52 protein-coding genes, 1 tRNA gene and 1 pseudogene are annotated in these 57671 nt (G+C 70.0%); 29 read left to right on the top strand and 25 right to left on the bottom strand.

The window, feature by feature from the left end; genetic code table 11:
• Positions 1-52 precede the first annotated feature (52 nt).
• From EER30_RS07610 to eno, 16 genes are all read right to left on the bottom strand, one after another.
• Positions 53-136: transfer RNA gene (locus tag EER30_RS07610), tRNA-Leu, on the bottom strand.
• Positions 137-211: 75 nt separating this feature from the next.
• A complete protein-coding gene (locus EER30_RS07615) occupies positions 212-1570 on the bottom strand; it encodes an NAD(P)/FAD-dependent oxidoreductase (RefSeq protein WP_127499642.1) in 1359 nt (452 codons plus the stop codon).
• 99 nt (positions 1571-1669) lie between these two features.
• The gene (locus EER30_RS07620) at positions 1670-2233 is read right to left on the bottom strand and encodes a hypothetical protein (protein WP_127499643.1); all 564 of its coding nucleotides are present in this window, start codon (positions 2231-2233) and stop codon (positions 1670-1672) included.
• Entirely contained in the window at positions 2233-3549 is a 1317-nt protein-coding gene (locus tag EER30_RS07625; protein WP_432417526.1) for a DUF58 domain-containing protein, read from the bottom strand. Before EER30_RS07625 ends, EER30_RS07620 begins: the two co-directional genes overlap by 1 nt.
• A 29-nt stretch (positions 3550-3578) precedes the next feature.
• A complete protein-coding gene (locus EER30_RS07630) occupies positions 3579-4589 on the bottom strand; it encodes an AAA family ATPase (RefSeq protein WP_127499644.1) in 1011 nt (336 codons plus the stop codon).
• A 13-nt stretch (positions 4590-4602) separates the two neighbouring features.
• Positions 4603-5178: a hypothetical protein gene (locus EER30_RS07635; protein WP_127499645.1), complete on the bottom strand. Its 576-nt coding sequence runs from the start codon at positions 5176-5178 to the stop codon at positions 4603-4605.
• The gene (locus EER30_RS07640) at positions 5175-5861 is read right to left on the bottom strand and encodes a DUF4129 domain-containing protein (protein ID WP_127499646.1); all 687 of its coding nucleotides are present in this window, start codon (positions 5859-5861) and stop codon (positions 5175-5177) included. The genes EER30_RS07635 and EER30_RS07640 overlap by 4 nt, the downstream gene beginning before the upstream one ends.
• Positions 5862-5894: 33 nt before the next feature.
• A complete protein-coding gene (locus EER30_RS07645) occupies positions 5895-6662 on the bottom strand; it encodes a uracil-DNA glycosylase (RefSeq protein ID WP_127499647.1) in 768 nt (255 codons plus the stop codon).
• Between the two features lie 15 nt (positions 6663-6677).
• The gene (locus EER30_RS07650; protein ID WP_127499648.1) at positions 6678-7145 is read right to left on the bottom strand and encodes an LppU/SCO3897 family protein; all 468 of its coding nucleotides are present in this window, start codon (positions 7143-7145) and stop codon (positions 6678-6680) included.
• An 86-nt stretch (positions 7146-7231) separates the two neighbouring features.
• Positions 7232-8242 carry an HAAS signaling domain-containing protein gene (locus tag EER30_RS46950; RefSeq protein ID WP_164842255.1) on the bottom strand — a complete coding sequence of 337 codons (1011 nt, stop codon included), beginning with the start codon at positions 8240-8242 and terminating at the stop codon, positions 7232-7234.
• Positions 8239-8568, bottom strand: a complete 330-nt coding sequence (locus EER30_RS07660; RefSeq protein WP_127499649.1) for a PadR family transcriptional regulator — start codon at positions 8566-8568, stop codon at positions 8239-8241. Before EER30_RS07660 ends, EER30_RS46950 begins: the two co-directional genes overlap by 4 nt.
• Positions 8569-8638: 70 nt before the next feature.
• Entirely contained in the window at positions 8639-9547 is a 909-nt protein-coding gene (locus EER30_RS07665; protein WP_127499650.1) for a Ppx/GppA phosphatase family protein, read from the bottom strand.
• Positions 9544-10035 (bottom strand): amino-acid N-acetyltransferase, encoded by a 492-nt coding sequence (locus tag EER30_RS07670; protein WP_127499651.1) that lies wholly within the window; start codon positions 10033-10035, stop codon positions 9544-9546. The genes EER30_RS07665 and EER30_RS07670 overlap by 4 nt, the downstream gene beginning before the upstream one ends.
• Position 10036: 1 nt before the next feature.
• Positions 10037-10534: a DUF501 domain-containing protein gene (locus EER30_RS07675; RefSeq protein WP_127499652.1), complete on the bottom strand. Its 498-nt coding sequence runs from the start codon at positions 10532-10534 to the stop codon at positions 10037-10039.
• A gap of 8 nt (positions 10535-10542) precedes the next feature.
• Entirely contained in the window at positions 10543-11160 is a 618-nt protein-coding gene (locus EER30_RS07680; RefSeq protein ID WP_127499653.1) for an FtsB family cell division protein, read from the bottom strand.
• A 90-nt stretch (positions 11161-11250) separates the two neighbouring features.
• Positions 11251-12534, bottom strand: coding sequence for a phosphopyruvate hydratase (eno, locus tag EER30_RS07685; RefSeq protein ID WP_127499654.1), 1284 nt, complete (start codon positions 12532-12534; stop codon positions 11251-11253).
• Positions 12535-12695: 161 nt separating this feature from the next.
• Between eno and EER30_RS07690 the strand changes: the two genes are divergently transcribed.
• From EER30_RS07690 to EER30_RS07710, 5 genes are all read left to right on the top strand, one after another.
• Complete coding sequence (locus EER30_RS07690; RefSeq protein WP_240669877.1) at positions 12696-13319, top strand: hypothetical protein; 624 nt, start codon at positions 12696-12698, stop codon at positions 13317-13319.
• Between the two features lie 41 nt (positions 13320-13360).
• Positions 13361-14023, top strand: a complete 663-nt coding sequence (locus tag EER30_RS07695) for a hypothetical protein (protein ID WP_127499655.1) — start codon at positions 13361-13363, stop codon at positions 14021-14023.
• 34 nt (positions 14024-14057) lie between these two features.
• Positions 14058-14573, top strand: coding sequence for an RNA polymerase sigma factor (locus tag EER30_RS07700; protein ID WP_127499656.1), 516 nt, complete (start codon positions 14058-14060; stop codon positions 14571-14573).
• A gap of 252 nt (positions 14574-14825) precedes the next feature.
• On the top strand, positions 14826-15188 hold the full coding sequence (locus EER30_RS07705; protein WP_205650139.1) for a zinc ribbon domain-containing protein: 363 nt from the start codon (positions 14826-14828) through the stop codon (positions 15186-15188).
• A gap of 76 nt (positions 15189-15264) precedes the next feature.
• Positions 15265-15669 (top strand): hypothetical protein, encoded by a 405-nt coding sequence (locus EER30_RS07710; protein ID WP_127499657.1) that lies wholly within the window; start codon positions 15265-15267, stop codon positions 15667-15669.
• Here EER30_RS07710 and EER30_RS07715 read toward each other — a convergent pair.
• The 6 genes from EER30_RS07715 to mfd form a co-directional block, all read right to left on the bottom strand.
• On the bottom strand, positions 15649-16485 hold the full coding sequence (locus EER30_RS07715; RefSeq protein ID WP_127499658.1) for a phosphotransferase: 837 nt from the start codon (positions 16483-16485) through the stop codon (positions 15649-15651). The two genes, EER30_RS07710 and EER30_RS07715, sit on opposite strands and share 21 nt — an antisense overlap.
• 87 nt (positions 16486-16572) lie before the next feature.
• Positions 16573-18189: a DUF885 domain-containing protein gene (locus EER30_RS07720; protein ID WP_127499659.1), complete on the bottom strand. Its 1617-nt coding sequence runs from the start codon at positions 18187-18189 to the stop codon at positions 16573-16575.
• Between the two features lie 10 nt (positions 18190-18199).
• A complete protein-coding gene (locus tag EER30_RS07725) occupies positions 18200-19240 on the bottom strand; it encodes a nucleoside triphosphate pyrophosphohydrolase (RefSeq protein WP_127499660.1) in 1041 nt (346 codons plus the stop codon).
• 156 nt (positions 19241-19396) lie between these two features.
• Entirely contained in the window at positions 19397-20155 is a 759-nt protein-coding gene (locus EER30_RS07730) for a hypothetical protein (RefSeq protein ID WP_127499661.1), read from the bottom strand.
• A gap of 58 nt (positions 20156-20213) precedes the next feature.
• Positions 20214-21017: a rhomboid family intramembrane serine protease gene (locus tag EER30_RS07735; RefSeq protein ID WP_127499662.1), complete on the bottom strand. Its 804-nt coding sequence runs from the start codon at positions 21015-21017 to the stop codon at positions 20214-20216.
• Positions 21018-21136: 119 nt separating this feature from the next.
• Positions 21137-24757 (bottom strand): transcription-repair coupling factor, encoded by a 3621-nt coding sequence (mfd, locus tag EER30_RS07740; protein ID WP_127499663.1) that lies wholly within the window; start codon positions 24755-24757, stop codon positions 21137-21139.
• A 182-nt stretch (positions 24758-24939) separates the two neighbouring features.
• Between mfd and EER30_RS07745 the strand changes: the two genes are divergently transcribed.
• From EER30_RS07745 to ppc, 5 genes are all read left to right on the top strand, one after another.
• Positions 24940-26700 carry a hydrogenase maturation protein gene (locus EER30_RS07745; RefSeq protein WP_127499664.1) on the top strand — a complete coding sequence of 587 codons (1761 nt, stop codon included), beginning with the start codon at positions 24940-24942 and terminating at the stop codon, positions 26698-26700.
• Positions 26700-28439 (top strand): glycosyltransferase family 2 protein, encoded by a 1740-nt coding sequence (locus EER30_RS07750; RefSeq protein ID WP_127499665.1) that lies wholly within the window; start codon positions 26700-26702, stop codon positions 28437-28439. Before EER30_RS07745 ends, EER30_RS07750 begins: the two co-directional genes overlap by 1 nt.
• Positions 28436-30376 carry a radical copper oxidase GlxA gene (gene glxA / locus EER30_RS07755; RefSeq protein WP_127499666.1) on the top strand — a complete coding sequence of 647 codons (1941 nt, stop codon included), beginning with the start codon at positions 28436-28438 and terminating at the stop codon, positions 30374-30376. The genes EER30_RS07750 and glxA overlap by 4 nt, the downstream gene beginning before the upstream one ends.
• Positions 30376-31383, top strand: a complete 1008-nt coding sequence (locus tag EER30_RS07760; RefSeq protein WP_127499667.1) for a glycoside hydrolase family 6 protein — start codon at positions 30376-30378, stop codon at positions 31381-31383. The genes glxA and EER30_RS07760 overlap by 1 nt, the downstream gene beginning before the upstream one ends.
• 101 nt (positions 31384-31484) lie before the next feature.
• Positions 31485-34280, top strand: a complete 2796-nt coding sequence (ppc, locus tag EER30_RS07765; RefSeq protein ID WP_127499668.1) for a phosphoenolpyruvate carboxylase — start codon at positions 31485-31487, stop codon at positions 34278-34280.
• 51 nt (positions 34281-34331) lie between these two features.
• Here the strand turns inward: ppc and EER30_RS07770 are convergent, their stop codons facing one another.
• On the bottom strand, positions 34332-35090 hold the full coding sequence (locus tag EER30_RS07770; RefSeq protein ID WP_127499669.1) for a hypothetical protein: 759 nt from the start codon (positions 35088-35090) through the stop codon (positions 34332-34334).
• Positions 35091-35254: 164 nt separating this feature from the next.
• Here EER30_RS07770 and EER30_RS07775 point away from each other — a divergent pair, with 164 nt between their 5' ends.
• Genes EER30_RS07775 through EER30_RS07790 form a run of 4 tightly spaced genes read left to right on the top strand, consistent with a single transcriptional unit; the run spans position 35255 to position 38649 of the window.
• The gene (locus EER30_RS07775; protein WP_127499670.1) at positions 35255-36169 is read left to right on the top strand and encodes an ABC transporter ATP-binding protein; all 915 of its coding nucleotides are present in this window, start codon (positions 35255-35257) and stop codon (positions 36167-36169) included.
• A complete protein-coding gene (locus EER30_RS07780; protein ID WP_127499671.1) occupies positions 36162-37031 on the top strand; it encodes an ABC transporter permease in 870 nt (289 codons plus the stop codon). The genes EER30_RS07775 and EER30_RS07780 overlap by 8 nt, the downstream gene beginning before the upstream one ends.
• Entirely contained in the window at positions 37028-37939 is a 912-nt protein-coding gene (locus EER30_RS07785; RefSeq protein ID WP_127499672.1) for an ABC transporter ATP-binding protein, read from the top strand. Before EER30_RS07780 ends, EER30_RS07785 begins: the two co-directional genes overlap by 4 nt.
• Positions 37939-38649, top strand: a complete 711-nt coding sequence (locus tag EER30_RS07790) for an ABC transporter permease (RefSeq protein ID WP_127500226.1) — start codon at positions 37939-37941, stop codon at positions 38647-38649. The genes EER30_RS07785 and EER30_RS07790 overlap by 1 nt, the downstream gene beginning before the upstream one ends.
• Positions 38650-38687: 38 nt before the next feature.
• Here the strand turns inward: EER30_RS07790 and EER30_RS07795 are convergent, their stop codons facing one another.
• Positions 38688-39980 (bottom strand): glycosyl hydrolase, encoded by a 1293-nt coding sequence (locus EER30_RS07795; RefSeq protein WP_240669878.1) that lies wholly within the window; start codon positions 39978-39980, stop codon positions 38688-38690.
• Positions 39981-40123: 143 nt separating this feature from the next.
• Here EER30_RS07795 and cysC point away from each other — a divergent pair, with 143 nt between their 5' ends.
• From cysC to EER30_RS07835, 8 genes are all read left to right on the top strand, one after another.
• Positions 40124-41644 carry an adenylyl-sulfate kinase gene (gene cysC, locus EER30_RS07800; protein ID WP_127499674.1) on the top strand — a complete coding sequence of 507 codons (1521 nt, stop codon included), beginning with the start codon at positions 40124-40126 and terminating at the stop codon, positions 41642-41644.
• A 91-nt stretch (positions 41645-41735) separates the two neighbouring features.
• Positions 41736-43508: a Wzz/FepE/Etk N-terminal domain-containing protein gene (locus EER30_RS07805; RefSeq protein ID WP_127499675.1), complete on the top strand. Its 1773-nt coding sequence runs from the start codon at positions 41736-41738 to the stop codon at positions 43506-43508.
• Between the two features lie 5 nt (positions 43509-43513).
• Positions 43514-44896, top strand: coding sequence for a hypothetical protein (locus EER30_RS07810; protein WP_127500227.1), 1383 nt, complete (start codon positions 43514-43516; stop codon positions 44894-44896).
• Positions 44893-46122, top strand: coding sequence for a hypothetical protein (locus EER30_RS46955; RefSeq protein WP_164842256.1), 1230 nt, complete (start codon positions 44893-44895; stop codon positions 46120-46122). Before EER30_RS07810 ends, EER30_RS46955 begins: the two co-directional genes overlap by 4 nt.
• 13 nt (positions 46123-46135) lie before the next feature.
• Positions 46136-47011 (top strand): sulfotransferase family protein, encoded by an 876-nt coding sequence (locus EER30_RS07820; RefSeq protein ID WP_127499676.1) that lies wholly within the window; start codon positions 46136-46138, stop codon positions 47009-47011.
• Positions 46999-48561, top strand: coding sequence for a lipopolysaccharide biosynthesis protein (locus EER30_RS07825; RefSeq protein ID WP_127499677.1), 1563 nt, complete (start codon positions 46999-47001; stop codon positions 48559-48561). Before EER30_RS07820 ends, EER30_RS07825 begins: the two co-directional genes overlap by 13 nt.
• Positions 48558-49292, top strand: a complete 735-nt coding sequence (locus EER30_RS07830) for a class I SAM-dependent methyltransferase (RefSeq protein ID WP_127499678.1) — start codon at positions 48558-48560, stop codon at positions 49290-49292. Before EER30_RS07825 ends, EER30_RS07830 begins: the two co-directional genes overlap by 4 nt.
• Complete coding sequence (locus EER30_RS07835; RefSeq protein ID WP_127500228.1) at positions 49285-50274, top strand: glycosyl hydrolase; 990 nt, start codon at positions 49285-49287, stop codon at positions 50272-50274. The genes EER30_RS07830 and EER30_RS07835 overlap by 8 nt, the downstream gene beginning before the upstream one ends.
• Here EER30_RS07835 and EER30_RS07840 read toward each other — a convergent pair.
• A complete protein-coding gene (locus tag EER30_RS07840; RefSeq protein WP_240669880.1) occupies positions 50264-50632 on the bottom strand; it encodes a VOC family protein in 369 nt (122 codons plus the stop codon). The two genes, EER30_RS07835 and EER30_RS07840, sit on opposite strands and share 11 nt — an antisense overlap.
• 85 nt (positions 50633-50717) lie before the next feature.
• On the opposite strand from EER30_RS07840, the gene EER30_RS07845 reads away from it, so the two are divergent.
• The 7 genes and pseudogenes from EER30_RS07845 to EER30_RS07875 all read left to right on the top strand — a co-directional run bounded on the left by EER30_RS07845 (position 50718) and on the right by EER30_RS07875 (position 57276).
• Positions 50718-51524: an HNH endonuclease signature motif containing protein gene (locus EER30_RS07845; RefSeq protein WP_240669881.1), complete on the top strand. Its 807-nt coding sequence runs from the start codon at positions 50718-50720 to the stop codon at positions 51522-51524.
• Positions 51525-51651: 127 nt separating this feature from the next.
• Complete coding sequence (locus EER30_RS07850) at positions 51652-52971, top strand: hypothetical protein (RefSeq protein ID WP_127499681.1); 1320 nt, start codon at positions 51652-51654, stop codon at positions 52969-52971.
• 21 nt (positions 52972-52992) lie between these two features.
• Positions 52993-53193 (top strand): annotated as a pseudogene (locus EER30_RS07855) (helix-turn-helix domain-containing protein); the annotation flags it as partial.
• Positions 53194-53330: 137 nt separating this feature from the next.
• Positions 53331-54560, top strand: coding sequence for a hypothetical protein (locus EER30_RS07860; protein ID WP_127499682.1), 1230 nt, complete (start codon positions 53331-53333; stop codon positions 54558-54560).
• A gap of 219 nt (positions 54561-54779) precedes the next feature.
• Entirely contained in the window at positions 54780-54974 is a 195-nt protein-coding gene (locus EER30_RS50245; protein WP_240669882.1) for a recombinase family protein, read from the top strand.
• A gap of 368 nt (positions 54975-55342) precedes the next feature.
• On the top strand, positions 55343-55591 hold the full coding sequence (locus EER30_RS07870) for a GntR family transcriptional regulator (RefSeq protein ID WP_127499683.1): 249 nt from the start codon (positions 55343-55345) through the stop codon (positions 55589-55591).
• A gap of 770 nt (positions 55592-56361) precedes the next feature.
• Positions 56362-57276 carry a replication-relaxation family protein gene (locus EER30_RS07875; protein ID WP_127499684.1) on the top strand — a complete coding sequence of 305 codons (915 nt, stop codon included), beginning with the start codon at positions 56362-56364 and terminating at the stop codon, positions 57274-57276.
• The last annotated feature ends 395 nt before the right edge of the window (positions 57277-57671 follow it).

Raw genomic sequence — 57671 nt, forward strand, 5'->3', positions numbered from 1 at the left:
GCCTTGGAAAGCTGTGAACAGGCTGAAGATGAAGGGTTTTTCCAGCTCAGAGTGCCCGGGGCGGGTCTCGAACCCGCACGCCTTTGTGAGGCAGCCGCTTTTAAGGCGGCCGTGTCTGCCATTCCACCACCCGGGCGGGCCTAGGACCCCACCGTTACCAGTGAGGTCCTAGGACACCGTATACGTCCGGGCGGCGCGGGAGGATACCGCCTCAGCGGGATCCGGCGCCGATCGTCTGACGGTCGTCCTTGCCCGGCACCGGCGGGGTCACCTCGGTGAACTCCTCACGCGGAGCGTGCAACTGGCCCAGGGCCACCGTCTCGCGCTTGAACAGGAACGCGAGGGTCCAGTCGGCGACCACGCGCGCCTTGCGGTGGAACGACGGGATGCGGCTGACGTGGTAGCTGCGGTGCATGAACCACGCGGGTAGGCCCTTGACCTTGATGCCGTAGACGTGCGCGACGCCCTTGTAGAGGCCGAGGCCCGCGACGCTGCCCACGTACTTGTGCTTGTACTCCTTGGGCAGGCCGCCGAGCACGACCTGGCGGATGTTGTCGGCCAGGACCTTGGCCTGCCGCACCGCGTGCTGGGCGCTCGGGGAGCACCAGCCACCGGGGTTGGTCAGGTCGGGCACCTGGGCGCTGTCGCCGGCGCTCCACGCGCCCTCGAGCACCTTGCCGTCGCTGTCGGCCACCTGCAGGGTGGGCAGGCAGTTGACGTGGCCGCGGGGGCCGCGGGGCAGGTCGGTGTGGTCGAGCATCGGCGACGGCTTCACGCCGGCCGTCCACACCAGAGTCTCGGCGCGGAACCGGTCGCCGTCGGAGAGCACGATCTCACCGTCGACGCACGATTCGAGCCGGGTGTCGAGACGCAGCGAGATGCCGCGCTTGTCGAGCTGACGGGCCGCGTAGGCCCCCATCTTCGCGCCGACCTCGGGCAGGATGCGGTTGGTCGCCTCGACCAGGACGAACTTGACCTCGTCCTGAGACAGCTCGGGGTAGTACTTGAGGGCGTCGCGGACGACGTCCTCCATCTCGGCGAGCGCCTCGATGCCGGCGAAACCGCCGCCGACGAAGACGAACGACAGCGCCGCCTTGCGGACCTCGGGATCGGGCGTCACGGCTGCGACGTCGAGCTGGTCGAGGATGTGGTTGCGCAGGTAGATGGCCTCACCGATGGTCTTGAGGCCGATGCCGCGCTCGCTCAGGCCGGGGATCGGCAGCGTACGCGAGACCGAGCCCGGAGCCACGACGATGTGGTCGTAGGTCATCTCGGTGGGCGGCCCCTCGAGGGGCTGGATGGTCACCGTCTTGCGCGCGTGCTCCACCTTGGTGACCTCACCGGCCACCACGCGACACTTCTTGAGCTCGCGGCGGAGCGGCACGACGCTGTGCCGCGGGGAGATGTTGCCGGCCGCCGCCTCGGGGAGGAACGGCTGGTACGTCATGTGCGGCTGCGGGTCGATGACTACGACCTCGGCCCGGCGCCGGTTGAGCTTCTTCGACAGACGCAGGGCGGTGTAAAGACCAACGTGCCCTGCCCCGACGACGACGATTCGCTGCGGATTCACCTCTGCATTGTCCCGCGCGCAGGGGGTTCAGCGCCTCCCGGTGTGATCTATGCCAAAGCCATTTGTCAAGTGCTATGACCCACAAATTACCGACAGATTTCAGGGTCGGCGAACGAGGCGTGCTATGAGAAGCGTGGCTCCCGCCGCGCCGGCCAGACCGACCACGGTGGCCGCGAGGAACGGACCGCCCGCGAGTTCAGCGGTGAGTCCCAGCGCGAACACGGTGAGTGCGGCAGAGATAAGGATCACGCCGAGCGCACGGACGATCCAGCGGCCCACAACGTCGAGGTTGACCACCGAGTCGTACGGGAGGACAGCCGCGAGCGCCGTGAGCGAATGTCCGAGATAGAGGGCCGCGGCGATCGTCAGCACCCGCCACAACGTGACCGGGGTGTCGTCGAACGTGGTGTCGACGAGCCACCCGCCGATCACAGTCAGTGCCGCGAACGTGGCGGCCCGCCCCCGCGGAGCGAAGGCCGGGTAGAGGGCGACCGCCGCGAGCGGGACGAAGTATTGCGAGCCGAACAGCGCGAACGGCCACGCCACCGACATCGCGACCAGTCCGCAGACGGCGATCGCTACGCGCACGAGGAACGGCAGCACGGTCGCCCGCGACAGCGTGCGGCGCGTCGCGGCGAACCGGCGGGTGACGAGTCCGAGCATCAACGCCCCCTCGGCGCCGAGGCGAGCCGGGAGACGTCGCGCAGCACCAGGTCGAGACTGCCCGCGCCGGCCCACTCGACGACCGGGACACCGTGTTCACGCAGGCGGCCCAGCACGTTCTCGCGCTCGAGACGCCACAACTGGGTGGCCGCCGGGGTCCACGGCCCGCGCGCCTCGGGAGCGGCGCCGGCGGGCAGCGTGTCGACCGCGACGACGTAGCGGCCGGACCGGGCGAGCAGGGCCAGCAGGTCGGCCGAGCGCGGATCGATCAGCGGGGTGAGCACCACGACCAGGGCGTCGGACGACACCTGGTGGGCGCCGAAGTCGTGCTCGTGTTCCATCGGGTCGGCGCGTACGTCGAGCAGCCACTCGAGGACGGTCAGGTATTGGCGGCGGCCGGTCGCGGGGCGCAGCCGGCGGGCCGACGCGCCGTATTCGAGCAGGGACACCCGGTCGCCGCGCTGCAGGTAGTGCTCGGCGATCGCGGCCGAGGCCCGCACGGTCGTGTCGAGCACCGAGGCGCTGCCCTTGACCCCACCGGAAAGGCCGACCTCCCCGAGTACGTCGAGCAGCAGCACGACCTCGGCGTCGCGGTCGGACAATGTGGACGCGACGTGCAGATCGCGGGTGCGCAGCGAGACGCGCCAGTCGATGCGCCGCAGCCGGTCGCCCGGGGCGAAGGGGCGCACGCCGGCGAGCTCCCCGCCCTCCCCCATACGGCGGGACCGGTGGGCGCCGACCAGCCCGGCCGCGGCGGGCATGACCTCGATCGCGTTGAACGGCTCGGTCACCGGATAAACCCGTACGCCGTGAGCCTGGGTGACAACCGGGCGGCAGGCCAGCAGCCCACCGCAGGCGGCGACCCGCGCGGCAGCCGGTCCGACGTCCTGCCGGCCCCAGCGCAGCGCGTCGCCGGACAGGTCGACCGCGGCCCAGCCGTCGGCCGCCACGGTGATGGCGAACGGGCGGTCGGCCTGCTCGAGCTTGAGCCAGCGCGACGTGCGGGTGCGCACGACCACCAGGTCGTACGTGATGTGGTCGGGGTTGGAGACGGTCACCGAGGCCTGCACCTGGCCGCCCTCGACGAGCAGTTCCTCGTCGGCACCGACGGTCAGCTCGGGGGTGGCCCGGGGCATGCGGCGCAGGTGGATGGCGGCGCCGATCGCGAACGGGGCCGCGAGCAGCACCAGGTCGACCCGGCCGAGCGCGACCCCGAGCACCAGCAGCAGACCGGTGAGCAGCACGGCGCGGCCGAGCGCACGCGTCGGTGCCCACGCCGGGCCGGCACCCTGCTCGGCGGAGGCGGCCGGCGGCACGGCGCGGCGCAGCAGCGGCTCCGGAACCGTCACGTCGCGGGCTGTCCCGTCGCGTAGGTGGGCAGGGCGCCGCTCGCCGGGGCCGGGGTCGCCTGCAGCACCTCGTCGACCACGAAGGACGGGTCGACCCGGCGCAGCCACATCTCGGGGCGCAGCGTGATGCGGTGGGCCAGGGCGGGCACGGCGACGTCTTTGACATCCTCGGGCACCACGAAATCGCGGCCGGCCATCACGGCGCGGGCGCGGGCGAGCAGCAGCAGCGCGATCGAGCCGCGCGGGGACGAGCCGACCAGCACCGAGGAATGCTCACGGGTGGCCGAGGTGAGCGCCACGATGTAGCGGCCGATCGAGTCCTCGACTGTGATCATCTCGAGCGCGGCCTGCATCGACTGAAGCGTGTTGGCGTCGACGACCGGCTTGAGGAACGTCTCCTCCTGGCGGCGGGACATGCGGCGGCGCAGCACGTCCCACTCCTCCTCGGCGGTCGGGTAGCCGAACGACACCCGCAGCATGAAACGGTCGAGCTGAGCCTCGGGCAGGGGGTACGTGCCCTCGTACTCGATGGGGTTGGCCGTGGCGAGGACGTGGAAGGGCGGGTCGAGACGGTAGGTGACACCCTCGACCGAGACCTGCTTCTCCTGCATCGCCTCGAGCAGCGCGGCCTGCGTCTTCGGCGGCGTGCGGTTGATCTCGTCGGCCAGCAGGAAGTTGGTGAAGATCGGACCGGCCCGGAACGAGAAGTCGCCCTTGCGCTGGTCGTAGAGGAACGAGCCGGTCACGTCGGCCGGCAGCAGGTCGGGGGTGAACTGCAGGCGGCGGAAGTCGAGGCCGAGTGCCTGCGCGAACGAGCGCGCGGTCAGCGTCTTGCCCAGGCCCGGAAGGTCTTCCAGCAGCACGTGGCCGCCCGCGAGGATGCCGGCCAGCACCAGTTCCAGCGAGTCGCGCTTGCCGACCACCACGCTGCCGACCGAGTCCAGGACGGCCGCGGCCAGCCTTCCCACCTCGTACGGGGGAAGAGCCTGCACGCCTGTCTCCGTCACCACGGCACCTTTCTCACAGTCGTTCCAGAACGTCCACGTAGGACTCGAGGTCTCGCGCCCTGGGCAGGCGGCGGCCGTCGGCCAGCACCGCCCAGAGCTTGTCGCCCAGCAGCTCCCGAGCGCGCCGGGGGTCGGACGCACGGGTGATGCCGTGGCGCAGGCGCAGCCGCTCGTCGGTGAGCTCGGCCAGCACCGGCAGAACGTTACGCGAATACAGATCGTCGTCGGCCTGGGCCCGCTCGAGATCGCGTTCCCAGCGGCGCACGGCGGCGCGCATCGAGTCGGTGCCCGCGGTGTTGTCGGAGCGGCGCCGGTCAGAGCGCTTGGGCGCCGGGGGCGAGCGGACCTCGGCCACGGCCAGCAGGACCAGGCGCAGGCCGGCCAGGGCGGCCACCACGAACAGCACCGAGATCTCGACGTCGGCCGAGCGCAGCGCGGCCACGATCACGGCGGTGGTGACGGCGATCAGCAGCAGGTTGCGCAGGACCCAGCCGAGCCACGAACGTTTGCGCTGCTCGGGGGCGGGCTCGTCGGCGACGGGCAGGTCTTCCCGGCCGCCGAAGAGATCGTCGAGGCCGCCGTCGCTCACGCCGTCACCCCCGCGCCCAGGTCGGCCCGCAGCCGTTCGAGCGCCGAGCGGGCCTGGCGGCGCATCTGGTCGTCGACCGTGTGGGTGGCGTAGCGGGCCTGGCGGTAGACCTCGAGCAGGGCGGAGAGCACCTGGGCGTCGACGTTCTGCTCGCGCAGCAGGCGGCCGACCAGGTCGGTGGGGCTGTCGCCGGGGTGGCGCGGGGTGCCGGCGGCCGCGGCGGCCTGTTCGAGCCGCACCCAACAGGCGATCACGGCGCGGCGCGGGTCGCGGTCGGTGTCGGAGAGCTCCTCGAGGCCGGCGTCGAGCGCGGCGACCAGCTCCTCGGCCGTACGCGGCTGATCTTTGCGGTGGCGGCGACGGTCGTTCTTGCCGGAGCGCCGGCGACGGTCGCGCAGCAGTGTGAAGATCAGCAGGCCGATCAGGACGAGGACCACCACGCCGAGAACGACCAGCGCGACGGTGTTGATCCAGTCGGGCAGGCCGCGGGCGGGTTCCGGCGTGGGCGGGGCGCTCTGCTGCCCGGCCGCACCGCCGGTGGGCAGCAGCGGAGCCTCTTGCGGCTCGTCGCGGACGATCTCCTCGAGGCGGGGCTCGGACCGGGTCGCCGCCAGGGCGGTGCCGAAGAGCAGCACGAGGACGGCGGCCAACGGCCACCACCGCCGGAGAGCTGCGAAAACCATCGGTTCCTTCCATCCGGCCGCCCCTGAAGACAGTCAGATTCGAGCCAGCTTTTTGGCCTCGGCGAACACGTCGTCGAGCATGGCCGGGGTGAGCTTACCGGTGAAGGTGTTCTGCTGGCTTACGTGGAAGCAGCCGAGCAGATCTGGCACACCCGGCTGGCTGACGAGCCGGCCGTGCCCGAACTTCGGCCGCGGCACCGGCGGCCGGACGCCGTACACCGCGGTCATCGCCGGCCACCACGCCTGCCAGGCGAAAGCACCGAGAGCGACCACGACGCGCAGGGTCGGGCTGATCAGGTCGAGCTCCCGGTGCAGCCACGGGGCGCAGTTGTCGCGCTCCTCCGGGAGCGGTTTGTTGTCGGGCGGGGCGCACCGGACGGCGGAGAAGATCCGCAAATGTCTCAGCGCGAGGCCGTCGTCGGCAGAGACGCTGGTCGGCTGGTTGACCAGCCCGGCGCGGTGCAGCGCGGCGAAGAGCACGTCGCCCGACCGGTCACCGGTGAAGATGCGGCCGGTGCGGTTGCCACCGTGCGCGGCCGGGGCCAGCCCGAGGATCGCGATCTCGGCGTCGGCGACCCCGAACCCGGGCACCGGCCGCCCCCAGTAGTGCTGGTCACGGAACGCGGCCCGCTTGGTCGCGGCGACCTCCTCGCGCCAGGCGACCAGGCGCGGGCAGGCGAAACAATCCGCGATCCCGGCGTCGAGAACGTCGAGGGAGGCGGCACCGGCCGCCGCGATGGAGACCTCTTCGGGCGTACGCGAGTGGGACTGCACCCTGGAAGCACAGCACCTCGGCGCCATGAGCCGCCACCGGAGTCAGGCTTTGGGCCTCATGCAGAGCAGATAACCCTGCCCATCCTGGCTGGCCATGACGTAGAACTTCTCCTCGGGCTGGAAGAACTTCTCACAGGCCGGGCTCTGCAGAGACGTCTCGCCGTCGACCCGGGCGACGACGGTGAACTGCGCGTCGCCCGACCCGCAGTCGACAACGCGGGCCCCGGTCTTGGTGGTCCCCTCGTCCTTGACCTTGCTCTTGGCCGAGATGCAGTCACCGGCCTTCGCGTCGCCCGCGTTGTCGTTGAAGATGACCCGCGAGAGGGCGACCCCGGCAACCGCCATGACGATCACCAGAAGCACCCCGCCGATCATCTTGCCGGCGCCGCGTTTCCGGGGCTGCTCGGGGGCCGGCGGCGCAGAATCCGGCGCGGCGGTGACGAGCGGCTGGGTTCCGTCCGGGCCGGGCGTGGGGTCGCCGGCGGGCGGGGTGGGGACAGCGTCGCTCACAGATGTTCCTCTCGGGGGGCCGGCCGCGGGATCAGCCGGGTCGCGACACGAGACGGTAGCGACCCCTCACCACTCCACGCGACCCGTCAGCGCGCGGGCGGCGCCGACGTGGTCTTCGTGGCCGTCGGCGTGGTCGACGGCGTGGTCGACGGCGTGGGCGGCGGCACGATGGCGCTGGGAGCGACGCTCGGAGTCGTGGACCCGGACGGGGTCGCGCCCGCGGTCGGGGACGTGAACGGCGCGGCGTCCGGGCAGAACGGGTAACCCATCGTCCGCGAATGGCTGACCTCGCCGGTGTCCGGGTTGTTGCACCAGGGGTCGCCGAGCTGCACCGGGTTGCCCTCCTGGTCGAACAGCCGCGCCCCGGGAACCAGCCGGCCCTCCTGGTCGTACACGAAGAGGTCTCTGACGTTGTCGAACGGCGACCCGCCGGAGTAGCCCACGTCCTGATAGCCCGGGTCGCGCACGGAGCTGTCCGCGCTGAAGAACCCGGCCAGCGCGAAGATCGCCAGGACGGCCGTGCCGCCGTGCAGCAGGTTGCGCTGCCATCCGGTCAGCCGCGGGTCGCGCGCGCCGAGCAGGATCGAGCCGATCACCGCCCCCGCGAGCAGCAGCAACGCGATGATCGTGCTGTTCCCGACGCGGGGCAGCAGGCCCATCGAGTGCGACCCGCCGTCGAGCAGGAGCGCGATCGCCATCGCGGCCAGATAGCCCCGCAGCACCCACCACGCCGGTCGCAGCAGCGTGAGGAACTCGCTCGCCGTGGCGTACCCGATCAGGGGACCGATCTTGACGTCGGCCCGCCCCCAGATGCGCAGGACGTCGGCCTTGGCCTCGTGGAGCGCGACGAAGCGGGGTTTGGGCGGGTCGGGGAAGCCGCCGACGAACCCGGCCGCGGTGGCGCGCAGCTCGGCCGCGTACGCCTCCGGGCTGCCCAGCCGGTCGGTGAGCGTCATCGAGTCTTCGGCGCGGATCTCGGCCAGGTGTTCTGGCAGGTCTTCGAGCAGCTCGGCGCGGGTCGCCTCGGGGAGGTCGGCCAGCGCCGCACGGACCCGCTCGACGTACTCGGTGATCTCGTCCTGTGCCGTGGAGTTCACGCCGTCTCCCGCTCGCGAAGCAGATCGTCCATGGTGGATGCGAAGCCGTGCCACACTTTGCCCGACCGCTGCAACTCGGCGCGACCGGCGGCGTTGAGGCCGTAGTACTTGCGGTGGGGGCCTTCGTCGCTGGGAACCACGTAGGTGTTCAGGAATCCGCCGGCGTAGAGGCGTCGTAGCGTGCCGTAGACGGACGCGTCGCCGACCTCGTCGAGCCCGGCGGCTCGCAGGCGGCGAAGAATGTCGTAGCCGTAGCCGTCCTCGCCACGCAGCACGGCGAGAACGGCCAGGTCCAGGACACCCTTGAGCAGCTGGGTGGTATCCACGCGGTGGACAGTACTGCGCATTGCGAAATACCGTCAAGAGCGTTGTACCGCTCGGCGTTCGGAGAGCTCGTCAGGCCAGGCTGAAGGCGATGCCGTCGAGAATGTCGTGCTCCGACGCGATCACCGCGTCGTGCCCCGAGCGCTCCATGATCGTGCGCAGGATCAGCGCGCCCGCCCCGATCACGTCGGCCCGGCCGGGGTGCATGACCGGCAGGGCCAGGCGCCGCTCGACCGTCATGGCCAGCAGCTCGGCGGTCACCCGGGATACGTCGTCGAGGCTCACCTCGGCGTGGTGAATGCGCGTGGGATCGTACTCGGAAAGGCCTTCGGCCAGGGCCGTGACCGTCGTGACGGTGCCCGCCAGCCCGACGAGGGTCTTGGCCTCGCGACCGGGGACCGCGGTCAAGGCGATGTCGACGGCCGCCGTCACGTCACGCTCGGTGTTGTGGATCTCGGCGGGCGTCGGCGGGTCGCTGTGCAGGTGACGCTCGGTCATGCGGACGCAGCCGATGTCCATCGAGATCGCGTGGTCGACGTTGGCGACGCCGGTGACGAACTCGGTCGAGCCGCCACCGATGTCGACGATCAGGTAGGGAGTCTCGGCGGTCAGCCCCGCGACCGCGCCGGTGAACGAGAGCCGGGCCTCCTCGGTGCCGCTGATCACCTCGGGGTCGATGTGGAGCACGCCGCGCACCATGTCGCGGAACTCCTGCGCGTTCGAGGCATCGCGCGACGCTGAGGTCGCACACATGCGCACCCTCGTCACGCCCAGTTCGGCGATCTCGGCGGCATAACCGATCAGAGCCTTCCGCGTACGGGCCAGAGCGCCCTCGGACAGCCGGCCCGTACGATCCACGCCCTCACCGAGTCGCACGATCTCCATGCGCCGGGCCACGTCGGTCAGCCGTCCGTCCGCGACGTCGGCGATGAGCAGGCGGATCGAGTTCGTCCCGCAGTCGATCGCGGCGACGCGGCTCATAGATGCAACAGCATTCTCGTGTTCCCCAGCGTGTTGGGCTTGACCCGTTCCAGGTCGAGGAATTCGGCGACACCTTCGTCGTACGAGCGCAGGAGTTGCTCGTACACAGCATGCGGCACGGGGGCGCCGTCGATCTCGGTGAACCCGAACGAACCGAAGAACCGGGTCTCGAACGTGAGGCAGAAGACGCGGGCCACCCCGAGATCACGGGCCACGTCGAGAAGCCGCTCGACGATCTGGTGACCGATCTTGCGCCCGCGGAAGGCGGGGTCGACGGCCACGGTGCGGATCTCGGCGAGGTCTTCCCACATGACGTGCAGGGCGCCGCAGCCTCTGATCTCGTCGCCTTCGGCCGCGACCCAGAACTCCTGCACCGACTCGTAGAGGGTGACCGTCGCCTTGCTCAGCAGCCGGCGGTCGGCCGTGTATTCGTCGACCAGGGTCCGGATCGCCCGGATGTCGCTGGTGCGCGCGCGGCGGATCTCCAACTCACTCGGCCTTGGGGACGCACGGGCCGTCGATCCACCACGGTTCGACCGCGTCGCGCACCTCGTCGCCGAACGGGTTGACGCCGCGGCCCACGGCCAGCGCGTGGCCGAGGTGCACGTGCAGGCATTTCACCCGGTCGGGCATGCCGCCGGCGGCCACATGCGCGATCTCGGGCACATCCTCGATCGCCTTGCGACGGGAGACGTAATCGGCGGCGGCGGCTTTGTACCGCGCGGCCAGCTCGGGATCGGTCGACAGGCGGTCCTGCATGTCGCGCATGACGCCGGCCGACTCGAGGCGGCTGCACGCGGCGGTCGCGTGCGGGCAGGTCAGGTAGTAGAGCGTCGGGAACGGGGTGCCGTCGTCGAGGCGGGGCGACGTCTCGACGACGTCGGGGTTGCCGCACGGGCAGCGGTGCGCGACGGCACGGGTGCCCCGGGGGCGGCGGCCCAGCTGGGCCTGGACGATGTCAAGATCGGCCTCGGAGGGTTCGCTCATTTCAGCTTTCAGTTCGGAGACTCTGCGTCCGCGGCTCTCACGCTGCTCCACAGCGTGTCGTACCAGCGGTCGGGCGCGGGCGCCGGGGGTTTGGTGCCGGCCTCGGCGGCGGCGCCGGCCGGGTCGTTCAGCACCACGAGCGGGATCTCGCCGTCGCGCACGTAGAACAGTTTCTCGCGGGCCTGCGCCCGGAGGTATTCCGGGTCCTGCCACTTCTGCAGCTCTTGCGACTTCTGCACGATGAGCTCGCGCTGCGCGGCCTGGTCGGCCTCGAGCTGGGCGATCTGCGATTCCTGCGCGAGATAGACCCGGAGCGGATAGGTGTAGGCCAGCGCGAGCGCGATGAACACGACGATGAGGATCATCGCGCGACCGGTCAGGGCTCGTGGCCTCGGAGCGACGGTGCGCTTGGTGGCCCCCCGGCCGCCGTTGGCCGGACGGCGCGAGGCGGTCGGGCGGTTGGCGGTCTTGCGGATCGGGCCGGTGGTGCGGACGGCACCGGTCTTGCGCACGGCGCCCGTCTTACGGACCGCGCCGGTGTTGCGCACGGCCCCGGTGGCTCGGGCACGCGACGACGCGGGGCGGCGGGCCGGGCCCTGACCGCTCGGTGCTCGTCGCTGTGTCACCCCAACCCCTCCGTCATGTGCCGTGGCGCCCGCTGGAAACCTATGCCCGTTTCCGCGGGCGCCACAACTCCATGATCTAGCGGGCCCTCGTCACGCGGTGCGGTAACGCGGGAAAGCGCCCGCACCGGCGTACCGGGCCGCGCCCTCGAGCTGCTCCTCGATGCGGAGGAGCTGGTTGTACTTCGCGACCCGGTCGGACCGGGCGGGAGCGCCGGTCTTGATCTGGCCGCTGCCGACCGCGACGGCCAGGTCGGCGATCGTGGTGTCTTCCGTCTCGCCCGAACGGTGGCTCATCATCGTCTTGAAGCCGGCCCGGTGGGCCAGGTCGACGGCGTCGAGCGTCTCGGTCAGCGAGCCGATCTGGTTCACCTTGACGAGCACGGCGTTGGCCGCGCCCTCGGCGATGCCCCGGCCGATGCGGGTCGGGTTGGTGACGAACAGGTCGTCGCCGACGATCTGGATCTTGTTGCCGAGCTCGGCCGTCATCGCGGTCCAGCCGGCCCAGTCCTCCTCGTCGAGCGGGTCCTCGATGGAGACGATCGGGTATTCGGCGGCGAGCTTCGCGTAGTAGGCGATCATCTCGTCGGTCGTCTTCGGGGCGCCCTCGAAGACGTACGCCCCGTCCTTGTGGAACTCGGTCGCGGCGACGTCCATCGCGAAAACGATGTCGGTGCCCAGCTTGAAGCCGGCGGCCTGCACGGCCTCGGCGATCAGGTCGAGGGCGCTCGCGTTCGACGGCAGGTTGGGGGCGAAGCCGCCCTCGTCGCCCAGGCCGGTCGACAGGCCCTTCTTCTTCAGCACCGACTTGAGCGCGTGGTAGACCTCGGCGCCGGTGCGCAGAGCCTCGCGGAACGTCGGGGCGCCGATCGGCGCGATCATGAATTCCTGCACGTCGACGTTCGAGTCGGCGTGGGCGCCACCGTTGAGGATGTTCATCATCGGCACCGGCAGGACGGCCGCGTTGGGGCCGCCGACGTAGCGGAACAGCGGCAGCTCGGCGGAGAGCGCGGCGGCCTTGGCGACCGCGAGCGACACGCCGAGGATCGCGTTGGCGCCCAGCTCGCTCTTGTCGGCGGTGCCGTCGAGGTCGAGCATCTTCTGGTCGATCAGGCGCTGCTCGCTGGCCTCGTAGCCGACGAGCTCGTCGGCGATCTTGTCCTCGACGTTCGAGACGGCCTTCTCGACGCCCTTGCCCAGGTATCGACCCTTGTCGCCGTCGCGCAGCTCGATCGCCTCGAAGGCGCCGGTCGAGGCGCCCGAGGGCACTGCGGCGCGGCCGACCGTGCCGTCGTCCAGCCCGACCTCGACCTCGACGGTCGGGTTGCCCCGGGAGTCGAGAATCTCGCGGGCGACGATCGCTTCAATGGTGGCCATGTGTCGTGTCGCTCCCTCTAGTAAGGCTGCAGTTCACCGACCGCGACCCTGCGGCCGACCACGACTTGAGCCTAACGAGCCCCGGCAGCGGGCGTACGCGCGGCCGGTTCTTTTGGTTTTGCCCTCATGTGGGGGCCGGCGCTGCCGATAACCCGGTCACTATGAGCACACCCATGCTTCCCGCCGACGGGTCGTACATCGAGATGACCTCGTTCGGCGAAACGCTGCCAGATGTACGCGTCGTGACGGCCACGGACGAGGTGATCACCCTGTCCATGGCCCTGGACGACCTGCCACCGGCGAACTCGGAGGTCCGTTTGCGCTGGGCCGCCGCCCCGCGCGGAGGGTATGCCCTCGTGGGCACCGTGGCCGGGATCGACGGGAACCGGGTCGAGGTGCGCTACTCGGCCACACCCGCGATCGAGCAGAGCCGCGACTTCGTGCGCGGGGGCGGCGGCGAACCGATCGTGCTGGTGCGCCCCGGTCTGGAAAGTGCCCAAGGCTTGATCCACGACCTCAGCGAGGGCTCGGTGCGGGCCCACTTCACCGATGTCGAGGTGGCGCTGGGCGACGAGATCACCCTTCGCATGCAGGTCGGGGACGAGGTGGTCGCGTTCGCGGCCCGCGCGTCGAAGGTCAGCTCGGTGCGGCAGCAGATCCCGGTCCGCGGGCCGCTGATGGTCGAGCTGGTCGCGGTGTTCACGGCGGCCGACGAGCACCAGGCCCGGGTCATCCGGCGCTACATCCTCACTCTTCAGATGAGGGCGCGGGCCCAGGCCCGATAACGGTTTGCCGAGGGTTGCGTCGATGGGCCAAGGTGTCAGGCGTGCCCGCAGTTACGCGCCTGACGCTCACCGGCCTCGTCGTCGTGGGCGCCGCGCTGCTCGGCACGGCCGGCTGCGCCGGGCTCGACGAGGCCAGCGCCTCCCCGATGACCAGGGAAAACCTGATCACCGAGACGGCCGATCAGCTCGCCGCGGGATCGGCCCTGACCTATCAGGCGACCTATCGGGTGACCGGCGGCGAAACGGCCACGATGAGCCGCGCGCAGGGTCCTCCGCGCGCGGCCTACGTCTATCCGGGCGGTCGCGTGATCACGACCACCACGGCGACGATCCGCTGCACGGGCTCGTCGTGCACCTCGACGAAGGCCGACCCGTCGGTGGCCGCCTCCCTGGACGGGGCGCCGTTGGTCTCCCCCGAAGCCGTGCAGGCGATGCTCACGGCGGCCGCGATCGACCCGGTCGTCGAGACGAAACAGCACGACACGACCATCGCGGGACGACACGCTCTGTGCCTGCAGCTGCGCGACGTCGACGGAACCGCGGCCCCGGTCTTCGACGTCTGCGTGACGAACGAGGGCGTGCTGGCCAGCTTCACCGCCACCATCGACGGCAAACCGGTCGAACAGGCCCTGACCGCCTACCAGGACGCCGTCCCGATCGACGCGTTCCAGGTGCCCCCGGGCCACCGGCTGATCGGTTCGTGAACCTCGCCCGCGCCTGACGCGACTGAACAGTTCGATGAGTGACGAACTGTTGGTGATCCGCTGCCGCCTGGGCGAGCGGGAGGCCTTCGCCGAGCTGGTGCGGGCGTGGCACGAGCGCGTCGAGCGCTACGTGAGCCGCATGCTGGGCCGGCCCGACGACGACGTGGTGCAGGAGATCTGGCTGGCCGTCGTGAAGGGCCTGCCCCGCCTGCGGCAACCGGACCGCTTCGCGCCCTGGCTGTATTCGATCGCCCGCCGGGCGGTGATGAATCGGCTGCGGGACTCGTACACCCCGCCTGTTACTTCAGACGTTTTGTCGCCTTTTTCGACGCTTGACGATGACGTGCTGGACCGACAGGTGATCGCGGCGGCGCTAGGGGCGTTACCGCCGCGCGAACGCGAGGTCCTGATGCTGTTCCATCTCGAGGACCTCCCCCTGCAGGCGTGCGCCGAGATCTGCGACGTGCCGGTCGGAACGATCAAGTCACGCCTCAACCGAGCGCGGCGGCTGCTGCACGAAGAACTGCTGTCGAGGGGTGGCAGCTGCTGACGTGTTGATAGTCGGTAGTGCTCACTGGTTGGCAATAGGGACGGTGTCAAGGCAAAGAAGTGGGCAGCGGCCACCGGTATCCCGTAGGCAAACTTGCTGCGGCGCCACATACCAAATTCCTAGGCAGACGACGACATGTCTCTTGACTAGTTGCCATGCGGTAGCGGAGACTGGTTTCGTTCCGATGGAGGGCATGTAGAGGGGGGACCGTGAGCGATAGTGTGCGTTCGGGTGTCACCTCTGCGATCTCGGGTGCCGGGCCGTGATTTCGACGCTTTGCACACGGTCGCGTCGCAGGATCGTCCTTCCACGACGTGCTCGGCCTGTGGCGCGGTGAAAACCAAGCCGGCCCTGTCCGAGCGTGAATGCCGTTGTGTGGCGTGCGGCCTGGTCATCGACCGGGACCGGAACGTCGCGCTGAACCTGGCCGCGCTCGCGGCACAGTTCGACACCGCCGGGAGTGGCTCGGTGGCAGCACGTGGAGCCGACCAGAAGACCCGCGTATGCGGGCGGGTGGCTGTGAAGCGTGAACCCGGCACGACAGCAGTCGGTCAGACCGGGACCGTCCCGCCGCAAGGCAGGACTACCAACCGTGTGCTCACCAAAGCGCACTGAGCGGTAACGGTACACCGAATGACACCCGACGAACTGATCGGACGCCTTTCCGCCCACGCTGTCGCTGCGCAGGAGATTGACGTACGTCGTGGTGGCGTTGCTCGGCCTGGTCGGCGCCGGCCTGATCAGCGTGCTGTGGGCGACCGAACCCGGCCTGCCCGTCCGCACCCGGGCCGCGTTAGCCGTGCTGGTGACGGTCGGCCTGGGCTGGACCACCTTCGGCACCTGGGCGGTGACCCGCCGAACCCCGCTGTTCGCCCGCGACCGCGTCATCGCCGCCTGGCTGGCCCTGGGCGCGTGGACGGTGTTCGCCGTAGGGGCGCTGGTCGTCGCCCCGACCACACCCGGGTGGCTGATCACGGTCGCCCTGCTGCTCGGCGCGACCGCCGTCGCGAACCTGGGTGTCGCTTTGCGAACCCGCGCGGGTTTGCGCCGCCGGCGAGCCGAGCTGGACCGCGCTTCACGTCAAGGTCATCAGTAGGGGCCGAAGGCGGACGGCCCTTTCCCGCTGCCAGTTCCGCAGAGTTGGGTGGCCCGGCGGGGCCGGCAGGGTCGACCGGTAGCGCCACATGCCGGCCAGCGCCGCCACGAACCGCACGGCACCAGCCGGCAAGCCGCCGAGAATCTTCGTGGCGGAGGCGAGGGCAACCTCGGCTCCTTCGCGATGGCCGGCCCCGACAAGGTCGGCTGCCAAACGCGCCCGGTCGAGCCAGTCCGCGCCGGCACAGCCGAAACTCCAATCCACCAGCACGGCCCGCCCCACGCCGGAGTCGACCACGGCGTTGTCGGCCCGCACGTCCTGATGCACCAGCGTTGTGCCGGTCGTCCACTGCTCCCAACCTTCGGCCAACTCGGCGAGGGCACCAGCATGCCGGTGCTCCCAACGGTCGAGAGCAGCGTCAGCGGCGATCAATCGATGCCAGCCGTCGAGGTCGGTGAGCAGGTCGCCGACGCGCGGCAGCGAAGGCGGCGCGGTCAGGGCGGCGATCTGTTCGCAGGCCGCGACGACCAGGGTGACCGTCGTGGCCGTCCAGGGCGGCCCGGCCGGGTCACCCTCGGCCAGCGACATCACCAGAGCACACCAGCCGCCGACCTCGACCGTGCCGAGCAAGGATGGCGCGGGTGCTGCAGCCGGGATCGCGGCCAGGACGTCCGCCTCACGGAGGTAGAAGCGATGGGAGGCCTCGCTCGCCTCGCGCGACACTGCCTTGGCGAAGACCCGGCGGCCGTGGGCCAGGTTCAGGATCGCGGCCGGCCCGGGTGACATGCCGCCGTGCACGTCACGCGCGCCGGCCACGGGTGAGCCGCACGCGATGTCGACTCGCGACCGCAGAGCCGCAGGTGCGGATCGCCACGGCGGCCGCCGCGCGAACAATTCGGCCCCTCAGACGCCCAGGAGGGTGCTCAGGTGGCGTGGGGGCGGGGAGCCGTGGGCCAGCATCGCGTCGTGCCAGGCCTTGGGGGTGGCGCCGAACGGGCGGGCGGCGGCGATGGCGGCGACCTCGGTGTAGCCGACGAAGTAGGTCGAGAGCTGGGTCGAGGTCAGCAGGGCGCGGCGCCACTTGCCGGCGGCCTCGCCCTCCTCTTGGAAGCCGGGGCCGGTCATCATGGCCATCGCCTCGGACTCTTGCAGATCGTCGCAGTGGACGAGCTGGTCGATGATCGCGTTGAGGCTCATGCGGAGCTGCATCTTCAGCTGTTGCAGGCGCACGGGCAGGCCGCCGAAGCCCAGATCGGCCATCGCCTCTTCGGCGTAGACGGCCCAGCCCTCGACGAACGGGCCGGACCAGCCCAGCGCCCGCACCCGGGTCGCCGCGCGGAAGCGGCGGGAGTGGGCGAGCTGCAGGAAATGGCCGGGCATCGCCTCGTGGACGGTCAGCTCGCGGAGCATGTGGTTGTTGTATTCGCGGTAGAACGACTCGACGCGCTCGGCCGGCCAGTCGGCCGGGGTCGGTGAGATGCAGTAGAACGTCGGCACGTCGGCCGTCTCGAGCGGGCCCGGCGGGTCGCAATAGGCCACCGAGACGCCGCGGGCGAACTCGGGCATCTCTTCGATCACGCAAGGGTCGTCGAGCAGGGTGACGACGTCGTGCTTGCGGACGAACTCGGTCGCCTCCTCCATCGTGACCTTGGCCAGGTCGACGATGGTGTTGTCGGCCGGGTGCTGCGCGCCGAGGGTGGCGAGGGCCTGGCGGACCGTCTCGTCGGTGGCGGGGCCGCCGGTCAGCTCGGCGGCCGCCTCGCGCAGCCGCTCGCCGACCCGTTCGAGGTTGGCCCGGGCGCGCGACAGCACCTCGCCGGCGGGCAACTCGGTGTCGAGCGTGTGCCAGAGACGGGCCTCCCACAGGCGGCGGCCCAGACGCGGGTCGCGGCCGGGATCGCCGCTGTCGACCCGCGCGTGCAGCCAGCCGTCGAACTCGGCCAGGGCGGCCAGGGCGGCGGCCGAGGCGGGCTCGACCGCGGGGCGCATGCCCGGTTCCTGCTCGAGCAGGGCGGGCAGCTCGTCGCGGATCAGCGCGGCCGTGCCGGCGAACTGGCCGATCGCGGTCTCGGCGTGAATGCGCGGCACGTCGCGCAGCACGGCGCGGGCGGTGGCCAGCGCGTCGGGGATGGCCGCGAGCCGGCCGCCGAGGCTGGCCAGACGTTCCTCGGCCGGGGCGAACTGGCGCGAGATCAAAGCGTGCAGCAGCGGGCCGGGGTTGTGCTCGAGCGGGTTCCACTCGTGCTCGCGCACGTCGGCGAGCTCGAACAGGCCGCGCTCGGCGATCGCGCTGAGAATCGCGTGGTCGACCTGATCTTCGGGGCCGAGGCCGTCGGCGTCGATGCCGGAGAGCGCGTCGGCCGCGTCGCGCAGCATCGCGACGCGCGCGCCGACCGCGCCGGGTGACAGGTCGGGCAGGCGGTCGTCGAAACGATGGTCACCGGTGTAGGTGGCCACCGCGGGGTCACTCTCGAGGATGGCGTCGACGATGCTCTCGGCGAGCGGAACGAACTCCGGCATGTCGTGAAACCTACTCGGCCGGTCCGACATTTTTCCGTTCCGCCGCACGGACCGCCTCGGCGTATTCCAGCGCCGCCCGGCGAAGCTCCTGCTCCGCGTCCGCGCCGTTCTCAGCCACGATCCGCAGCAGCCGTTCCCCGAGATCAGAACCCTCAGGCACCGGTACGTCGAGACCGGCTCGACGCGTACGCTGAAGGATCTTGGCGGCCAGGGCGAGAGCGGGCTGACTGAGCGCGATGCCGTCGAGCGTGGAGTCCCGCGACTTCTCGGCCTTCTTGATCCGGTCCCAGTTCTCGGTGATCTCCTCGATGTCGGCGACCTCGGCCCCCGCGAAGACGTGCGGGTTGCGCCGCACCATCTTGTCGACCAGACCGCCGGCGACGTCGTCGACCGTCCAGGCCTCGTCCTCGGGCAGCTCCTCGGCCAGCCGCGAATGCAACACGATCTGCAGCAGCACGTCGCCGAGCTCTTCGCGCAGCGCGTCGGTGTCGCCGGCCTCGATCGCGTCGTACGCCTCGTAGCTCTCCTCGAGCAGGTAGGGCGCGAGGGTGCGGTGGTTCTGGGCGCGCTTCCACGGGTCGCCGCCGGGCGAGACCAGGCGGTCCATCACGGCGACGGCGTCGAGCAGGCGGGCGCCGGGCGGGTCCCAGGAGCCGTACATGAGCTCGAGCTCGGCCAGGGCGGGCTCGCGGGCCAGCCGCAGCCCCAGCGTGCGGGCGAAGGCCTCGTCTCCGGTCGGGCCGGCCAGCCAGACGACCGCGTTCCCGCCGCCGGCGTCAGTCGTGCCGCCGGCGTCAGTCGTGCCGCCGGCGTCGGTCGTGCCGCCGGCCTCAGTCGTGCCGCCGGCCGCCGCCAGCTCGGCCAGGATCCGTTCCGGGTCGCTCTCGATGACCGTGACCGGGACGCCGCTGCGCCGCAGGGCCTCGGCCTGCTCGGAGTCGGCAGCGGCGAAGACGGGGTGGGCCCGAAGGACGTCCCAGGCGGCGGCTGTGAGCAGTCCGGCGGGCAGGCGCGGCGACGTGACGAGCAGAACGATCCGAGCGGCGGTCATGGTCGCAACTCTGCCAGCCCGGGCCGTAGTTGTGACCGCGGCCCGTTTGATCTTCCGGGGTGCCACCGCCTCCCCCGCCCGCCCAAGGGACGTGGGTGGACGTTAGCGGGCGTGAGGGCTGGGCGGAGGGTTGTCCACAGGGTGCCGGCGAGTGGATCAGGAGATGTCGGTCACCGGGTCGCTGTTGGCGGAGGCGCCCAGCGGGACGATGACCAGCGGCCGCAGCGCACCGTTCTGGGTCTGGAACTCCAGGACCGGGATGCCGAGCGGCTGGTAGCGCGGGTTCACCGTGATCTTCATGGTGCCGGTGACCTCGGCGACCTCGTTGCGGACCGCCGTAGCCGTCTTCACGAGCTGCAGGTTCTCGGCCGGCAGCTGCTGCTTGAACTGCTCGAACGTCGTGTCGGCCGGGATCTCCTGCGCCGACACCAGCACGTCGTAGACCTCACGCAGGTCGGCGTCGGTCGGCTCGGGCGCTGTGCCCTGCACCTTGGTGCGCAGCGCCCGGATCAGCGCGTCGCTCTCGGCGTACAGCCGCACGTATTCGGCCGACTCGGGCAGGCGCAGCTGGGTCGCGTAGTCGCCGAGCGGCAGGTCGGTCGGGAGTGTCACCGACTCGCGCTTGGCCACCTCGGCCAGCACGTCGGCGCTGACCAGCGTGCGAACGATCTCGCTGCGCGTGATGGGCAGCGACGCGGCAGCGGCACTGGCCTGGGGCTCGGCGGGGGTGGCGGAGGCCTGCGACCGCACGGCGGCGAAAGCGTTGTCCCAGACCGCCTGCACGCGTTCCTCGGTGATGCGCCCGGTGGCGCCGACGTAGGCGGCCACGGACGGCTCCGACCGGCAGGCGGAGAGCCCGCCGACGGTCAGGGACGCAACGACGGCGATTGATGCGAGACGGCGGGCACGCTGCATGGCGTTGACTCTCTCACGTCTGATATGACCCACGTCACCGACCCCCGGAAGAAACTGATCACATCGTCAGGCTCTTGGCGGTCAGCGCCGCGACCAGCACGAATCCGATCACCACCAGGGCAACGACCTGCACCGTGGTTCGGTTTCGGCGCGGCGCGTAGGCGAGCGCGATCGCCGCGGCCGCACCGGTGAGCAGCCCGCCGAGATGCCCCTCCCACGACGTGAAGCCGGCCGTCAGCACGAGCCACAGGACAAAGGACACCAGCAGCTGCGTACGGTCGATGGGGTGCTCGTGCAGTTTGCGGGTGACCACGAAGTAGGCCGCGGCCAGCCCGAACCCGGCCCCGGACGCGCCGATCGCCGACTGGGCCGGGTCGACCAGCACCACCAGCGCCGAACCGCCCAGCGCGGCCAGCAGGTAGAGCGCGAGGTAGCGGACCCGGCCGAGCTTCTCCTCGAGGAACCGGCCCAGGATCCACAGCCAGACCATGTTGAACAGGATGTGGGTCAACCCGAACCCGCTGCCGCCCGGTGGCTGGTGCAGGAACGCCCCGGTGAACAGCCGCCACCATTCGCCGTGCAGCACACCGACGAGCGTGTAGCCGGGCGCCGGGCTGCCGTCGTCGACGTAGTACGTGCCGTCGGACCCCAGCAGCCCCGCGCCGAACACATCGAACTTGTCGATCAGTGCGGGGTGGATCAGTTCGGCCACGTACGCCAGCACGTTGACCATGATCAGCGAATAGGTGATCCACGGCGTGCCGACCGTGCGGCCGCCGAAGACCGTGCGCGCCTGACGCACGGTCTTGTTCTCGCCCTTGACGCAGACGGGGCAGCGCTGCCCGACGGGGGCCTCGCGCATGCAATCGGAGCAGATGAACCGATCGCAGCGCGAGCACCGGACGTACGTCTCCCGCTTCGGATGCCGATAACAGACCGACTCCGCGCTCACCGTTTCCACAGCGGGAGATTGTGCACGGACTACGACTTGGCGGCTACCCGTTGCGGCACTTCGCCCAGCACGTCCTTCAGGAGCTGGGCGCACCACTCGAGCAGCGCCTGGTCGCGCAGCGGTTCGCCGCCCACCCGGCGGGTGTTCGGCCGGGGCACGCTGACCTGGTCGGTCGCCTGCTTGTAGACCGAGTCGGGGTGGTAGCGCTTGAGCCGCAGCTGCTTCGAGTCGGGCAGCGGCAGCGGGCTGAACCGCAGGTGCTTGCCCTGCATCGAGACGTCGGTCAGCCCGTACGCCCGGGCGACCTGGCGGAAGCGGGCCACCGCGATCAGGTTGGCGACCTGGGCCGGCGGTTCGCCGTAGCGGTCGGTCATCTCGGCCACGACCTCGTCGAGATTCGCGGTTTCGCGGGCCTCGGCGAGCTTGCGGTACATCTCGAGGCGCAGCCGTTCGACCGAGATGTAGTCGACCGGCAGGTGCGCGTCGACCGGCAGATCGATCTTGACCTCGGGCTCCTCCTCGGGCCGCTCGCCCTTGAACGCCTGCACGGCTTCGCCGACCATGCGCACGTAGAGGTCGAACCCGACGCCCTCGATGTGCCCGGACTGTTCGCCGCCGAGCAGGTTGCCGGCGCCGCGGATCTCGAGGTCCTTCATCGCGACGTACATGCCCGCGCCCAGCTCGGTGTGCTGCGCGATCGTGGCCAGCCGCTCGTGGGCCTGCTCGGTGAGCGGCTTCTCGCGGGGATACAGGAAGTACGCGTACGCCCTCTCGCGCCCTCGCCCGACCCGGCCGCGGATCTGGTGGAGCTGGGCGAGGCCGAGCAGGTCGGCCCGTTCGACGATGAGCGTGTTGGCGTTCGGGATGTCGATGCCGGACTCGACGATCGTGGTGCAGACCAGGACGTCGAACTCCTTCTCCCAGAACCCGACCATGACCTTCTCGAGCTGCTCCTCGCTCATCTGGCCGTGCGCCACCGCGACCCGCGCCTCGGGCACCAGCTCGCGCAGCTTGCGGGCCGCCTTGTCGATCGACTCGACGCGGTTGTGGAGGTAGAACACCTGCCCGTCGCGCAGCAGCTCGCGGTGGATGGCCGCGGCGACCTGCTTGTCGTCCTGCGCGCCGACGAAGGTCAGCACCGGGTGCCGTTCCTCGGGCGGGGTCGCGATGGTCGACATCTCGCGGATGCCGGTGATCGCCATTTCGAGCGTACGAGGGATGGGCGTGGCCGACATGGTCAGCACGTCGACCGAGGCCCGCAACGCCTTGAGCTGCTCTTTGTGCTCGACGCCGAAGCGCTGTTCCTCGTCGACGATGATCAGGCCGACGTTCTTGAACTTGGTCGAGTTGGACAGCAGGCGGTGCGTGCCGATCACGATGTCGGCGGTGCCGTTGGCGGCCTGCTCGAGCGTCTCGCGCGCCTCCGACGGGGACTGGAAACGGGACAGCTGCTTGATCGTGATGGGGAACTGGCCCATCCGGTCGGTGAACGTGTTGAAGTGCTGCTGGGCCAGCAACGTGGTCGGCACGAGCACGGCGACCTGCTTGCCGTCCTGCACCGCCTTGAACGCCGCCCGTACGGCGATCTCGGTCTTGCCGTAGCCGACGTCACCGCAGATCAGGCGGTCCATCGGGACCTCGAGCTGCATGTCGTGCTTGACCTCGCTGATCGCGGCGAGCTGGTCGGGCGTCTCCTGGAACGGGAACGCGTCCTCGAGCTCGCGCTGCCACGGCGTGTCGGGCCCGAACGCGTGGCCGCGCGAAGCCTGCCGGGCCGCGTACAGCTGGATGAGCTGCGCGGCGATCTCCCGGACGGCCTTGCGAGCGCGGGCCTTGCTCTTCTGCCAGTCGGCGCCGCCCATCTTGTGCAGCGCGGGCGACTCACCGCCGACGTAACGCGACAGCTGGTCGAGCTGGTCGGTCGGCACGTAGAGCCGGTCACCGGGTTGTCCCCGCTTGGAGGCGGCGTATTCGAGCACGATGTATTCGCGGTCGGCGCCGTTCACGGTGCGCTGCACCAGTTCGACGTAGCGCCCGATGCCGTGCTGCTCGTGCACGACGAAGTCGCCCGGCTTCAGCTCGAGCGGGTCGATCGTGTTGCGCCGCCGCGACGGCATCTTCCGCATGTCCTTCGTGGACGTTCCGCGGCCGCCGCTGATGTCGTTGCCGGTGATGACGGCGAGCTGCGACGTGGCGTCGACGAACCCGTGGTTGAGCCCGCCACACGTGATCAGCAACTGTCCCGGCTCGATCGGCGTCTCGATCGACTCGGTCGGCGTGACCCCCAGTCCCGCGTCGCGCAGCACCTCGGTGGCCCGCTGAGCGGTGCCGTGCCCCTCGAAGACGAGCGCGATCGCCCACCCGGCCCCGACCCAGTCCTGCAGGTCAGCAGCCAGTCGCGCGGTGTCCCCGTGGTACAGCGGCACCGGCTGTGCGGCCAGCGCGACCGCATCGCCCATGTCCGGCGACACCTCGACGGACGGCTGCTCCAGCCAGGGCTGATCATCGACCGGGGCGGAGTCGGACTCGGCCAGTCCGAACGGCGACACCGTCCACCACGGCTGCTTCAGCGTCGCCGCGTGAGCGCGTACGTCGGCCAGGGTCTTGAAGGCCGCTGCCCCGACATCGATCGGAGCCTGACCACCGACGGCGGCCGCCGCCCACGACGCCTCGAGAAATTCATCCGACGTACGGGTGAGGTCGTGCGCCCGCGTGCGGATGCGCTCGGGGTCGCAGAGCAGCACGTGCGTGCCGGTCGGCATGGTGTCGATCAGCAATTCCATGCTGTCGGTGCCGTGGAGCAGCGCCGGCGCCAGCGACTCCATGCCCTCGACCGGAATGCCCTCGGCCAGCTTCTCGAGGATCTCTTCGAGCTCGGGGTGCTCAGCCAGCAGCTCAGCCGCCCGCGCGCGAACCGGCGGCGTCAGCAGCAGCTCACGGCACGGCGGCGCCCAAAGCCGTTCGACCGGGTCGATGGTGCGCTGGTCGGCGACGGCGAAGGTGCGGATCTCCTCGACCTCGTCGCTCCAGAACTCGACCCGCGACGGGTGCTCGTCGGTGGGCGGGAAGACGTCGAGAATGCCGCCGCGCACCGCGAACTCGCCACGCTTGGTGACCAGGTCGACCCGCGCATAGGCCATGTCGGAGAGCCGCCGCACGACCCCTTCGAGCTCGGCCGGGCCACCGGTGCTCAGCTCGACCGGTTCGAGATCGCCCAGCCCCTTGAGCTGCGGCTGTAGCACCGACCGGACCGGCGCGACGACAACGTGAATCGGGTCGTCGCCGGGGTGGGCCAGCCGCCGCAACACGGCCAGCCGCCGCCCGACCGTGTCGGACCGGGGCGACAGCCGCTCGTGCGGCAGCGTCTCCCACGACGGGAAGACCGCGACCCGCGACGGGCTGATCAGATTTCCCAGCGCATCGGCCAGGTCATCGGCCTCCCGGCTGGTCGCGGTAACGGCGAGCACCGGCTTACCCGCGCCACCGATCTCGGCGGCACCGGCGACGGTGGCGACGACGAACGGGCGCAGTGACGCCGGGGCGGTGAGATCTAGCGCGTCGGACTCGACGAACCCGGCGCGAGCGAGGTCGCGGGCACGCGCAAGACCACGGTCTCGGAGGGCGGCCGGAATAAGACCGGAGAGCTGCATGGCGGGGCACCTCGTACACGTCGAAAAACCCCAGACGCCCAGAGGGGCGGGGGTACGAAACCAAGTTTAGTCCGCCCCACCGACATTCATCGTCGGCAACGGAAACGCACACCGTGTCCGACATAACCGTCGATACCTGGGCAATAGTGACAGCAGCGGAAAGCAGTCCCTGGGGAGGCAACGTGCGAATCCTGCTGCTCGTTACGGCGTTCAACGGCCTCAGCCAGCGCGTCTGGTGCGCCCTGCGCGAGGCCGGCCACGACGTGGGAGTGCAGCTCGCGACCACCCCGGCCGAGATGATCGAGGCCGTCCGGAAGATCGACCCCGAACTGATCCTCTGCCCTTTCCTCAAGCATCGCGTACCGGCCGAGGTCTGGAAGAACCGGCGGACGGTGATCATCCATCCCGGCCCGGTCGGCGACCGCGGTCCGTCCTCACTGGACTGGGCCGTGGCCGAGGGCGCTCGCACCTGGGGCGTCACCGCCCTGCAGGCGATCGAGGAGATGGACGCCGGCCCGATCTGGGCCACCCGCACCTTCCCCCTGCCGGCCGCTCCCCCGCGCAAGTCCTCCCTCTACAACGGCCCGGTGGCCGACGCCGCACTGGAGTGCGTCCTCGAGGTGGTACGCAAGGCCGCCGACACCGGCTTCACCCCAGTCCCGGCCGACCACGCGCCCACCGAGGCCCCCGGCGCCCGCTTCCGCCCCGAGATGACCCAGGCCGACCGCGCCTTCGACTGGTCGGACACCACCGACAAGATCCTGCGTCGCGTCCGGGCGGCCGACGGCTCCCCCGGCGTCCGCACGGAACTCGCCGGGCTCCCCGTCTTCGCCTACGACGCCGTCCCCGGACTGGCCCGCGCCGGAAAACCGGGCGTGCTGCTGAGCCGTCGCCAGGGCGCTGTGCTGGTCGGCACCGGCGACGGCAGCCTCTGGTTCGGCCACCTGCGCGCCGCCGAGGCCAACCACGGACGCGCGGGCCTCAAGCTCCCGGCGACCACCCTGCTCGGCGCCCGCCTGCGCGGCGTCCCCCACTCCCCGCTCCCCGTCGGGGCCGAACCGGAGTCGGTCGCCGCCTACCGCCAGGTGCGTTACCGCCGCACCGGCCGGATCGGCTGGCTGGCCTTCGACTTCTACAACGGCGCGATGGCGCCCGGCCACTGCCGCCGCCTCCTGGCCGGTCTGCGGCACGCGGCCGCCCAGGACACCGAGGTCCTCGTCCTGCGGGGCGGCACCGACGCGTTCAGCAACGGCATCCACCTCAACGTCATCGAGGCGTCCCCCGACCCGGCCGGCAGCGCCTGGGCCAACATCCGCGCGATCAACAACGTCTGCCGCGAGATCATCACCTGCGCACGGCAGGTGGTCGTGGCGGCGTACGCGGGCTCGGCGGGGGCCGGCGGCGTGATGCTGGGACTGGGCGCCGACATCGTCGCGGCCCGCGCGGGCATCGTCCTCAACCCCTACTACGACATGGGCCTGTACGGCTCCGAACTGCACACCTTCACGCTGCCCCGGCGGGTCGGGGCCGAGACGGCGCAGCGCCTGGTCGACGACAAGCTCCCGGTGAGCGCCGACCGTGCGGCCACGATCGGGCTGGTCGACGAGGTCGGTCCGCGGCACCCCGAGGCGTACGCGGAGTGGCTCACCACCCTGGCCGAGCGCGAGAGCGACCCCCGCCAGGCCCGTCGCCGCCGTCAGGAGAAGGCCCGCCGGCTGGCCTCCGAGCGCGTCCCGCTGGAGGTCTACGAGGCCCGCGAGCTGGCCGAGATGAGCCGGGACCTGTTCGGCGACCGCTCCGGTTTCGCCGCCGCCCGGCACGCCTTCGTGACCAAGACGCGCCCCGCGGTCACGCCCGAGCGCCTCCTGACCTCGCCCACGGCCGTGACCCGGATCGCGCCGGTCATACCGGTGGTCCGCCCGGCCGTGCCGCTCTCCGCCTGATGGGCCCGCTGCGCGAGAGGAATCGTCCGACCGGCCGGGTGCGGGTCAGTGCCGCCCTCCAAGCGGCCACGATGCTGCTGCCGGCCCGCTACAACTACAGCGCCTACAGCGTCCTCGCCGGTCCGGCCGACCCCGCCCCGGCCGATCAACGGCCTTATCGCGTACGGATGAAGCGCCTGGCCCGCCGTCGCCCGGTGCTCACGATTCTGATCACCCTGTTCGCGTTCGCCTTGGAGAGCACGTTCTTCGGCTGGCTGCTCACCTCGATCGAGGTCCCCGACCGTGATCTGCGCCCGGTGCTGTTCGCCGGCGCGATCACGATGATCGTCGCGACCGCCGCGATCGAGCTGTTCCGCTTGGTCAACGTGGTCACACTGTGCCTGTCGACCCTGTGGGCCCGCGATCCCGTGCCGGTCGTGCCCGACACCACGCTGCGGGTGGCTTTCCTGACCACGATCGTGCCCGGCAAGGAGCCGGTCGAGATGGTCGCGCGGACGTTGCGCGCCGCTCGCCAGGTGCGCTACGGCGGCACGTACGACGTCTGGCTGCTCGACGAGGGTGACGACCCCGACGTCAAGGCCATGTGCCGGCGGCTGGGCGTACGCCATTTCAGCCGCCGGGGCATCGACCGTTTCAACATGCCGTCCGGCGCTTTCAAGGCGAAGACGAAGCACGGCAACTACAACGCGTGGGTCGACGTGAACGGCGACGACTACGACGTGTTCGTCTCGGTCGATCCCGATCACGTGCCGCTGCCCAACTTCTGCGAGCGGCTGCTGGGCTATTTCCGCGACCCCGAGGTCGGTTTCGTGGTCGGCCCGCAGATCTACGGCAACTACGACAATCTGGTCACCCGCTGGGCGGAGTCGCAGCAGTACCTGTTCCACTCGCTGCTGCAGCGGGCCGGCAACCGCCGCGGGATCGCCATGCTGGTGGGCACCAACAACGCCGTACGCATCTCGGCCCTCCGCTCGATCGGCGGCCTGCAGGACTCGATCACCGAGGACATGGCGACCAGCCTGGCCATGCACGCGGCCAAGTGGCGTTCGGTCTACACGCCTGACGTGCTCGCCGTCGGCGAGGGCCCGTCCTCGTGGACCGACTACTTCACCCAGCAGCACCGCTGGTCGCGCGGCACCGACGAGGTCGTGCTGAGCAAGTTCCTCAAGCTGGTGGTCAAGCTCGGCCCGGGCCGGGCGCTGCACTACGGCCTGCTGATGTCGTACTACCCGCTGACCGCGCTGGCCTGGCTGCTCGGCGCCCTGAACGCGTTCTGCTATCTCGTGCTCGGCGCCCAGGGCGTGCACGTGCCGCAGGAGGTGTGGCTGATGCTCTACATCGACGCCGCCCTCTTCCAGATCGGCCTGTACGTCTTCAACCGCCGCCACAACACCAGCCCGCACGAGGAAGCCGGTTCGTCCGGTTTGACGGGAATGGTGGCGTCCACTTTGTCCACTCCGATCTACGTGTCGTCCTTCGTCGGCGCCGTGCTGCGACGCAAAGCCGGTTTCGTCGTTACTCCCAAGGGCGACTCGACGAGCCCCGACCGGCTGGCGACCTTCGCCCCCGGACTGCGGTGGGCGTTGTTCTTCATCGCCATGATCGTCGTCGCCGAGATCACCGGCCACGTCGACAACGCGATGTTCCTGTGGCCCGCGCTCAACCTGACCATCTGCCTGACCCCGCCGGCGCTGTGGCTCTTGCTGCGCCGGCGCCGACCCGAGGAGTCCCCGCTATGAAGCCCCGCCCCCGCCCCAGTCTCGCGCGCCGCATGGCCAGCGGAACCGTAGCGGTCGTGGTGCTCGCCGTGGTCGCCTTCGCGAACCGCCCGGTCCTCGCGGCCGGCTCCGAGGCGCTGCACAACTACAACATCAACCGCCAGTCCTACAAGGAGAAGTACGGCCATTGGGCGCGCCTGCCCGTGCCGGCCGGCTTCCGGGTCAACGCGATCCACGCGGCGCTGCTCAGCACGGGCAAGGTGCTGATCGTCGCGGGCAGCGGCAACGACCGAGAGCAGTTCGAGGCGGGCACGTTCCGCACGGTGCTCTACGACCCGAGGACCGAGAAGTTCAGCCGGGTGCCGACGCCGACCGACGTGTTCTGCGCCGGGCACAGCTTCCTGGCCAACGGGAACCTGCTGGTCGCGGGCGGGACGAAGTCGTACGAGGTGCTCGAGAAGGACGTGAAACGGGCCGGCGGCGTCATGAAGGTCAAGAACGAGTCGCCGGACGGCGGGCCTCGCACTTTTGCCAAGGGGACGAAGTTCCGGTCGGCGGCGGGGCACGAATACGCCAGCCGGACCGCGTTCACCGTCCCGGCCGCGGGCAAGGTCGTGCACGGGCCGCACGTCGCGGTCACGGCGGGCGAGACCGAGGTGTGGGTCGACGCCGTACGCCCAGGGGACGCCCCGATCGTGCGCGAGGGCGCGCAGTACAGGCTCGACGGCGTCACCGACGGCAACCTGTACGGCGTCGCCGACAAGATCACGCGGGAGAAGCAGGAGTACGGCGGGGACAAGACGTCGTACGAGTTCGACCCGCGCACCGAGCGCTACCACCGGACCGGCGACCTGACCGAGCACCGCTGGTACCCGACGCTGGTCACGATGGGCGGCGGCGACGTGCTCGCGGTCTCGGGGCTCGACGAGTTCGGGCGGATCATCGAGGGCCGCAACGAGGTCTACCACCACCGCAAGCGCGCCTGGTCGCGCGCCCCGCAACTACAGCGCTACTTCCCCACCTATCCGAGCCTGCACCTGATGGCCGACGGCCGCGTCTTCTACTCGGGCGCGAACAGTGGCTACGGCTCCGACGCGAAGGGACGTACGCCCGGGGTCTGGAACCTGACCAACAACGACTTCCAGCCGGTCGGTGGGCTGCGGCAGCCGGAACTCAACGAGACGGCCACCTCGCTGATGCTGCCGCCGGTGCAGAACCAGCAGGTGATGATCCTCGGCGGTGGCGGGGTCGGGGACTCGCCGATCTCGACGGCCCGCACCGACATCGTCGACCTGCGGCAGAGGAAACCCGTCTACCGCCCCGGCCCCGACCTGCCCAAGCCCGCGCGTTACCTCTCCACCGTCGTGCTGCCCGACGACACCGTCCTCACCAGCGGAGGATCGTCCGGCTATCGCGGCGGGCCCTATCGCGGTCAGGGGCGCAGCGACCTGCTCAACGCCCAGTTCTACGTGCCCTCGACGAACTCGTTCCGCACCGCCGCCGCGTCGACGATCGGCCGCAACTACCACTCCGAGGCGATCCTGCTGCCCGACGGCCGGGTCGTCACGATGGGCAGCGACCCGCTCTACGACCGTACGGGCGAGGCGCCGGGCTCGTTCGAGAAGCGCATCGAGGTCTACAGCCCGCCCTACCTGTTCCGCGGGAAACGGCCGGTGATCGCGAAGGCGCCCGGCGACGTCTCCCGGGGTGACACCTTCCCGGTCGGCACACCGGACGCGGCGCGGATCGCGTCGGCCCGGCTGATCCGGCCCAGCTCGGTCACCCACGGCACCGACACCGACCAGCGCTCGGTCGCGCTCGGCCTCAAGCGCGCTGGCGGCCGCCTCGAGCTGCGCGTGCCGAACCAGGCCGGGATCGCACCCTCCGGCTGGTACATGCTCTTCCTCGTCGATGACCAGGGGCGTCCGTCGGTCGCCCGCTGGGTCCGGGTCCGGTGATGGCCCGGCGCGCACGCCTGTCGTTGATCCTCGCGACGTCACTGATCGCTCTCGGCGCGGTGGCCGTGGCGGCCGGGGCCCGCGAGAACGAGCCCGAACTCCTCTCCCCGCCCCTGCTCAGCGCGGTGAGCCCGCACCTCTACGTCGATCCGTCGGGCGCGGCCGTCGCCGCCGTCCGCGCCCTCGACCAGGCCGGCCGCCGGCGCGACGCGGCTTTCGTGCGCCGCATCGCCGACCAGCCGACCTCGGTCTGGTTCACCGACAGCAACCCCGGCTTCGTCGAACGGGCCCGCCGGCTGGCGGTCGCGGCCACGGCGGCAAGCCGGATGCCGGTGCTGACGCTCTACAACATCCCGTACCGCGACTGTGCGGGACATTCAGCGGGCGGGGCGGCCGACGCCGCCGCCTATCGGAGGTGGGTGACCGCGCTGGCCGGGGCCCTGCGCGGTCACCGCGCCATCGTGGTCCTCGAACCCGACGCGGTGCCCCAGGCCGTCCGCGGCTGCCTCTCCCCCCAGCGCACGGCCGAACGCTACGGCCTGCTGCGCCACGCCGTCGCCGCCCTGCGCACCGCCCCCGGCGTACGGATCTACCTCGACGCCGGCAACCCCACCTGGGTGGCGCCCGCGCGGATGGCCCCCGCGCTGCGCTCGGCCGGGATCGGGACGGCCAGCGGGTTCGCGCTCAACGTGGCCAACTTCGAGACGACAGCGGACAACGTGGCGTACGGGAACGGTCTGGCCCGGATCCTGGGTGGCAAGCACTTCGTCGTCGACACCAGCCGCAACGGCAACGGCCCGGCCCAGCGCGGTGCCGGCGACCGGCACTGGTGCAACCCGCCCGGCCGCCGCCTCGGCATCCCGCCCACCCTGCGCACCGGGCACACGATGGTCGATGCGTTTCTGTGGGTGAAACGTCCCGGAGAGTCCGACGGTGCGTGCGCCCCCGGCCACCCTCCCGCCGGCCACTGGTTCCCGGCCTACGCCCTCTCTCTGGCCGGCGGGTGAGACTTACCTCAAATTCCCCCTGAGTGGGGTCACGCCGATACGATCGGCGAAGTCGGGACAGCGCTGTCCTGGAGCACCTTGAGGCGAAGGAGCGCCCCCCGATGACAGACCAGCACGGCCACCTGGACCCTGACGGTCCTGACGCTGCCCTGCGTGCCGACATCCGGCGAATCGGCACCCTGCTCGGTCAGACCCTGGCCCGCCAGGAAGGCCGCCCCCTTCTCGACCTGGTCGAGGAGATCCGCGCCCTGGTCCGCCAGGACCCGCAGGCCGCCGCCGACCGCCTCGCCGCGATGGACGTCACGACCGGCACCAAGCTGGCCCGCGCGTTCTCCACCTACTTCCACCTGGCCAACGTCACCGAGCAGGTGCACCGCTCCCGCGACCTGCGGCGGCGCCGCGCCCACGACGGCGGCTGGCTCGACCAGGCGGCCAAGCTGATCGCCGAGAAGGGGGTGCCGGCCGACGAGATCGCCGCGGCCGCCCGCCGGCTCGCCGTCCGCCCGGTCTTCACGGCCCACCCGACCGAGGCCGCCCGGCGCTCGATCCTGTCGAAGCTGCGCCAGCTCGCCGACGCGCTCGACGCCGAGGCGGCCGCCGCGGTCCTCTACGGCGCGACCGACACGACCGCCTCGACGCGCAAGTTCGCCGAGCTGATCGACCTGCTGTGGCAGACCGACGAGCTGCGCCTCGACCGGCCCGACCCGACCGACGAGGCCCGCAACGCCGTCTACTACCTCAAGGACCTCTACGCCGAGGCGGCCCCGCAGGTGCTGGCCGACCTGGCCGAGACGCTGCGCCAGCTCGGCGTCGAGACCGCCCCGACGGCCCGGCCCCTGACCTTCGGCTCGTGGATCGGCGGCGACCGCGACGGCAACCCGTTCGTGACGCCCGAGGTGACCCGCGACGTGCTGCTGATCCAGCACGAGCACGGCATCCAGGCCACCGAGGCGGCGATGGACCAGCTCATCGACATGCTGTCGGTGTCGCGGCGGCTGCGCGGGGTCTCGCTCGACCTGTCCGCCTCGCTGGCCAAAGACCTCGACAACCTGCCTGAGGTGGCGCCGCGGTTCCGCCGCACGAACGCCGAGGAGCCCTACCGCCTCAAGGTGCGGGCGATCAAGGCGAAGCTGGCCAACACCCGCGACCGGCTGCGCAACGGCACCGCGCACGTGCCCGGCCGCGACTACCTGGGCAGCGACGAGCTGATCAGCGACCTCGAACTGATCCGCGCCTCGCTGGCCCGCAACTCCGGTCAGCTCACCGCCGTCGGTGTCGTCGCGACCGCGATCCGTACGGTGTCGGCCTTCGGTCTGCAGCTGGCCACCCTCGACGTCCGCGAGCACGCCGAGAAGCACCACGAGGTGCTGCAGCAGATGTACGCGCAGGTCGGCGAGGTCGACGACTACGCGACCCTCGACCGCTCCTCCCGCACCAAGCTGCTCGCCGACGAGCTGAGCGGCCGGCGCCCGCTGTCCAGCGCCGACACGCCGCTGACCGACTCGGCCCGCAAGACGTTCGACGTGTTCAACACGATCCGCGACGTGCAGGACCGCTTCGGCGCCGACGTCATCGAGACGTACATCATCTCGATGACCCTGGGCGTCGACGACGTGCTGGCCGCGGCCGTGCTGGCCCGCGAGGCCGGGCTGGTCGACATCCACACCGGCCGCGCCCGGGTCAACATCGTGCCGCTGCTCGAGACCCCGGCCGAGCTCGACGCGGGCGGCGAGCTGCTCGACGAGATGCTGTCCCTACCGGCCTACCGCGAGATCGTGCGGGCCCGCGGCGACGTGCAGGAGGTCATGCTCGGCTACTCCGACTCCAACAAGGAGGGCGGCATCACCACCAGCCAGTGGGGCATCCACAAGGCCCAGCGCAAGCTGCGTGACGTGGCGGCCCGACATGGCGTACGGCTTCGTCTCTTCCACGGCCGCGGCGGCACCGTCGGCCGTGGTGGCGGCCCGACGCACGAGGCGATCCTGGCTCAGCCCTACGGCACGCTCGACGGCGCGATCAAGGTGACCGAGCAGGGCGAGGTCATCAGCGACAAGTACACGCTGCCCGCCCTGGCCCGCGAGAACCTCGAACTCACCGTGGCCGCCGTGCTGCAGGCGACGCTGCTGCACACGTCGCCGTCGGTCGACCTCGAGCGGCTCGCCCGCTGGGACGCCACCATGGACACCGCGTCCGACGCGGCGTTCGCCCAGTACCGCTCGCTGGTCGAAGACCCCGACCTGCCCGCGTACTTCTGGGCCGCCACCCCGACCGAGCTGCTGGGCGCCCTCAACATCGGCTCGCGGCCGGCCAAGCGCCCCAACGCCGACGCCGGCCTGGGCGGCCTGCGGGCCATCCCGTGGGTGTTCGGCTGGACGCAGACCCGCCAGATCGTGCCCGGCTGGTTCGGCGTGGGCACGGGCCTGCGCGCGGCCCGCGAGGCCGGCCGCACCGCCGAGCTCCAGGAGATGTACGGCGACTGGCAGTTCTTCAAGACGTTCCTGTCCAACGTCGAGATGATGCTGAACAAGACCGACCTGACGATCGCCCGCCGCTACGTCGAGACCCTGGTCCCGGCGCATCTGCACCCGATCTTCGAGAAGATCCAGGAGGAGTACGAGCTGACCGTGCGCGAGGTCCTGGCCATCACCGGCACGACGTCGCTGCTCGAGAACCAGCCCGAGCTCAAGCGCACCCTGGGCGTCCGCGACACCTACCTGGAGCCGCTGCACCACCTGCAGGTGGCCCTGCTCCGGCAATACCGCGAGGCCGGCGAGGCCGACCGCCAGACGGTCGTGCCGCCCGGTGCCCGCCGCGCCCCGTCCGACTCCACCGCGTTGGAGCGGGCGCTGCTGACCTCGGTCAACGGCATCGCCGCGGGCATGCGCAACACCGGCTGATCCGCGCTTTGAGAGAGGGCCGGGGCGATCCGCCCCGGCCTTCTTCATGCTTCATGCCCGAACGGTGTGCGACAGACGCTCGCCGAGGATGAGCGACGGCCTGGTCCAGGCGGCCAGCAGCGCGTCCAGGTCCGTCGTCTCACGCAGGAACCAGCCCGAATAGAACGTTCCGGTAGGCCACTCCCGGGTCACACACAGGCCGGCCACGTCGGTCAACCGTGGCCCGAGTCCCAGCCGGCGGGACACGTAGACATCGAGGCCGATCTGGCGCCCGGTGGCCAGGGCGGACGGGGTCGGTGTCGAGCCTTCCGAGTGGAGCACGGCATAGGCCGGGTCCAACGCCGTGCAACAGGCTTTGAAGTAGTGCAGCACCGCGGCCTGCCGTACCTCGGCCGCCTCCCGCTCCTCGTAGTCCCAGAGCGGCCGGGGAATCGCGAAGGCTCCCGCCTCCACCGTCACGTCCACCGGATGCCGGCCCGGCGGGGCATCGTCCCCGGGTGTCGCCTCGAGCGAGATCGCGGCGGGCCCTACCCCGGGCAGGCGCATCGCGACCCGGTAGGCGCCGCCGTCGCGCAGGCATCGCCGCACCTCACGGGCGGAGCGGGCGCCCGCATAGCCGAGCCCGGGCGCGTCCGGTACCCGCGAGAAGCTGAGACCCGGCGGCCCGCAGAACATCGCCCCGGCGAAGGTGGCGCCCTGCTCCTCGAGCACGTCGCCGACCGCGGCCAGCGCCGGCTCGCCCAGCTCGCGCCCCGGCCACAGGCCGAACGACAGGTGCACCCCGCCCGGCCACATAGACGATTGCCTCATGTGGTGAGGAACGCGCCGACCACCGCCGAGGGTGCGGGCGCACCATCCGCGCACATTCCACGCGCATTCCGCTCACAATCCTGAGAGCAGCCTGAGAGGACCCTAGGGTCTCTCAGGGTTCTGCCGGATCCCGGCGGGTGCGGTGTGTTTCTAGGCTGGGGGCCGTGACCATCATCGCGACACAGTCGCTCACTAAGACGTACGGCGGCGGGGTGACCGCCCTCAGCGAGCTCACCGTCGGCGTCGAGGCGGGCGTGATCGGGCTGGTCGGCGCGAACGGCGCCGGCAAGAGCACGTTTATCAAGATCATGCTCGGCCTGACGGCGCCCACCAGCGGAGACGTACGGGTGTTCGGGCTCGATCCGGTGACCGAGACGGATCAGGTGCGGGCGCGGGTCGGCTACATGCCCGAGAACGACTGCCTGCCGCCGGACGTGTCGGCCGCCGAGTTCGTGACCCACCTGGGCCGGCTCAGCGGGCTGCCGAAGACGGCCGCGCGCGAGCGGGCCTCCGAGGCGCTGCGCCACGTCGGGCTCTACGAGGAGCGTTACCGCCAGATCGGTGGCTACTCGACCGGCATGAAGCAGCGGGTCAAGCTGGCCCAGGCCCTGGTGCACGACCCCGACCTGCTGCTGCTCGACGAGCCGACAAACGGTCTCGACCCGGCCGGCCGCGACGCCATGCTCACCCTGGTGCATCGCATCGGCAACGAGTTCGGCATCTCCGTGGTCGTCTGCTCGCACCTGCTGGGCGAGGTGGAGCGCATCTGTGACTCGCTGATCGCGATCGAGGGTGGCCGCCTGCTGCGGGCCGACCGCATCTCGGCGATGACGGCCGCGTCCGACGTGCTGGCCGTCGAGGTCAGCGAGGGCACCGAGGAGCTCTTCGACAAGCTCGACGGGCTCGGCCTTCAGGTCAGCCGCGAGGGGCGTCTGCTGCTCGTGCCGCTCACCTCCGAGGAGGCGTACGACTCGATTCTGCGCGCCGTGGCCGAGCTCGACCTTCCGCTGCACCGCATCGACCAGCGACGCCACCGGGTGGCCGAGCTCTTCACCTCGAAGGAGACGGCCGATGTCTGACGCCGGCGTCATTCACGACATCGGATACCAGCGGTACGAGGGCCCGAGGCTGGGCCGGCCCGCGGTGTTCGGCGCGATCTACCAGCACGGGCTGCGGGCCGCGTTCGGGCTGGGTCGCTCGGCCAAGGCGAAGATCTTCCCGTGGCTCGTGGCGGGCATCGTCCTGCTGACCGCGGTGATCAACGGCGCGGTCAAGGCGCAGACGAACGGCCAGATCGTGCTGTTCGACTACTTCTCGTTCGACGACACGATGAGCTGGCTGGTGATCTTCTTCGTGGCGATCGTCGCGCCGGAGCTGGTCTCGCGGGACATGCGCTCGGGCGTCCTGCCGCTCTACTTCAGCCGCCCGCTGCGCGCCTTCGACTACATCGGGGCCAAGTTCGTCGCCCTCGCCACCGCGGTGTTCCTGCTGCTCGGCGTGCCGCAGTTCATCATGTTCCTGTTCGGCGCCTTCACCACCGACGACGGCGCCAAGGGCGTCTGGAACGAGTTCCTCGACCTGGCGCCGGGCTGGGGCTACACCCTGATCTGGGCCGTCCTGTTCGCCTCGATCAGCCTGTTGATCGCCTCGTTCACCGGCAAGCGCGCCTTCGCCGCCGGTGGCATCGTCGCCTTCTTCCTGATGACCGCCCCGGTCGTCGGGGTCCTGAGCATCCTGCCCTCGACCACCGCCAATCACCTGGCCGGGCTGGCCAGTCCGATGTCGCTGCTGGTCGGCGTGCAGAGCTGGCTGCGGGGCCGCAACGACCTCGACCTCAACATCGGCGACTTCGGCGTCGTCTACGGCATCGAGGCGTTCTGCCTGGTCGCCGCCGCCCTTCTGCTGTTGCTGGCCCGCTACCGGAAGGTGGCCTCCCTGTGAGCGTCGTCGAACTCGAGAACGTCTCCCGCTGGTACGGCAACGTGGTGGCGGTCAACGACATCAGCATGGTCCTGCAGCCGGGCGTCACCGGCCTGCTCGGCCCGAACGGCGCCGGCAAGACCACCGTGCTGCACATGATGGCCGGTTTCCTCGCCCCGTCGAAGGGCTCGGTGACCATCGACAACTCGCCGACCTGGCGCAACCCGGGCATCTATCGCAGCCTGGGCCTGGTCGCCGAGCGTGAGGCGGTGCACGGCTTCCTCACCGCCAAGGAGTTCGTGCTGGCCTGCGCGAAGATGCAGAAGCTGCCCGACCCGGCCGCCGCCACCAAGCGCGCGCTTGAACTGGTCGAGATGACCGACGCGCAGGACCGGCGCATCGAGACCTTCTCCAAGGGCATGCGGCAGCGCACCCGGGTGGCCGCCGCGCTCGTGCACGAGCCGCAGGTGCTGCTGCTCGACGAGCCGTTCAACGGCATGGACCCGCGCCAGCGCATGCACATGATGGAGTTGCTGCACAAGCTCGGCGACCAGGGCCACACGATCCTGTTCAGCTCGCACATCCTCGAGGAGGTCGAGCAGCTCTCCGGCCTGGTGCAGGTGATCGTGGCGGGCCGGCTGGCCGCCTCGGGCGACTACCGGCGCATCCGCCGGCTGATGACCAACCGGCCGCACGTGTTCGCCGTGCAGAGCTCCGACGACCGCCGGCTCGCGGTCGCGCTGATCGGCGAGAAGTCGGTGAGCGGCATCGAGGTGGAGGCGAACGGGCTGACCGTGCGCGCGTCCGACTACGGCAGCTTCACCCGCGCGCTGCCGCGCATCGCCCTCGGCGAGGGCATCCGGCTGCGCAAGCTGCTGCCGTCCGACGAATCCCTGGAGAGCGTCTTCTCCTACCTGCTGGAGGCATGATGTCCACGGTCGCCTACATCACCATGCGCGGCCTGCTCGGCCGGCGCCGGGTGCTTCTGCTGCTGCCCCTGCCGCTGCTGCTCGTCGGTCTGGCGCTGATCTGCCGGGCCTACGACGTCAACCCCGAGCAGTGGGGTCAGGCGGTCGTGCTGGGGCTCGGCCTGGCCGTCGTGCTGCCGGTCATCTCGCTGATCGTCGGCACCGGCGTACTCGGGTCCGAGGTGGACGACGGCACGATCGTGCACATCCTCACCAAGCCGCTGCCGCGCCGCGACATCATCCTGGCCAAGCTGCTGGTGGCGTCCGGCGTGAGCGCGGTGACCTCGGCCGTCCCGCTGTTCTTCGCCGGGCTCCTGGCTGATTCCGTACGATTCGGGCTCGCGCTCGTCGTGGGAGCCGTGGTCGGCGCCATCGCCTACTCGGCTCTGTTCCTGCTGTTGAGCCTGGTGACGCGGCGGCCGGTGCTGCTCGGGCTCGCCTACATCCTGGTGTGGGAGGGCCTGCTGGGCCGGTTCGTCAGCGGCACCCGGGTGCTCTCGATCGAGCAGTACGTCATCTCGATCACCGACAAGATCGCGCCGACCGGCATGCTCGACGGCAAGGTGTCGCTGCCGGTGGCGATCGTGATGAGCCTGATCTTCGCGCTCGGCGGCACGATCTACGCCATCAACCGGCTCGGCTCGTTCAGCGTGGCCGGCGAGACCAGCTGACCCTCCGTGCGCCGCCGCGACCCGGCGGCGCACGGAACTCAGCGGCGCGGCGTGACCGCCACCTGGAAGATCGGCAGGCGGCCGAGCCGGCGATAGGCGTGCAGGGCGGCCGGCGTGCTGTCCACCGACGAGTCCTGCCCCTTCTGGTTGCTCGGCGTCTCGAACTGCACCATCGCTTTGATGCGCGGGAACTCACGGATCTCGCTGCCGAGCCGGCGGTAGAAGTCGGCCTTGTACTTCGGGTTGCGCTTGGACGACCAGACACCCCACTCGGCCAGCATCAGCGGCTTGTCCGGGTGCCGGGTGGACGCCCAGTTGTAGAAGCCGGGCCAGGCACGCTTGCCTTCGAGCCGCCGGTTGAACACCTCGGAGAACTGGCCGTGGCCGTAGCCGGGGTCGCTGTAGGCGTAGGTGTCGAGCCCGATCCAGTCGACCACGTCGTCGCCCGGGTACATCGAGTTGAACCAGCTCTTCTGCGCGTGCGGCACATAGGCCATGTGCACCAGCACGCTCACGACGTTGTCGGCGCCCTTGGCCCGCAGCCGCTTGATGACGTGCCGGTACATCGCCGCGTAGTCGCGCGCGGTGTATCCGGAGCCGGCCCTCTCCCGTACGTCGTTCTCGCCCTCGTGGTGCACGGCGAAGAAGAACTGCTCGGGAAAGTTGTGCTTGATGTGCTTGGCGAGCCGGTCGAGGAACGCGTCGGTCCGCCGGTCCCCCTTGGCGATCTTGGCCCAGGACGCCGACTCGGGCTTCCAGTTGAGGAACAGGATGCGCCGCTTGCCGGGCTCGTGCGCGATCCGGATCTCCTGCTCGGTCGGGAAGAGCTGCCGGGTCCCGCCGTGGTAGGCGTGATAGATCGCCTGGTGCCGCCCGGTCTTGCGCTCGAACCGGGTCAGCGCCGACGCGCCGCGGCTCTCGGTGTGCGCCCCGGGCGCGACGCCCCACAGGACTCCGCAGGTCGGCACGAGGTTGTGGCCGGTCGTGCAGCCCCGGTGCCGTGTGTCGGGAACCAGCGCGCGGCGGGCGAGCGGGGCGAGCGTGGCGGTCGCACTGGCCGCCGTCGAGGAGGCAGCGGCCGAAGACGGCACCGCGGATGAACTCCCGGGGGTTGACGAGGGATCACGTCGGCTGGGAGCGAGCGCGTGCGGCACTCCCGCGGGCTGCTCGGGCGGGGTCAGCACCGGCACCGAGACTGTCGGATCGCCGGGCAGGGCCGCCGGAAGTCCGATCTGGTCGACACCGCCGGTCCAGGCCCAGGCGAGAGTGGTGGCAACGGAAAGGACGAAGGCCGTGGGAACGGCGGCGATCTGAACAGCGCGGCGACTCACGATCAGCCAGTATTGTGACTTTAGTCCGTTTTGTCCATTACCTGACGGGAAAGCAGAGAAAGAAAGAGGACGGGATACCCGTCTCGACCTCGATCGGACGGGCTGAGAAACTGTCCCCTAATCGGCCGCAGGGGGATACGGAAGTGAATGGTTCGGTGCTGCCCGAGGACGTGCTGCGCGACGCTCCGTCGTACACCCCGCACCCGCACGAGTTAGCGGATCTCGATCTGCTGCTCGCCGGCGCCTACGCGCCCCTGACCGGCTTTCTCGGACGCGCCGATCTCGACGCGTTGCGCCGCCGGGGCCGGCTCGCGGACGGTACGCCGTGGCCGGTCGCGGTCACCCTCCAGATTCCTCACGAGATCGCGTCGCGGCTCGTGCTCGACGACCCGCTGCGCCGCACGGTCATCCTCACCGACCCCGAGGGCGCGCCGGTGGCCGCGCTCGAGGTGACCGACGCGTGGCCGGTCGCCGACCGTCGCTACGGCGTCGGCGGCACGGTGCGCCGCATGGGCGACGGCGGCCACGGCCCGTTCCAGCGGCTGCGGCGCACACCCGAAGAGGTGCGCGCCCTGCTGCCCCCGGGCCGGGTGCTCGGGGTGATCGCCGACCGCCCGCTGCACCGCCCTCAGCTCGCCCAGATCGCGCACGCGGCCCGCACCCTCGGCGCCCACCTGCTGATCATGATCCCGGTGAGCGGGCCCGGCCCCGACGGCCTGCCGCCCGAGGCGCTGGTCCGCGCGGTCTTCGCCGCCCGCGACCGCATGCCCCCGGCCACCATCGTGGCCGTCCCGCTGCTGACCCGCGGCGACGAGATGCGCGACGCCCTGCTGCGCGCCCGCGTCGCCGGGTCGTACGGGGTGACCCACCTGCTGGCCACCGGCGAGACGCTGTCGGGCGGCAACCTGCGCGTGCTCGTCCCGCGCGAGCTGGCGTACGACAACCGGGACGGCCAGTGGCGCTGGCGCGACGACATCCCGCCACGCAACCGCCGTCTCGCGATGACCCCGCGCGAGGTCGACGACCTGCTCGACCGGGGCTTCCCGCTGCCCGAGTGGCACACTCCCCCGGCCGTGGCCAAAGAGCTGGTGCGGGCCCGCCCGCCGCGCCGCCACCGGGGCCTGGTCGTCTTCTTCACCGGGTTCTCGGGCTCGGGCAAGTCGACGATCGCCCGCGGGCTGGCCGACAGCCTGCGCGAGAGCGGCGAACGCACGATCACGCTGCTCGACGGCGACGTGGTGCGCCGCGAGCTCTCCGCCGGGCTGGGTTTCAGCAAGGCCGACCGCGACGCCAACGTACGCCGCATCGGCTGGGTGGCGGCCGAGGTGGGCCGGCACCGGGGCATGGCCGTGGCCTGCCCGATCGCGCCCTACGAGAACGCTCGTGCCGCCGTACGGGCGATGGCCGTGGCGGCGGGCGCCGGATTCGTGCTCGTGCACGTCAATACCCCGCTCGAGGTCTGCGAGCAGCGCGACCGCAAGGGCCTCTACGCCCGCGCGCGGGCCGGGCAGCTGCGCGGGCTGACCGGCGTCGACGACCCGTACGAGGAACCGGCCGACGCCGAACTGACGATCGACACGACGACGATCACCGTCCCCGAAGCCATCGAAATGGTGGCCGCTTACTTGATCGACAGCGGTTGGGTGGAGCCGAAAATGCAGTAAGCCATCACGTCGGCGGGAGTGAGCCGTTTACCCCTCCGGGGGCGAAACGCCCGATAACTGCTCACTCCACCCCCGAAAGGGCCGCCAGCCGATGGAAGCGTCACGCCCTGCCGACGTCTCGCACTATCTCGGCGTGTTCCGCCGCCACTGGTGGATCGCGCTTCTCGCGACGGGGGCCGGGTTGGGCGCCGGCGCGGGCCTGACCTCCGCCATGCCGAAGGTCTACCAGTCCTCGACCGCCGTGCTCGTGCAGGCCGTCGACCAGGACACCAACCAACAGGGCGGCCGCACGAAGGGCATGGTCAACCTCGACACCGAGGCCCAGCTCGTCGGTTCCGGCGCGGTCGCCGTCAAGGCGGCCACGCTGCTGCGCAGCTCGCGCACCCCGATCGAGCTGGCCCGGGACGTGTCGGTCGAGGTGCCGGCGAACACCACCGTCCTGATGGTCACGTTCCAGGCCGCCGTGCCCGAGGACGCTCAGGCCGGCTCGCACGCGTTCGCCGAGGCCTACCTGCGCAACCGCGAGGAGACCGCGCAGAACGGCCTCAACCAGCAGATCAAGACGCTGACCGCGAAGATCAAGCAGCTCACCACGACGCTCGCCGTGATCAATACCCGGCTCTCCCGGGCCACCCGCGGCAGCTCGGACGAGAGCAACCTGCTGAGCCTCCGCTCCAACTCGCAGAACCAGCTCAACGGCATGACCGGCAAGCTGAACGAGCTCACCACGACCACGATCGGGGCGGGCAGCATCATCAGCGACGCCCGGCTGCCCGACACGCCGGTCAGCCCCAACCCGATGATCAACCTGGCCACCGGGGGCATGCTCGGCCTGCTGCTCGGGCTCGGTCTCGGGTTCGTGCGGGAACGGTACGACCGCCGGCTGCGCACCGCCGCCGACGTGCGCGACCGGGGCCGCATGCACGTGCTGGCCGCCCTCGACGAGCGCACCACGCCGCACTTCGACGACGTCCTGCAGCCGTACGGCGCGGGTGGCCGGGTCTTCAACCGGCTGCGCAACGAGGTGCTCGCCACCATGCCGCAGGGCGATCAGATCATCGTGGTCACCGGGGCGAGCCGCGGATCGGCCAGCACGCTGGTCGCCGCGAACCTGGCCGCCGCCCTGGCCCGCACGGGCAGCGACGTCGTGCTGATCGGCGCGCACCTGCCGGACAGCGTGGTGGACGCCGCTCCGCTGGCCCGGATGCTCGGCGTGTCGGCCGTACCCGGGCTCTCGGATCTTCTCGCCGGCCGGGTCGGCCTGGCCCGGGCGTTGCAGCGCACCCCGCGCATCCCGTCGCTGCGGGTCATCACCACCGGCGGAGCGGCCACCGCGGCCGGCCTCATGCAGTCGCAGCGGCTGCGGGACACGCTCGAGGCGCTGCGGCGGCAGGGCGGCTACATCGTGATCGAGGCGCCCTCGACGGCGAGCAGCGCCGACGCACAGAGCCTGGCCAGCCTGGCCGACGCCGCGATCCTGGCCGTCGAGCTGCGCCGGGCCCGCCGCCCCGCCCTGCTCGACGCGGCCGAACAGCTGCGGCGCGTGGGCACCCCGCTGCTCGGCGCCGTCGTGCTGCCCCGCCTGACGAACCTGCGGCACTCCGAGGTCACCGGGCCCGCGGTCACGCTCAGTCCCCCGTCGCCGAAGCCGTCGCCGCGCCCGGACGAGACCGCCGTGCTCGACCGTGACCTGGTGCAGCCGAAGCGCTTCCCGACCAACACGGTGTCTTCGGCCGAGCGGACCGCCAACCAGCAGGTGCGCCAGCGGGTCGCCGACAGCGCCGAGGAGATCACCGCCGTCATCGACATGTCCGGCGCGGACGCCACCGACGCCGCCAAGGCGCAGGACGGCGACAAGAAGTGACAGCGGTGTCCCAGGCCTCCTCGCCGGGGCCGGGGTCCTTCACGCCCGTCGCACGCTCCGGGCACGGCGTCCGCCGGAACCGCGCCCTGCCGGCCTGGCCGGTCGCGAGCATCCTGGCGTTCTATCCGATCTGGTGGGCGCTCGGCCTCGGCGTTCTGATCTTCGCGCTGATGGCCGTGCCGATGCTGTTCCTGCTGATCCGCCGGCGGGCGGCCGGTCGCCCGCTGCGGCTGCCGCCCGGCTTCGGCTGGTGGGTGGTCTTCCTGATCGCCGTCGTGGTCAGCATCGGCGCGCTCGGGGCCGACCCGGCGGGCACGGTCGCCGGGCACGCCACCGGCCGCCTCCTCCCGGCCGGCTACAAGGCGATCATGTACGCCTCCCTGACCGTCCTGCTCGTCTACACCGGCAACCTGACCGACGCCGAACTGCCCCGCCGGCGCCTGGTGAAGCTGCTCGGCTGGCTGTTCGTGGTGACCGTCCTCGGCGGCCTGCTCGGCATGGTGGCCGGCTCGTTCGAGTTCACCTCGCCGGTCGAGTGGCTGCTGCCCCCGGGCGTGCGTAACAAGGGCTTCGTGCAGTCGCTCGTGCACCCGTACGCGGCTCAGATCATGGACATCGTCGGCGAGGGGCAACCGCGACCGGCCGCACCCTGGGGTTACACGAACACCTGGGGGAACAACTTCTGCCTGCTGGCCGGCTGGCTCGTCGTGGCCGCCTGGCAGAACGGCAGCGGCCGCGCGAAGTTCTGGGCCGTCGTCTGCCTCGTCGTCTCGATCGTGCCCGCGGTCGTCTCGCTCAACCGGGGCCTGTGGATCGGCCTGGGCGTGCTCGTCGTCTACGTCGCCGTCCGCTACGTGCTGGCCGGCAAGCTGTGGATCGTCGGCGCCGTCGCCGCGGCCTCCGCGCTGCTGTTCGTCGCGCTGGTGGCCACCCCGCTCGGCGGCGTCGTCGGCGCCCGCCTCGACAACGGCAAGTCGAACGGCGTGCGCTCGTTCCTCATCGACCGCGCGATCGAAGGCTTCCGCGGCTCCCCGGTCGTCGGCTACGGCGGCACGCGCAACACGCTCGGCGGCCGCAACTCGATCACCGTGGGCGAGAGCGCCGGGTGCGAGCGCTGCGGCAACTTCACGGTGGGTGGCAACGGCCAGCTGTGGCAGCTCCTCTTCGCGCACGGAGCCGCCGGCACGGTGGGTTACCTGGGCTTCTTCGCGTACGGCCTGTGGCGGTTCCGCCGCGACCGCAGCGCGATCGGCGTGGCCGGCTCGGCCGCGATCGTCACGTCGTTCTCGGCGATGCTCTGGTACAACTCGCTGGTCACCCCCCTCGCCTTCATGGTTCTGGCCTTCGCGCTGCTCTGGCGCAACTCGACCGAGGGGGAAACGACATGAGCCCGGTGCGGACCGCGCCCGCCGAACTGACCGCGGGCGACGCCGAACTGCGCACGCGCTACCTGGCCGAGGTGCTGGGCCTGCTCTACCCGCCGCCGTGCCGCACCGACGGCTCCCCCGGCACCCCCATCGCCGAATACCTCGTGGTGCCCGACGCCCGCCGCCCCCGCCTGCTGGTGCCCTCGACCTCGCGCCGGGTGGCCGCCGCCGCCGTGCGCCGCTACGCCGAGCCGCAGTCGCGCGCCGCCCGCCTCAAGCGCGAAGCCGTCGTCGCCGCCGTACGCACCGGCGCGTCCGGTGTGCTGCTGCGTGACCGCATACGGGTCACCGGCCCGTTCTCGGAGAGCATCGACGGCTACCTGAGCGAGATGCTCGGCCGTGAACTGTCGGTCAGCGTCCACATCGGCCCGGCGCGCGCCAACCGCAAGCCGGTGCTGCAACTCCTCGGTCCCGAGGGCGACACGTTCGGTTTCGGCAAGCTCGGCACCGGCCCGCTCACGCAGCGGCTCGTGCGCGCCGAGTCGGCTGCCCTGACCTCGCTGGCCGGCAGCGGCCTGACCAAACTGACCGTGCCCCGGGTGCTGCACTCGGGCAAGTGGCGCGGCCTGGAGGTGCTGGTGCAGTCCGCGCTGCCGGTGTGGTTGCCGCGGGCCCCGCTGAGCCGGCGCCGCCTGGTCGCGGCCATGCTCGACGTCGCCGGATGTTGCGGCTACAGCACGGGCACGCTCACCGCGAGCGGTTACTGGCACGAGCTGCGCGGCCGCCTGACCGGGGTCACCGACCGGGCCGAGGGCGCCAGCCTCGCCGCCGCCGCCGAGGTACTGATCCAGCGGGCCGACGACATCATCTTCCGGTACGGCTCGTGGCACGGCGACTGGGCGCCCTGGAACATGGCCAACATCGAGGACACGCTGCTGGTCTGGGACTGGGAACGGTTCGCGTCCGGCGTGCCCCTGGGCTACGACGCCATCCACCACGAGCTGCAGAAACGCATCCAGTCCACCGAGAACGCCCAGGAGGCGGTCGAGGCAACCGTGCGCGGCGCGGCCGAGATGCTGGCGCCGTTCGGCGTACCGGTGGCCGGTCGCGAGATCACCGCCCTGCTCTACCTGGTGGATCTGGCCACCCGATACCTGACCGATCGCCAGGCCGAGGCCGGCGCCCGCCTGGGCGTACTCGGCACCTGGCTGCTGCCGGTGCTGATCCGGCGGGTCGAGGAGCTCTGAGGAGAGAACCATCATGGACGTACGCAACCTCCCGGCGCCGATGAAACGCGTCGTGCACCTCGGCACCCGCTCCTACGGCCGGCTCACCGCCCCGGGCCGCATGACGCCGTCGTTCCTGATCTGCGGCGGGCAACGCTGCGGCACCACGTCGCTCTATCGCGCGCTGGCCGGGCACCCGGTGGTGCTCAAAGCCGTGCTGCACAAGGGCGTGCACTACTTCGACACGAACTATCAGCGAGGCCTGGCCTGGTATCGCGCGCACTTCCCGATGCAGCGCAGCGCCGAGAAGATCGGCGAACGGTACGGGGTGACGCCGCAGACCTTCGAGTCGAGCCCCTACTACATGTACCACCCGCAGGCCGCGGCGCGGATCGCCCGCGACCTGCCGCAGGCCCGCCTGGTCGTGCTCGTGCGCGACCCGGTCGAACGCGCCTACTCGCAGCACCACCACGAGGTCGCCCGGGGCTACGAGACCGAACGCGACTTCGGCGCCGCCCTGGCCCTCGAGCCGGCCCGCCTGCACCGCCAGGAGGAGCGGCTGGCCGACGACCCGGACTACTACAGCTTCGGCCACCAGCACCACGCCTACCGGGCGCGCGGCGAATATGCCCGCTACCTGAGCGTGATGGCCCAGCACGTCGGCCGCGAGCGCATCCACGTGGTCGAGAGCGAACGTTTCTTCACCGACCCCGAACCGGTCTACGACGAGGTGTGCGAATTCCTCGGCCTGCCCAGCTATCTGGAACGCCCCGCCTTCGAACGCCACAACGCCCGCCCGCGCCAGAGCGACATGGACCCGGCCCTGCGCCGGGAGCTGACCGACCACTACCTCCCGCACGACGAGGCCCTGGCCAAGTGGCTCGGACGCCCGCCGGTATGGCGCCAGTGAGTCAGGTCCTCGAGAAGCCGGCTACCGGCGCACGCGGCGCGGCCCGGGGCGGGCTGGCCAACATGGCCGGCTCGGCCCTGGCCGGTGGCACCGGCGTGGTCGTCACCTGGATCGTGGCCCGCTCGCTCGGCGCCGAGCAGGCCGGCGCGTTCTTCGCCGCCACGGCCGTCTTCGTGCTGGCCGGCGGCCTGGCCAAGCTGGGCACCCCTACCGGCCTGGTCTACTGGCCGGCCCGTCTGCGCGCCACCGGCCGCCCCCACCTGCTCGGCACCTGCCTGCGCACCGGCCTGACCCCGGTCGTGGTGCTCTCGATCGTGCTGGCCGTCGCGATGTGGCTGGCCGCGCCCTTCCTGGCCCAGGTCACGGCACGCGAGTCGGCCCACGTCATCGACGCGCACACCGCCGGCCTGCGGGTCCTCGCCGCTTTCCTTCCGTTGCAGGCCATGACGGACGCCCTGCTCACGGCCACCCGCGGCTACCGCGCGATGCGCCCGACGGTGACGCTCGACCGCATCCTGCGCAGTGTCCTCCAGCTGATCCTGGTCGCCGCGGCCGGCATCGCCGCGCTGTGGACGGCCGGCTCGCTGTCGGCGTTCGCGCTCGCGTGGGCCCTGCCGTACCTTCCCGTCACCGTGCTTTCGGCGTACGCCCTCAGAAAGGTCTACCGCGCGGGCAAACCACCCCGTGCGCGCACCCATCGGGCCGAACGGCGTGCGCTGCGGCGAGAGTTCTGGCGCTTCACCGGCCCGCGCGCCGTGGCCAGCGTCGCCCAGCTCGCCCTGCAACGCGTCGACGTGCTGCTCGTCGCCGCGCTGGGCGGCCTCGCCCCGGCCGCGATCTACGCCGTGGCGGGCCGCTTCGTCGTGCTCATCCAGTTCGCCAACCAGGGCATCTCGCAGTCGGTGCAGCCCCGGCTGGCCGAAGCCCTGGCCGTCGGCGACCGGCGCGCCGCGAACGACCTCTACCAGACCGCGACCGGCTGGCTCGTGCTCGTGACCTGGCCGATCAACCTCCTGGTGATCTTCTTCGCGCCGGTGTGGCTGCGCCTGTTCGGCGACCGTTACGCCGCCGACGGCACAATCGTGGTGGCCGTGCTCGCCTCGGCGATGCTGGTCGCCACCGGCTGCGGCATGGTCGACATGGTGCTCGCCATGGCCGGGCGCACCTCGTGGAACCTCGTCAACGTGCTCGTCGCGCTGACCGTCACGGTCGTCCTCGGCGTGCTGCTCATTCCCGCGTACGGGGCCCTCGGCGCGGCGATCGGCCTGGCCTGCTCGATGCTCGCCAACAACCTGCTGCCCCTCATCCAGGTCGGGCGCTCGGCCGGGCTGCACCCGTTCGGCCGGGGGACGCGGGCCGCCGCGCTGCTGTCGATCGCCTGCTTCGGCGTACTCCCCTGGGCCGTCACTTTTGTGTGCGGGACCGGGACCGGGGCCGCCGGCCGCACCCTCGCCATGCTCGCCGCCGTGCCCGCCTTCCTGGCCGGCACCTGGCTGTTGCGCGTTCCTCTCGCCCTGGGCGCGTTCAAACCGAGAAGGAGGACGAGTTGACCACCGACTACACCAAGGTGTTCCAGGACACCGACGCCGTCGAGAAGTACGAGAACGTCACGTACGCGCCGGACAGCTACGCCTCGCAGATCAACGAGCGGCAGCAGGACTACCTGCGCACGCTGGTCCGGCGCGAGTTCGGCGAGCTCGCCCCCGTCCAGCACGACTTCGCCTGCGGCACCGGGCGAGCCATCCGTACGCTGCACGGGCTCGTACGCGAGGCGCATGGCTACGACACGTCGGCCGAGATGATGGCGAAGGCGGCCGAGGTCGGGTCGCGGGCGAACTGGCACCAGGTGGCCGCGGACGGCCCGGTGCCGCACCCCGTGCCGGCCGGCTACCCGGCGATCGTCACCATGTTCCGGCTGCTGCTCAATGTGGACGCCGGCATTCGCGACCGCGCGCTGGCCTTCGCCGCTCGCGCCCTGCCGACGGCGGAGTCGGGCATCCTCGTGGTCGAGAATCATGGGAACGCCGCGTCGGTGCGGCACCTCGGGGCGCGACGGCATCGCGGCGAGCGCTGGTTCGCCGAACTGTCGCACGACGAGGTCGCCACGCTGCTCGACCGGCACGGCTTCGTGATCGTCGAGCGGCGCGGCTTCTCGATGATCACGCCCTCGCTGCACGGGAGCGCGGTGGCGCGGGCGGCCGACGCGGCCGTGCGGCGCCTGCCCGGCAGCGACGCGTACGCGGTCAACGTCCTCTACACCGCGCGCCGTGTCCATGCGTAGGCTCGCTCTTCTTCTGCCGGTGCTGCTGCTCGCGGGCTGTTCCTTCGGGAAGGACGACCCGCCGCCGCCCGCCCCGCCGCCCGATTTGTCACGCACGCCCGCCGCAGTGGCCGTGAACCGTGGGCCGTTCCAGGCCGGGCCGGTCGGGGCGCCCGGCCGGGGTGCGCTGTTCGGGGCGTGGATCAAGCCGGACCAACTGACGCACGTGGGGCGGCTCGCGGCGGTCGACAGCCTGCAGGCCGACCTCGGACGGTCGTTGCAGATCGTGAACACGTACCGGCGCTTTGAACAGATGGTGGGAACGCCTTCGGACAAGGAGTTCCTCGCGCGCGGGGCGACGCTGATGGTGAGCTGGGCCACGGGTGACAACCGGTCCATCCTGGACGGGCAGCACGACGACCTGATCCGTAAGCAGGCTCGGGCCGTCCGGAAGATTCGCAAGCCGGTGCTGCTGCGCATGCGCTGGGAGATGGACCGGCCCAACCTGCGGGCGACGATGTGGTCGGGGCAGGACTACGTCGCGGCCTGGAAATACGTGCGGGAGATCTTCCGGCAGGAGCGGACGAAGAACGTGTCGTGGGTGTTCTGCCCGACGGCCGAGGGCTTCATCCGGGGGGACGCGCCGGCCTTCTATCCCGGCGACGACCAGGTCGACTGGACGTGCGTGGACGTCTACGCCGGGGAGAGGTTCGAGCCGATCGGGGTGCTGATGGGCCCGTTCCTGACCTGGGCGGCCCAGCGGCCCAAACCGATCGTCATCGGCGAGTTCGGGGTGGCGAAGGCCTGGGGGTCGGCCCGGCGGGCGGCGTGGATCAAGGATGCGCGACGCACCTTCAAGTCGAACCCCCAGATCAAGGCCATCACCTACTTCGAGTCGGACCCGGAGGGTAACGGGCCCAACAAGCAGTTCCAGCTGACCGGGGACGAGCCGGCGTTCAAGGCCTTCGAGTCGATGGTGAAGGACCCGTACTTCAATCCCTGAGCGGTTGCAGGAACTCGAGCCGGTTGCCGTGGTCGTCCTTCGAATAGAACCGCCGGTGGCCCGGGAAGTGGGGATCCCACTCGACCGGGCGGCCGGCGGTCTCTATCCGCGCCGCGAGCGCGTCGAGGTCGTCGACGAGAACCCCGGGGTGCGACCTGTTCTGCGGCACGAAATCCGCCACCGGCGAGACGTGGATCTCCCAACCGCCGCCGCGGAACCAGGCGCCGCCGCGGGCCTTGAGGACGGGCGGCTTCTCCAGCTCGTCGAGACCGAGAACCCCGGCGTAGTAGGCGCGAGCTGCGGTTTCGCCGCCGGGCGGGCAGAGGACCTGGACGTGGTGGAGCCGCTCGAAGTTCATGCTCCTCATTAAACCGTACGCCCGTACTGCAAGTCAGTGGCGATCGACTTCAGATGCTGGAGATGGATCTCCTGGGGTTCCAAGGTTGTCGTACGGATGTTTCGACCTCAACCAGGCCGCCGTGATCGCCAAAACCGTCGACTCGGTCCCCGAGAAACTCGCCGACCTGGACGACGTCGGCCCGGCCGAAACCTCGCAGCTGACCCAGAAGGCCCTCGACACCATGATCGAGATGGCTACGCGACTCCCCGCCTACCAACTCGTCGAGGTCGGCCACCGCATCCTCACCCACGTCGCTCCTCATCTGGCCGAGCGCGCCGAGGCAGCCGCTCTGGCCCGCCTCGAGAGACGCGCCCACCAGCGCCGCGGTTTCGCCATGTCGCGCCCGTCCGACGGCCTCGTGCGCCTCTCCGGCCGCCTCGACCTCGAAGCCGCCGCCACCGTCCAGGCCGCCCTCGATCCGTTGCGCAAGCCGACCCCTGGTGACGACCGCACCCCCGAACAGGTCCGCGCCGATGCCCTGGTCGACATCTGCCGCCCGACTCTGCGCGAGCCATCCCAGGTGGTCGTCACGGTGGCGTTCGACCCGCTCGCTCAAGCGCTGGGCGTCGGAGAGACCGACACCGGCCAGCGGTTGTCGCCCGAAATCGTGCGCCGCGTGGCCTGCGACGCTCTCATCCTCCCGGTCATGCTGGGCGGCAGCAGCCAGGTCCTCGACATGGGCCGCACCCGCCGCCTGGTGACCGGGGCGCTGCGTCGCGCCCTGCACGTGCGCGACCGTGGCTGCGCCTTCCCGGACTGCGATCGCCCGCCCCGATGGTGCGACGCACACCACGTTCTCCCGTGGACCAAAGGCGGCACCACCAGCCTGGACAACCCAAGGTCTCACTAGTTGGGATCATCGCGAAGCCGCTGAACGCCTTGAGGCTTCATCAGCTGGCGTCCGGATCTGGCGACGACAGTGCACAGATCGAGGGCAAGACCTTGCGGAATGTCCCGTAACATTGCTGCCGCAAAGCATGTGGCTGGCGAACGGGGTAGGCGGAGAATTGAGCAATCCGGGCGGACTTGCAGCTCTCAAGGAACGTGCGGCGACAGCGAACCTTGACTTTGAGGAAATTACAGGCGGCAGGGTTCCGCTTGCCATGATCAATATTCCGGTTCTTGGTGGTGGATTCCGAAAGATCTACTCGGACGATAAGGCAGCTAGTTATTTTATTAGCTCCGATTTCCAATCCTGGGTCTTCATAGGAGACTGCATAGCCGTCGTAAACGCTGCTCAAGATTTCGTCGAAGCGCTATTGTCGCCTAGTCAAATGCGGCAAATCCCGGGCAGGATTTTGATGCGAATGGCCGGAAGGGAATCTTCACTCGAAGATCGACTCATCAGTAGACTGCCGGAAGACTTCAGCCTTTCCTTTAAGTCAAGAACTGAGACAACGCCTAGTTTCAGGCTGGGATACCCTACGCCCGCACTAAGCCTATCTCGCACTAACAATCGAGTCGATTTTTACTCAGACCATGTTCCGCCGGGACTCAGTTTATTCTTCGACAAAAGCATAGTTGAGGGATTGGATACCCGCGCGGCTACCGCCCGGTTCAAGGAGGTAGTGGATTCAGTACTTTTTGAGTTGGATCTTAAATTCAATCTAGCACTCGATGTTGCGAGATTTCGTGACAGTCGAACACTGGGACCCGTGCGGCCCATTGACTACTCGGCAAGCCCTCAGGTGCCGGCACTGAGATATTCCCCTGAGGCCGCCGCACTCTACCGGTATGCAAGGTCGTCGGGTGCAATGCCATTGCTCTCATACCTAGCCTTCTACCAGGTCTTAGAGCATTTCTTTCCTGCCTACTATGAGCAGGCAATACTCACACGCCTTCGGCAGGCAACAATGGATCCGCTATTTGATCCACATAATAACTCACACCTTTCGAAGCTGGTGCAGATATCGGCCGGGCGGGGAGCGGGATCAGAAAGGGATCAGCTGAAGGCCACCCTTCGCTACTGCGTTGCCGTTGATGAAGTGGAATCATTCTTAGGCGAAAGCGTCGAGCGTTCTACTTTCCTCGCGGACAAGAATGCTCTTTCTGCTGTCCGAGCGATATCTCCACGTGATGCAAATTTCGCACTAACCGACCAGATCGCGGAAAGGGTCTATCAGATTCGTTGCAGAATCGTCCACAGCAAGGACGGCGGCAATGCCGTTAACAGCGCACCTATGCTGCTTCCATTCAGCACTGAAGCGAACAAGCTGGGATACGATATCCAACTTATTAGATTCCTTGCGCAAAAAGTATTGATCGCAAGTGCCAGTCGAGCACCATGGACTACATGAGGCGACCTTCTGGATCTCGAACGGTATCTGTCGTTCGCGGAGCGGGAAAGATCGCGATGCTGAACGGTCAGGGCTTCGGGATGCCCGAGATAGCGCGCCAGGTCGGCCGTGACCGCTCTGCGATCTCGCGGGACCTGATCCGCAATGCGGCTACCCGGGGGCGGCAAGCTCGAATACCGGGCGTCCGTTGCGCAATGGAAAGCCGAGCTGCGGCTCCGGCGGTGGTGGCTCAGGGCCGTCCGCGCGGCGTCCGAAGTCCCCAGACCCACCACCGGATTACCCCTTCTATTCCGCATGACGAGGCACTAGCATGATGGCGTTTGCGCCGCATCAATCTCGGGCGAGTTAAGGATAACCATATGAAGGAAGTTGCGGTTACCGCAACAGGAGCCATAATTGTCCCGGCAATTCTGTGGCTTTTTTACAGTGCAGTACGAACGGAATGGCCCGAAAATTATGTCACCGCCTCGCAGGACTTCGGCACCGTCGTAAACAGAAGCAGTATCCGCTATCTAGTCTTTCGCGTTGTGCCGGCATACCTAACGTCGCTGATCGTGGCTACGACGGTGAGCCGGTTCCACGGCAATGGCATGACAGCTGCGCTGGCCGGTGCCGCCATTTTCGTGTATTCCACCCAGGGGAGACACATCTACGATGTATGGCGACGGCAGCACGGTCATCGGCGGCTGCCCGTTCTAGTGGTGAGTCTAGCGGCCGGATGCGGGATTATGGTTGCATCCGCGCTTGGCGGACTAGGGCCGGGGCCGTTCGTAGCAGTAGTGCCGCCGATCGACGAATTCTTTAAGTCCTTTTGGACCACGATCTTGATCGCGCTAATAGCAGTAGCGGTGGTCGGGTACTCTCGACACCAGACCTCTGTGACAGAACTCGTTCGCCGCTCACGGGAGGAAGTAGGCAAGAAGTTGCTTGACTTCGCCCAAGAGACGGCACATAAGTACGCCACCGATCCATGTCTGGTAGAGGCCGTCCTCCTAACAGAAAACCTCGAACGGCCGAAGTGGGTTCGGACCCTAGAACGATTGAAGTCAAGGTTCGTCCCACGGGGCAGTTATGGGGTTATGCAGGTACAGGCGAACGAGCCATTATCGGACGAGTCCTCAATCGAACACGCCATTCGAGAGCATCTTGCAGGTTGTACAATCGAGCGCAACGAGTACGGCGACTATTCGGCTCAAGCACTTGAAGATGCGCTAACTTCATATAACCGCAATAAGAACTTCGTTAGTCTCGCAACCTCGATATATAGCAGCATCTACATCCCAATCCACAGCGATTCCAACGAACCTAATACAGCGTCTTCGGAAGAGCGCAAGCAGCAGCGTATTGAACTCACGGCCAAGTGTTACGTTGCGCTTACTCAATGCCTACTTGCTGGAGAGGCTGGAATGTTAGCCATGGCGAGACTCCCACTCAGCGAGCTACGAAGCTTGGCGAGCATCGTGGAGCAGGTCCCCCACTTCCTCAGCAGGGAGGAGGCGCAGGTGATCACTACCCTCGGGAGGCATCTTGCCGAAACAGGCGCAGAAGTGCCTCGGCCACGCTCGACTGATGACGCCGACACGTTGTAGTTGACAAGGCGCGGTTGTCCGGTCCGGGCTGGCGGGACAGTTACTTTGCCGCCACCGCGCGGACGCTTCGACATCCTTCCGGTGTACCGGGTCGACAGTTCTCCCGCCGACTTTCCGACCTCCTGGACTTGTTCACCGAACTCGACAAGGCCGGAGTCACCTTCGTCTCCGCCACCGAACCGTTCGACACTCCACATCCACCGGCCGAAGTGGTCCTCCATGAACGTCGGCCGCAACCTGGACAACCCTGCGTACACCGGTGACATCGTCTACAGCGACGTCCGCGTCATCGACGCTCACAAAGCCCTCCTCGACCGCGAGACCTGGCTCCGCGTCCGCGACACCTCAGGCATCCGCGCCGACCATCGCGCAGCAATTCCTAGCTTTTGGGGCGGACGCGAGTCGAACCCATGACCCGATCGAGTCACGGTGAACCGGTTGGATTGGGTTCAGCACGAGGCGGGACCGCCTATCAGGAGTGCGTCCGGTTCAGCGTGATGCGTCGGTTGCTGCATCTCACTGCTGTACAAGGAGAGCGGCCGAGAGGCTTCCCCGTCGCGCGTTTGCCACATACGCACCGTGGGGCAGATGTCGCGCCACTGGCCCCCGACGTCGGCGGGACATCGGGGGCCGAGCTGCCGGCGAGGTCAGCGGCCCCGCAGAACCGGATGATGTTTCTCCCGGCAATCAACACGGTACACAGCCCGCCTACGCCTGTCTACGTGCGTACATGTACGTAGATCACGGGAGGTAGGCGTAAGGGCTCGCCTACTGTCCGTTTCATGACCGACGAGTCGCAGGAGCCGTACCGTCACCGGACGCCGCGTCCGGTCTACGTGATGATCGCGGACGAGCTCGCTGCCGAGATCGCCGAGGCTGCCGTGGATTCGCCGATCGCCAGCGAGAACGACATCCAGCAGCGTTGGGGTGTGGCTCGTGCGACTGCCCGTCACGCGATCGCCGAACTGCGAGAGCGCGGCCTGGTCTACACCGTGGCGGGTCGGGGTTCCTTCGTCGCTCCGGCAACGTAGGAATCGGCAGATCAGCGCTGGTCTATCTGGCAGACTGCACCGAGTGGATCTCTCGAACACCTGGTCCTGCAACTATTCGTCATCTGCAAAACTCCGTAATCACGGTTGATCAGCTGGGCCGGGCGGGCGTCTCCTGGTGCTTGTATCCCGTGTGGCCGGTCGCTGGTCCGTGGGGACCCGTGCCTATGCAGCCTTAAGTGAGCAAGCCGGTTTACGGGTCCGAGGACAAGCGGCGGCTGGTTGGCATCGGGCGGCTCCGGTGATCGGGCGGACCCCGAATCGGGCACCCACACCGGTGAGTTGAGCCCCGGTGTCCGGCACACGCCCGGATACGCGCGCCACGGCCGTACGAGGCCGTCGGCGGTGCGTGTCCTGCGCGTGTCTCGGCACCCTGCTCCTCACGGCCATATCGCGAGTCATCAGGTCTACGCCCGACCGGGCGTTGGCCGGCGGCGTGATGTTGGCCGCCCGCCGCCTCGTCGATGCCTTGGAGTTTCTGATGATCTCGCATCACTTCGGTCACTCGGATCAGTCCTGTCGCCAGCGCCGCGCTGAGTCTCGGGGTTCGGTTGTTTCCGGCGTCCCGCTGGAGGTCAGTACGGGGGTCCGGGTGGGGGTCCCACTTGATCAGGACCCCCACCCGGACCCGTTGTTGGGTCTGACAGTGCAGCTCATGCCACCTGTCAGCCGCGATACTGCTGCCGCGACTGACCCTCTATCAGGGGTCCCCTGTGGGGTAAATGCGGCTATGCCGGCCGCCGGTGGTGGCGGTGACTGAGCCGATCCTGCGGGTGCAGTCCGCCCTGACCGGCCGGGATCTGGTCCTGTTGGGCTGGCTCGCCGATCATGGTGTGTTGACCACCGAGCAGATCGCCGCCGCGTTGTTTCCGTCGGTGAACTTCGCCCAGCGGCGGCTGCGTGCTCTGCTGGCGTTGCGGGTGGTGGACCGGTTCCGGCCGCAACGTCCGGACGGCGGATCGTGGCCGTATCACTGGCTGCTCGCCCAGTTGGGTGCGGACGTGATCGCCGCGCAACGCGGCGAGCCGGTCCCGCGCCGGGACTTGGCGCGGCAACGGCGGTGGCAGTTAACCAACCGGGCCAACCTGCCGCACCTGTTGGGCGTCAACGATTTCTTCACCCGGCTGGCCGCCCACGCCCGCACCCACCCCGACGCCCGATTGGAGCGCTGGTGGTCGGCTGCTCGTTGTCAGCAGGCTGGAGCGTTCGTTACCGCGGCCGACGGTCGGGTCGACGGGACCGCCCTGGCCTACCGGCCTAGGGTGCGCCCGGACGGGCACGGCATCTTCACCGACTCGCATGGCAGCACCGCGTTCTTCCTCGAATACGACTTGGGGACCGAACCGCTGACCCGGCTGGTCGACAAGATCGACGGCTACCACCAGCTCGCCCGGGTCACCGGCAACCTGTGGCCGGTCCTGTTCTGGCTCCCCAGCACCGCCCGGGAACACCACCTGCACGAAGCCCTATCCACCGCGCGCAGCGGCTACCCGGCCGCCACCGCCGTGCACCACCGCCCCGGACGACCCGCACCCACCAGCAGCTCGGCACCCGGGCCGGACGACCCGGCCGGGCCGGTCTGGTGGCTGCATCACCATCCCGGCCCCACCCTCTCGCTGGGAGCCCTCGGCAGCGCTGTCACCGCCAGGATCCGCAACGCCGCATAACCGGATCGTCACGGACCTGAGCCACAGCGCGAAGACCGGGGCGATCAACGAAGCTCCCGGCCCACAACGGGCCGGGTCGATCACCGAAGGAGAACCATCATGGTCCTGACCATCAGACCCGACGTCGTGACCGTCCACGCAGGAGGGACATGGGAGCACGCCGTGATGCCGCACGACTAAGCCGTGCCGCGCACGGCGAAAGACCACCCGGCACCACCGCACCAGACCGTGAAACCGACACTGACCGAGACCACGCGATCGACCGGACGGCGCGACTCGCGGCCATCGCACGAGTACGTCCCGGCGATGATCGAGCCACCGAACAACTCCGGCGCGCCTTACGCGACCAGCAGTACATGGTCCACGTCGCCGCTGCCGTGGACCGCTGGCCGGCC

The sequence above is a fragment of the Actinoplanes solisilvae genome (assembly GCF_003999975.1).
Taxonomy (GTDB): Bacteria; Actinomycetota; Actinomycetes; order Mycobacteriales; family Micromonosporaceae; genus Actinoplanes; species Actinoplanes solisilvae.

Bases quoted from the DNA above. Each gene is read 5' to 3' on its own strand.
- EER30_RS07825 (WP_127499677.1), top strand. From the start codon at position 46,999: ATGGCGCCAGTGAGTCAGGTCCTCGAGAAGCCGGCTACCGGCGCACGC.
- EER30_RS07760 (WP_127499667.1), top strand. From the start codon at position 30,376: ATGGCCCGGCGCGCACGCCTGTCGTTGATCCTCGCGACGTCACTGATC.
- EER30_RS46955 (WP_164842256.1), top strand. From the start codon at position 44,893: ATGAGCCCGGTGCGGACCGCGCCCGCCGAACTGACCGCGGGCGACGCC.
- EER30_RS07720 (WP_127499659.1), bottom strand. From the start codon at position 18,189: ATGCCGGAGTTCGTTCCGCTCGCCGAGAGCATCGTCGACGCCATCCTC.
- EER30_RS07860 (WP_127499682.1), top strand. From the start codon at position 53,331: ATGAAGGAAGTTGCGGTTACCGCAACAGGAGCCATAATTGTCCCGGCA.
- EER30_RS07790 (WP_127500226.1), top strand. From the start codon at position 37,939: ATGTCCACGGTCGCCTACATCACCATGCGCGGCCTGCTCGGCCGGCGC.
- EER30_RS07850 (WP_127499681.1), top strand. From the start codon at position 51,652: ATGTGGCTGGCGAACGGGGTAGGCGGAGAATTGAGCAATCCGGGCGGA.
- EER30_RS07840 (WP_240669880.1), bottom strand. From the start codon at position 50,632: ATGAACTTCGAGCGGCTCCACCACGTCCAGGTCCTCTGCCCGCCCGGC.
- EER30_RS07640 (WP_127499646.1), bottom strand. From the start codon at position 5,861: ATGGTTTTCGCAGCTCTCCGGCGGTGGTGGCCGTTGGCCGCCGTCCTC.
- EER30_RS07620 (WP_127499643.1), bottom strand. From the start codon at position 2,233: ATGCTCGGACTCGTCACCCGCCGGTTCGCCGCGACGCGCCGCACGCTG.
- EER30_RS07835 (WP_127500228.1), top strand. From the start codon at position 49,285: ATGCGTAGGCTCGCTCTTCTTCTGCCGGTGCTGCTGCTCGCGGGCTGT.
- EER30_RS07730 (WP_127499661.1), bottom strand. From the start codon at position 20,155: ATGCAGCGTGCCCGCCGTCTCGCATCAATCGCCGTCGTTGCGTCCCTG.
- EER30_RS07780 (WP_127499671.1), top strand. From the start codon at position 36,162: ATGTCTGACGCCGGCGTCATTCACGACATCGGATACCAGCGGTACGAG.
- EER30_RS07820 (WP_127499676.1), top strand. From the start codon at position 46,136: ATGGACGTACGCAACCTCCCGGCGCCGATGAAACGCGTCGTGCACCTC.
- EER30_RS07870 (WP_127499683.1), top strand. From the start codon at position 55,343: ATGACCGACGAGTCGCAGGAGCCGTACCGTCACCGGACGCCGCGTCCG.
- EER30_RS07645 (WP_127499647.1), bottom strand. From the start codon at position 6,662: ATGGCGCCGAGGTGCTGTGCTTCCAGGGTGCAGTCCCACTCGCGTACG.
- EER30_RS50245 (WP_240669882.1), top strand. From the start codon at position 54,780: ATGAACGTCGGCCGCAACCTGGACAACCCTGCGTACACCGGTGACATC.
- glxA (WP_127499666.1), top strand. From the start codon at position 28,436: ATGAAGCCCCGCCCCCGCCCCAGTCTCGCGCGCCGCATGGCCAGCGGA.
- EER30_RS07750 (WP_127499665.1), top strand. From the start codon at position 26,700: ATGGGCCCGCTGCGCGAGAGGAATCGTCCGACCGGCCGGGTGCGGGTC.
- EER30_RS07690 (WP_240669877.1), top strand. From the start codon at position 12,696: ATGAGCACACCCATGCTTCCCGCCGACGGGTCGTACATCGAGATGACC.
- EER30_RS07665 (WP_127499650.1), bottom strand. From the start codon at position 9,547: ATGAGCCGCGTCGCCGCGATCGACTGCGGGACGAACTCGATCCGCCTG.
- EER30_RS07675 (WP_127499652.1), bottom strand. From the start codon at position 10,534: ATGAGCGAACCCTCCGAGGCCGATCTTGACATCGTCCAGGCCCAGCTG.
- EER30_RS07700 (WP_127499656.1), top strand. From the start codon at position 14,058: ATGAGTGACGAACTGTTGGTGATCCGCTGCCGCCTGGGCGAGCGGGAG.
- EER30_RS07735 (WP_127499662.1), bottom strand. From the start codon at position 21,017: ATGCGCGAGGCCCCCGTCGGGCAGCGCTGCCCCGTCTGCGTCAAGGGC.
- ppc (WP_127499668.1), top strand. From the start codon at position 31,485: ATGACAGACCAGCACGGCCACCTGGACCCTGACGGTCCTGACGCTGCC.
- EER30_RS07805 (WP_127499675.1), top strand. From the start codon at position 41,736: ATGGAAGCGTCACGCCCTGCCGACGTCTCGCACTATCTCGGCGTGTTC.
- mfd (WP_127499663.1), bottom strand. From the start codon at position 24,757: ATGCAGCTCTCCGGTCTTATTCCGGCCGCCCTCCGAGACCGTGGTCTT.
- EER30_RS07770 (WP_127499669.1), bottom strand. From the start codon at position 35,090: ATGAGGCAATCGTCTATGTGGCCGGGCGGGGTGCACCTGTCGTTCGGC.
- eno (WP_127499654.1), bottom strand. From the start codon at position 12,534: ATGGCCACCATTGAAGCGATCGTCGCCCGCGAGATTCTCGACTCCCGG.
- EER30_RS07725 (WP_127499660.1), bottom strand. From the start codon at position 19,240: ATGACCGCCGCTCGGATCGTTCTGCTCGTCACGTCGCCGCGCCTGCCC.